The sequence below is a fragment of the Kitasatospora sp. NPDC017646 genome, assembly GCF_044329365.1.
Lineage (GTDB): Bacteria > Actinomycetota > Actinomycetes > Streptomycetales > Streptomycetaceae > Kitasatospora.
On the sequence record NZ_JBIRJC010000003.1, the window covers coordinates 115344 to 172607 of the forward strand.

The window sequence follows — 57264 nt, forward strand, 5'->3', positions numbered from 1 at the left end:
GTCGCCCTCCAGCAGCAGGCGGCTGTGGGCGACGGCGACCGGGTCACGGTCCACGTAGACGACCTCGGCGCCGGGGCGGATGGCACGGACGATCTCGTGCACGGCGCCGAAGGTGGGGATGCCGGAGCCGATGTCCAGGAAGCGGGTGATGCCCTGCTCGGCGAGGAAGGTCACGGCGCGGCGCAGGAAGGCCCGGTTGGAGCGCATGATCTGGGGCAGCTCGGGCCACAGGGCGAGCGCCTTGCGGGCCATCTCCCGGTCGACCTCGAAGTTGTGAGAGCCCCCGAGGTAGTAGTCGTAGACCCGCGCGGCGTTCGGTTTGTCCAGGTCCGTACCTTCCGGTACCCAGCTCGGTCGCCGCATGCCTGTGACTCCTTCACTCCGGTTCCGGGGGCCGCAGCGTCTGGAGATGCTGCCGTGACTGATGAGACTACAAGCACGGAAGATCCTCCCCCGCACCCCGAACGGGTGCAAGCGGAGTGCACACTTCCCCACGATCTGCACTCTTTGCCCGGAAGTTACCGGGCGTTCGATCGTTGTCGAGGAGCGTCGAGCGACGACGTCCGGCTCACGGACGCCAACTCGGCGGCTCGCCGCCCGTGTTCGTCCCCGTTCGCCCCTCGGGCGACGGGCGCCCGACTAGGGTGGGCCCGTGGATCCCAACCACTATCGCTTCCGGGGCGTGTGGCGGCTCGCGGCGCCGGCGTCGGCGGTGTACGCGGCGCTGGAGGACGTCCGGAGCTACCCGCTGTGGTGGCCGGAGATCCGCGAGGCCCGGGAGAGCGGCCCGGACACCGGGGAGGTGGTGATCCGCGCACTGCTGCCGTACCGACTGGTGGTCGGCCTGGAGACGCGGCGGCGCGATCCGGCGGCCGGGGTACTGGAGGCGGTGATGCGGGGCGACCTCGACGGGTGGTCGCGGTTCACCGTCACGGCGGACGGGCCGGGCGACGCGGGGTGCCGGGTGCTGTTCGAGGAGGACACCCGGCCGGGCAAGCCGCTGCTGCGCCGCCTCGCACTGCCGCTGCACCCGGTGTTCCGGGCCAACCACGCGGTGATGATGCGCCGGGGGGGCCGGGGGCTGGCGGCCCATCTGGCGGGCGGCGGCGGACGAGGGGCGGCGAACAGATGACAGCCGACGACTTTCAGCGAACAGATGACAGATTTCGAAATCTGTCATCTGTCAGCGGCTCGCGCGTCTCCCCCGCCGCCTTCGACACCCCCTTCGACCGCACCGGCACCGGCAGCAGCAAGTGGGCCCGGGCCGCCGTCGCCGAGGCGATCCCGATGGGCCTGGCGGACATGGACCTGCCCGGCCCGCCCGCCGTCGCCGAGGCGCTGGAACGGCGCGCCCGCCACCGTGCGTACGGCTACACCGTCTGCGACCCGACCGGGCGCGCCCTGGTCGCCGACTGGTACCGCGCCCGGCACGGCGCCGAGGTGGACCCCGACTGGGTGCTGCTGCTCCCCTGCGGCCCGCGCACCACCCTCCGCCTCCTCCTGGAGACGGTACGGAAGGACGCCGAACACCCGCGGGCCCCCGTCCTCTTCCCCACCCCCGAGTGGGGCGGCTTCGCCCAGCTCTGCCGCGCGGCCGGCCTTCCGTACCGCGAACTGCCGCTGCGGCTCGGCCCGGACGGCTACCGCTCCCCGAACGGCCCGTTCCCCGGCCGCGCGGCCGCCGTACTGCTGAGCAGCCCCCACAACCCCTCCGGCACGGTGTGGCCGACCGACCACCTGCGGGGCCTGGCCGGATGGGCCGCCGAGGCGGGCGCCCTGCTGGTCTCGGACGAGGTGCACGGCGACCTCACCCACCCGGGCGCATCCCACCCCGTCGCCGTCACCGCCGTCGAACCCGCCATGCGGCGCCACGTGGTCACCCTCAACTCCGTCGGCAAGACCTTCAACTGCTCCGGGATCCCCAGCACTTTCGCCCTCGTCCCCGACCCCGGGCTGCGCGCCCGCCTCACCGACACGATGGCCGGCTACGGCCTCTGGGAGGGCGGCCTGCTGGAGCAGACCGTGCAGCGGGCCGCGCTGACCGAGGGCGGCCCCTGGCTGGACGCGCTGCTCTCCCACCTCGCCGCCGCCCGCACCCGGCTCACCGACCGCCTCGGCCCCGCCGTCCGCTCCACCCCGCGCGCCTCCTACCTGCTCTGGCTGGACGCCGCCGCCCTCGGCCTGCCACCAGCCACCGCCCGCGCGGCGCTGCTGGAGCGCTGCGGCCTGGAGGCCTCCGACGGCGCCGAGTTCGGCCCGGCCGGCGCCGGCTCACTACGCCTCAACTACGCGCTGCCGACGCCCGTGCTGGACACCGTCCTGGAGCGGCTGGACCGTCTGTGACCGGGGCATGTGCCCCCGTCGAATCCACCCTCGGCACCCCGCGCGCACCACCTCCGAATCCCCACATTCACCCGATCGCCACACTCCTGACCTGCCGAAACGAACATTCACGCGATATTTGCGGAGCGGCCCCGCATGCTCCGTAGCAGACTGGGCAGGGTAGACCGGGCCGCAATCGTGATCCCGAGGACGGTGAGTCCGGTGATACCGACATCCCGCACCACTCCGCCCGACCGGCAGAGCGCACCACCGCCCCCCACGGGGGTGACCCCGCTGACAGAATCGGGGGCGCGCAGCCACGTGTCGGGCGTCTGTTTCAAGATCGGACCGCCCAGGCTGGTGGGTGTCGAGGTCGAGTGGTTCGTCCACGACGACCGATGTCCCACCCGTCCCGTCCAGCCGGAACTCCTCCACGCCGCGCTGGAATCGCTGCCCCTCGGCGGCCCCGATGGCACCTCGCTCCCCTCCGGTTCGCGCCTCACGCTCGAGCCCGGCGGACAGGTCGAGCTCAGCTCCCCGCCCGCCACCGGCCTCCTGGCCTGCGTCGACGACACCCGTCGCGATCTGACCGCCCTGCGGGCCGCTTTCGCGGCACAGGGCCTGCGACTCACCGGCACCGGCACCGACCCGCTCGCCCGCCCCCGCCGGATGGTGCTGGACCACCCCCGCTACCGCGCGATGGAGCGCTTCTTCGACTCGGCCGGCCCCTGGGGCCGGGTCATGATGACCGGGACCGCCTCCGTGCAGGTGTGCCTGGACGCCGGCGACGCGGACGGTCCGCACGCGGCCGAACGCCGCTGGCAACTGGTCCACCGGCTGGGCCCGGTGCTGGTCGCCGCCTTCGCCAACTCTCCGCTGCTGGACGGCAAGCCGACCGGCCACCAGTCCACCCGGCAGACCGTCTGGTCCCGGATGGACCCGTCCCGCACCCTCGCCCCCGAGCCCGACCACGGCGACCCGCGGGAGGCCTGGGCCCAGTACGTGCTCGATGCCCACGTGCTGTGCGTGCGAAGGGCGGAGGGACTGCCCTGGACGGCCCCACCCGACCTGACCTTCCGCGACTGGATCCGCGGCGGCGGCGAACGCCCGCCCACGCTCGCCGACTTGGAGTACCACTGCACCACCCTGTTCCCGCCGGTACGCCCGCGCGGACACCTGGAGCTGCGCATGATCGACGCCCAGCCCGGGGACGGCTGGATGGTGGTCACCGCACTGGTCACCGCGCTGCTGGACGACCCGTTGGCCGCCGACGCCGTGTTCGCCGCCCTGGAACCGCTGGACGCCTCCGACCGGCAGCAGGGCGCCGCCGCCCCGCGCCCGCCGCGCAGCGCGGCCTGGCGCCGGGCCGCCACCGTGGGCGTCGCCGACCCCGAGCTGCGCCGCGCCGCCCTCGCCTGCTTCGCCGCCGCCGACGCCGCGCTGGGCCGCAAGCCCGGGGCGGGGCGACTGCGCGCCGCCGTCGCCGAGTTCGCCGAACGCTACCCCGCACGCGGCCGTTGCCCGGCCGACGACCAGCTGGACGCCCTGCGGTCCGGCATCCGACGCACTCCGCCGGAGGAGGCACCATGACCGACGTCCGACCGCCCGCCGCCCCGGGAACGGGCCCGACGGGCCCGACGGACACCGAGGCGCTGCGCGAGACCATCGCCGCCGAACTGCTGGCCGCCCGCGCCCGGACCGCCGCGCTGACCGACTGCGTCGAGGACGCCGACCTCACCGCCCAGCACTCCCCGCTGATGTCCCCGCTGGTCTGGGACCTCGCGCACATCGGCAACCAGGAGGAACTCTGGCTGCTGCGCAACGTCGGCGGCCGCGACCCGCTGCACCCCGAGATCGACCCGCTGTACGACGCGTTCCAGCACCCCCGGGCCGAGCGTCCCAGCCTGCCGCTGCTACCGCCCGCCGAGGCCCGCGGCTACGCCCACGACGTGCGCGGCCGGGTGCTGGACCTGCTGGCCGCCAGCCCGTTGGAGGGCGCACCGTTGCTGGACGCCGGATTCGCCTTCGGGATGATCGCCCAGCACGAGCAGCAGCACGACGAGACGATGCTGATCACCCATCAGCTCCGCCGGGGCGAACCGGCCCTGGCCGCTCCCCCGCCACCTCCCGCTCCCGCCGACGCGGCCACCCTGCCGACCGAAGTCCTGATCCCCGCGGGCCCGTTCACCATGGGAACGGACACCGAGCCGTGGGCACTGGACAACGAGCGCCCGGCGCACACCGTCGACCTGCCGGCGTACCTCCTGGACACCACCCCGGTGACCAACGCCGCCTACCAGCACTTCATCGCCGACGGCGGGTACGACGACCCGCGCTGGTGGACCGAGGACGGCTGGGAGCACCGCCGGCGGGCCGACCTGAGCGCCCCGCTGTTCTGGAAGCACCAGGACGGCCAGTGGCTGCGCCGCCGCTTCGGCACGGTCGAGCCCGTCCCGCCGAGCGAGCCGGTGCTGCACGTCAGTTGGTACGAGGCGGACGCGTACGCCCGCTGGGCCGGGCGGCGGCTGCCGACCGAGGCCGAGTGGGAGAAGGCGGCCCGGCACGACCCGGCCACCGGCCGCTCCCGCCGCTACCCCTGGGGCGACGGCCCGCCCGGCCCCGAGCAGGCCAACCTCGGCCAGCGCCACCTGCGCCCGGCCGCCGCGGGCAGCTACCCGGACGGCCAGTCCCCGTACGGCGTACGGCAGTTGATGGGAGACGTGTGGGAGTGGACGGCCAGTGACTTCCACCCCTACCCGGGGTTCCGGGCCTGGCCGTACAAGGAGTACTCGGAGGTCTTCTTCGGGCCCGAGTACAAGGTGCTGCGCGGCGGCTGCTTCGCGGTGGCGCCGGTCGCCTGCCGGGGCACCTTCCGCAACTGGGACTACCCCGTCCGGCGGCAGATCTTCTCCGGCTTCCGCACCGCCCGCAGCCTGGAGGACGCCTGATGTGCCGTCACATCGCCTACCTCGGGGAGCCGGTGGCTCCACAGGAGCTGCTGGTGCATCCGCCGTACGCGCTGTACCGGCAGTCCTGGGCGCCGCGGATCCAGCAGTACGGGACGGTCAACGTGGACGGCTTCGGCCTGGGCTGGTACGCGGACGGCGACGAGCTGCCCGCGCGCTACCGCCGGGCCGGGCCGATCTGGGCGGACGCGACCTTCGCCGACCTCGCCCGGGTGATCCGCACCCGGGCGCTGCTGGCGGCCGTCCGCTCCGCCACCGAGGGCTGCGCGGCGGGCGAGGGCGCGGCCGCTCCGTTCACCGCCGGGCGCTGGCTGTTCAGCCACAACGGCGCGGTGGCGGGCTGGCCCGGCAAGCTGGACGCGCTGGCCGCCCTGCTGCCGCCCGCCGAGCTGCTGGAGCTCGAGGCCCGCAGCGACTCGGCCCTGTTGTGGGCGCTGACCCTGCACCGCCTGCGCCGGGGTGCGGACCTCGGCGAGGCGCTCGCGGGCACGGTGGCGGACGTCGCCGCGCACACCACCGGGCGGCTCAACCTGCTGCTCACCGACGGCGCCGCGCTCGCCGCGACCACCTGGGGCGACACCCTGCACCACCGGAGCCTGCCCGGCCTCGGCACGGTGGTGGCCTCGGAGCCGTACGACGACGACCCTGGCTGGACGCCCGTCCCGGACGGCTCCCTGCTGCTGGCCGGCGCCGGGAGCGTCCAGGTCCGACAGCTGCCCGGCACCAGCCACTTCTGACCCACCACTCTCCCTTCATCTTCTGAACAGAGGACCACCCTGTCATGGACACATTCGATCTCACCCGACTGCTGCCCGCCGACCACTTCAGCACCGCCCTGCACCAGGACGTTCGACAGGGCCTGACCGCCGACCCCAAGTGGCTGCCGCCGAAGTGGTTCTACGACGCGCGGGGCAGCGAGCTGTTCGAGGAGATCACCCGGCTGACCGAGTACTACCCGACCCGCGCGGAGCGGGCCATCCTCACCGCCCGGGCCGGTGAGATCGCCGCCGCCACCCGGGCCCGGACCCTGGTGGAGCTGGGCTCGGGCTCCTCCGAGAAGACCCGGCTGCTGCTGGACGCGCTGCGCTCGCTCGACACCCTGGAGGACTACGTCCCGGTGGACGTCAGCGAGAGCGCGCTGACCGCGGCCGGCTCCGCGCTCGCCGCCGAGTACCCCGGGCTGGCCGTGCACGGCGTGCTGGCCGACTTCACGGCCCGGCTCGGCCTGCCCCCGGAGGGCGGCCCCCGCCTGGTCGCCTTCCTCGGCGGCACCCTCGGCAACCTGCTCCCGACGGAGCGCGCCGCCTTCCTGCGCGGGCTGCGCGCCGCCCTGGACCCGGGCGACTTCCTGCTGCTGGGCACCGACCTGGTCAAGGACCCGGCGGTGCTGGTCGCCGCGTACGACGACCGCGCCGGGGTGACGGCCGAGTTCAACCTCAACGTGCTCAACGTGCTCAACCGCGAGCTGGGCGCCGACTTCGACCCGACCGCCTTCGAGCACGTCGCGCTCTGGGACCCGGAGCAGGAGTGGATCGAGATGCGACTGCGCTCGCTGCGCTCGCAGACCGTGAAGATCCCGGCCCTGGACCTGCCGGTGCACTTCGAGCGGGGCGAGGAGCTGCGCACCGAGGTCTCGGCCAAGTTCCGCCGGGAGCGGGTGGCCCGGGAGCTGAGGGCGGCCGGACTGCGACTGACCCACTGGTGGACCGACCCCGGGAACCGGTTCGGGCTCTCGCTGTCCGCCCCGGCGTGAACCACGGCACCGGAGCCACGGAGCCGGAGCCACGGCTCCGGAGTCACGGCACCGACACCGGAGTCACGGCACGGAGCGCCCGCACCGGTTCGGGCGGCCGCCACGGGAGGCTCAATTTGCTTGTTCACCTTACGAATTCCCCGAGCAGAACTTGACCCTCCCCGTGTACAAGGCTTGAACGAATAGGGGTTACGATCTCGGCTACCGAGCTCAGCGTTGAGTACCAGGAGTCAAGATCGTGAGCGTCACCCAGAAGCCCTCCGGGGCGGCCGAGGCCACCGCGCCCGGCCGCCTCGGCTTCGTCGTCTTCATCACCGCCGCCGCGGCCCTCGGCGGCTTCCTGTTCGGCTACGACAGCTCCGTGATCAACGGCGCCGTCTCCGGCATCCAGGGGAAGTTCGGGGTCGGCAGCGGCGAGACCGGCCTGATCGTCTCCTCGGCGCTGCTGGGCTCGGCGGTCGGCGCCGCGCTGGCCGGCCGGTTCGCCGACCGCTACGGCCGCATCAAGGTCATGAAGGCGGGCGCGCTGCTGTTCGCGGTCAGCGCCGTCGGCTCGATGCTGCCCTTCTCCCCCTGGGACCTCGCCCTGTGGCGCGTCCTCGGCGGCACGGCCATCGGCATCGCCTCGGTGATCGCCCCGACCTACATCGCCGAGGTCGCGCCGACCAAGTACCGGGGCCGGCTGGCCTCCTTCCAGCAGGCCGCGATCGTGCTCGGCATCGCGATATCCCAGCTGGTCAACTGGGTGCTGGCGGACGCCGCCGGCGGCGACACCCGCGGCCACCTGCTCGGCCTTGAGGCCTGGCAGTGGATGCTCGGCATCTGCGTCGTCCCGGCCGTGGTCTACTTCGTGCTGTCCTCGGTGATCCCCGAGTCCCCGCGCTACCTGATCCAGGCCGAGCGCCTGGACGAGGCGCGCAAGGTACTGACCGAGGTCGAGGGCGAGGGCATCGACACCGACGCCCGGATCGCCGAGATCCAGTCGCTGATCGCCTCCGACCACCGCCCGCGCTTCCGCGACCTGCTCGGCGGCCGCTTCGGCCTGCTCCCGATCGTCTGGGTCGGCATCGGCCTGTCGGTCTTCCAGCAGCTGGTCGGCATCAACGTGATCTTCTACTACTCGTCGATCCTGTGGCAGTCCGTCGGCATCGACCAGAGCAACTCGCTGCTGATCAGCTTCATCGGCTCGGTCATCAACATCCTCGGCACCGTGATCGCGATCCTGCTGGTCGACCGGATCGGCCGCAAGCCGCTCGCCCTGATCGGTTCGGCCGGCATGGCCGTCACCCTCGCAGCGGCCGGCTGGGCGTTCTCCTCCGCGACCGGCTCCGGCGACAACGTCTCGCTGCCCGACCTCCAGGGCACCGTCGCGCTGATCTCCGCCAACGCCTTCGTGCTGTTCTTCGCGATGTCCTGGGGCGTGGTCGTCTGGGTGATGCTCGGCGAGATGTTCCCCAACCGGGTCCGCGCCGCCGCGCTGTCCGTCGCCGCCTCCGCCCAGTGGATCGCCAACTGGGTGATCACCGTGTCGTTCCCGTCGCTCTCGCGCTGGAACCTCTCGGCGACCTACCTGGTGTACGCGGCCTTCGCGGCGCTGTCGATCGTCTTCGTCGCGAAGTTCATGAAGGAGACCAAGGGCGTCCGGCTGGAGGACATGGGCTGACCGGTCCGTCCATCGGCCGGTCCGACCGTCCGACCTTCGGCCCCCGCACCCTAGCGCGCTCGGCGCGGGGGCGGGGGCCGAATCGTCCACTCCCTGCGGTGGGTCCGCCACCTCCGGTACTCCTGTGCGACAGGAGGGATGTGTCCTTGATCTTCGACCGGCTCCGCACCCGCAGAACCGCCGTCGCCCCGAGCGGCGGCTGTCCGTACGCCCACGCCCACCCGCCCCACGCACCGGGCGCGTCCGCACAGGCCGTACCGCCCCAGCCCGTAACGCCCCAGCCGCCGGCCGCCCAACAACCGGCCCCGCAACGACCCACCCCGCAGCAACCGGCCCCGCACCCGGCGGCCCGGGAACTGCCCGCCGCGCCAACGCCGTTCACCGACCCGGACCGGGCCGCCGAGTTCATCCGCCAGTGCCACCGCGAGCAGCCCGCCGCCGGTGACCCGGAGCCGAGGTTGCGCGCCGTCTCGGAGGAGATCGACCGCACCGGCACCTACCGGCACACCCCCGCCGAACTCGTCTACGGCGCCAAGCTCGCCTGGCGCAACGCCGCCCGCTGCATCGGCCGGCTGTACTGGCGCAGCCTGGTGGTCCGCGACCTGCGCCACCTGTCCACCGCCGACGACATCGCCGCCGAGTGCTTCGAGCACCTTCGGCTGGCGGGCAACGGCGGCCGGATCCGCCCGGTGGTCTCGGTGTTCGCCCCCGACCGCCCGGGCCGCCCGGCCGCGCGGATCCTCAACCAGCAGCTGGTCCGCTACGCCGGGCACCGGGTCGACGGCGCCGTGGTCGGTGACCCGGCGGGCACCGAACTCGCCGCCCGCGCCCGCGGACTCGGCTGGAAGTGCGCCGAGGACCGCTTCGAGACGCTGCCGCTGCTGGTCCAGCAAAGCCCGGGCGAGCGCCCGCACTGGTACGAGCTGCCGGACGACACCACCCTGGAGGTGCCGCTCAGCCACCCCGAGCACGGGTGGTTCGCCGAGCTCGGGCTGCGCTGGTACGCGGTGCCCGCGATCAGCGACATGACGCTGGAGATCGGCGGCGTCCGCTACCCCACCGCGCCGTTCAACGGCTGGTACATGGGCACCGAGATCGGCGCCCGCAACCTGGCCGACGCCGGCCGCTACGACATGCTCGGCACCGTCGCCGAGCGGCTGGGCCTGGACACCTCCAGCGATCGCACGCTCTGGCGCGACCGCGCCCTGGTCGAGCTCAACCTCGCGGTGCTGCACTCGTTCCAGGAGGCCGGGGTGACCATCGCCGACCACCACACCGAGTCGGAGCGCTTCCTCAAGCACGTCGCCCGGGAACGGCGGCTCGGCCGCCCGACCCCGGCGGACTGGAGCTGGATCGTGCCCCCGGTCTCCGGCGGGCTGACGCCGGTCTACCACCGGTACTACGACCCGGTGGACCCGGAGCAGCGGCCGGCCTTCCTGGCCCGCGAGCCCTGGTAGGACGCCGGAGCACCGGAGCCCCGGACACTAGGACGACCGTGCGGCGAGGCGTTCGAAGCGCAGGACGAGTCCGTCCAACAGCGCCTCCAACCCGGTCTCGAAGGCGCCCTCGTCGACCGTCCCCCGGTGCCCGGCGAGCCGGTGCGCCTCGCCGAGGTGCGGGTAGTCGGCCGCGTCGTAGACCTCCGCGTCCGCCGGGAAGCCGGCCGCGAAGGAGGCGAGTGCGGAGCCGGTGACGAAGTAGCGCATCAGCGCGCCGATCCGGGTGGCCTGGCCGCGCGGCCAGCCGGACTCGACCAGGTGCCCGAAGACGGCGTCGGCCAGGCGCAGCGCGTTGGGCCGCCGCCCCGGGCCCTGGGCGAGGACCGGGACGATGTTGGGGTGGGCGGCCAGCGCGGCTCGGTAGGAGCGGGCCCATGCCCGCAGCGCCTCCGGCCAGGGGATGCTCGGCCCGGTCGGAAGGCCGGAGCCGGCGCCCGGGCCGGCGCCCGGGCCCGCAACGCCGTCGAACATCGACAAGTCGACTTCGCCGATGACGCTGTCCACCACCGCGTCCAGCAGTTCGTCCTTGGTGGCGAAGTGGTTGTAGAGCGAGGGCCCGCTGACCGACAGCTCGGTGGCGAGGCGGCGGGTGGAGAGGGCGTCCAGGCCCTCGTCGTCGATCAGCCGCAGGGCGGCGGCGACGATGCGCTCTCGGCTGAGCAGCGGGGTGCGCGGGCGGGCCATCGCGGCGACTTCCTCCGTTTCCTCCGGCCGGTTTCCCCCGGTCGGGTGGGTGGGGACCGATTCTGGCAGGTGCCCCTTCCCAGGGCGGGCCCACCGGGGCTACAGTCCCCTCGTAAAACTTGCAGCGCTAGTTTAATCGCGTCCCGCCCATCGGTCGGGAGTCGGGAGCCGCCGTGAACCTGGAGTTGTCCGAGGAGCAGAGCGCCGTCCGGGACCTCGCCGCCGCCTTCACCGACCGCGAGATCGCGCCGCACGCCGCCGAGTGGGACCGCGCCGAGTCGGTGGACCGCGCGATCATCGGCAAGCTCGGGAAGGTCGGCTTCCTCGGCCTGACCATCCCCGAGGAGTACGGCGGCAGCGGCGGCGACCACCTCGCCTACTGCCTGGTGCTGGAGGAGCTCGGGCGCGGCGACTCGGCCGTGCGCGGGATCGTCTCGGTCTCGCTCGGACTGGTCGGCAAGTCGATCAACGGCTTCGGCACCGAGGAGCAGAAGCGGCACTGGCTGCCCCGGCTGACCTCGGGCGAGGCGCTCGGCTGCTTCGCCCTCACCGAGCCCGGCACCGGCTCGGACGCCGCCAACCTCACCACCCGGGCGGTGCGCGACGGCGACGACTGGCTGATCACCGGCGCCAAGACGTTCATCACCAACGGCACCTGGGCCGACGTCGCGCTGGTCTTCGCCCGCACCGGCGGCAGCGAACCCGAGCAGCAGGGCCACCGGGGCATCACCGCCTTCCTGGTCCCCACCGACCTGCCCGGCTTCGACCGCACCGAGATCCACGGCAAGCTCGGCCTGCGCGGCCAGGCCACCGCCGGACTCGCCCTGGACGGCGTCCGGGTGCCCGACAACGCCCGGCTCGGCGAGGTCGGCAAGGGCTTCACGGTGGCGATGGCAGCCCTGGCCAAGGGGCGGATGTCGGTCGCGGCCGGCTGCGTCGGCATCGCCCGCGCCTGCCTGGAGGCCGCCGTCCGCTACGCGGGCGAGCGCGAGCAGTTCGGCAAGCCGATCGCCTCCCACCAGCTCGTCCAGGAACTGCTGGCCGGCATCGCGGTGGACGTCGAGGCCGCCCGGCTGCTCACCTGGAAGGTCGCCGACCACATCGAACGCGGTCTGCCGTTCGCCACCGAGTCCTCCGTCGCCAAGCTCTACGCGAGCGAGGCCGCCGTCCGGGCCGCGAACAACGCGCTCCAGGTGTTCGGCGGCTACGGCTTCATCGACGAGTACCCGGTCGGCAAGTACCTGCGCGACGCCCGCGTCATGACCCTCTACGAGGGCACCAGCCAGATCCACCAACTGCTCATCGGGCGTGCCCTGACCGGCGTCAACGCCTTCTGACATCCGCGAACGCATCCCACCCTCTCGACAAGGAGCACGACGTGCGTCCCGTCTACTTCGCCACAGCCCGCCGCACACCCATCGGCCGGCTGCGCGGAGCGCTCGCCACGGTCCGCCCGGACGACCTCTCGGCCACCGTCCTGCGCGCCCTGCTCGCCGCCGTACCCGCCCTCGACCCCGCCCGCATCGACGACGTCTACTGGGGCGCCGCCAACCAGGCCGGCGAGGACAACCGCAACGCCGCCCGGATGGCCGTCCTGCTGGCCGGCCTGCCGGAGACCGTCCCCGGAGCCACCGTCAACCGGCTCTGCGCCTCCGGTCTGGAGGCCGTCACCCTCGCCGCCCGGGCCATCGGTTCCGGCGAGGCCGACGTGGTGCTGGCCGGCGGCTGCGAGTCGATGACCCGCGCGCCCTTCGTCCTGCCCCGCCCCGACGAGGCGCTGCCGCACCGGATCGAGACCCACGACACCCGGCTCGGCTGGCGGCTCACCAACCCGCGGATGGCCGAACTGCACGGCGTGCTCAGCATGGGCGAGACCGCGGAGGAGGTGGCGAGCCGGTACGGCATCGGGCGCGAGCGCCAGGACGCCTTCGCGCTGCGCAGCCACCAGCGGGCCGCCGCCGCGCGCAAGGACGGGCACTTCGACGCCGAACTGATCCCGGTCGAGCGGCCGGACGGGGTGACGGTGACCCGGGACGAGGGCATCCGCGAGGACACCAGCCTGGAGAAGCTCGGCGGACTCAAGCCGGCCTTCCGTCCGGGCGGCACGGTCACCGCCGGGAACGCCTCGCCGATGAACGACGGCGCGGCCGGGCTGGTCCTGGTCAGCGAGGAGGCGCTGCGCGACCTCGGGCTGCAGCCGCTCGGCCGGTACGTGGCCGGGGCCTCGGCCGGGGTGCACCCGGACGTCATGGGCATCGGCCCGGTGCCGGCCACGGCCAAGGTGCTCGCGCGGGCCGGGTGGAACCTCGCCGACCTGGACACCGCCGAGATCAACGAGGCCTTCGCCGCCCAGGCGCTGGCCTCCGCCGATGGCATCGGGTTCAGCCCGGAGCGGGCCGACGAGGTGGTCAACCCGAGCGGCGGGGCGATCGCCCTCGGCCACCCGCTCGGCGGCTCGGGCGCCCGCATCCTCACCACCCTGCTGCACCGGATGCGCCGCACCGGCGCCCGGCGCGGCCTGGCCACCATGTGCGTGGGCGTGGGGCAGGGTACGGCCGTGCTGGTCGAGAACGTCTGACGGAGTTTCGTTTCCAGTGAGCGGAGGAACTGAGATGGCGCGTTTCGCAGGGAAGATCGCCGTGGTGACCGGCGCGGCGCAGGGCATCGGCGCGGCCACCGCCCGCCGGCTGGCGGAGGAGGGCGCGACGGTCGCCGTGGTCGACCTGACCGCCGAACGGGCGGCCGGGACGGTCGCCGAGATCACCGCCAAGGGCGGCACCGCCCGGGCCTACGGCTGCGACGTGGCCGACTACGAGGCCGTCGACGCGGCGTTCGCACGGATCGTGGAGGAGCTCGGCGGGCTGCACGTCCTGGTGAACAACGCCGGGATCACCCGGGACAACCTGTTCTTCAAGATGCCCAAGGCCGACTGGGACACCGTCCTGACCGTCAACCTGACCAGCGCGTACAACTGCAGCCACGTGGCGCAGAAGTACATGGTGGCACAGAAGTACGGGAAGATCGTCTCGCTCAGCTCGCGCTCCGCGCTCGGCAACCGGGGCCAGGCCAACTACGCGGCCGCCAAGGCCGGCATCCAGGGGCTCACCGCGACCCTGGCGATCGAGCTCGGGCCGTTCAACATCAACGTCAACGCCGTCGCCCCCGGGTACATCGCCACCGCGATGACGGCGGCCACCGCCGAGCGGGTCGGCGCCACCGCCGAGGATCACCAGGCCGAGGTGGCCGCCCGCACGCCGCTGCGCCGGGTCGGGCAGCCGGAGGAGATCGCCTCGGTGGTGGTCTTCCTGGCCAGCGAGGAGGCCTCGTACGTGAGCGGGCAGACGCTGTACGTCAACGGCGGGGCCCGGTAGGTCCGGCGGCCGGGGCGGTTTCGGTCGCTCCGGCGGCTCCGGGGGTCCGAGGTGTTCAGCGTCCGGGGTGCTGCGGGGGCTCGGGATTGAAGTGGGTGGGTGCTGGGTAGATACGGTTAATATTCATTGAATATTACTGACGCGTCATCACATGGCCACCCCAGGTGCTTGGTTACCCTTTCCTGGGGCGGCCTTTACCTTTTCGCGTGGCCGATCATGACCATGCGCCTGGTCGGACGACCCCACCAAATGACTATGGCATGATCATGCGGCGCTCGATGGGATGTCCAAACCGACCCGACCGGACCTGGTCGGGCCCTCTGCGTCCCAAGGAGTCCCATGGGCAGCCCCGCCACCCTCCGCCGTGCCCTGGCTCTGCTCGCCGTGGGGGCCACCGCCCTCACCGCCGGCACCATCGCCGTCCCGGCCGTCGGCACCGCGACCGCCGCCCCCGCGCACGACCTCTCGGGCGTGCACGTCCGCCCGGCCTCCTTCGGCCACCACCTCGCCACCACCCGCCCGGCGCCGCTGAGCACCACCCAGTGCGTCAGCCAGATCGGCATCCACTGCTACTCGCCCGTCCAGTACCAGGCCGCGTACAACCTGGCCCCGCTGTACAAGGAGGGCATCACCGGCAAGGGCCGAACGATCGTCATCGTCGACTCCTTCGGCTCGCCGACCATCCAGCACGACCTGGAGGTCTTCGACAAGCAGTGGGGTCTCAAGGACACCCAGGTCGAGGTCAGGAAGTGGGGCAACGTCCCGGCCTTCGACCCGAAGAACCCCGACCACACCGGCTGGGCCGGCGAGACCACCCTGGACGTCGAGTACGCCCACGCGATCGCCCCCGACGCGCACATCGTCCTGGTCGAGACCGGTGTCGCCGAGACCGAGGGCACCACCGGCCTGCCCGAGATGATGGACGCCGAGAAGGACCTCATCAAGAAGGGCGTCGGCGACGTCATCTCGCAGAGCTTCGGCGCCACCGAGAACACCTTCCCGGGCTACGACAAGGGCGACTTCAAGTCGCTGACCGACCTGCGCTACGCCTTCAAGGCCGCCGCCGAGCGCAACGTCACCGTCCTCGGCGCCTCCGGCGACAACGGCGCGACCGACTCGCAGTCCAACGGCACCGACCTGTACCCGTTCAAGGTCAACTCCTGGCCGTCCTCGGACCCGCTGGTCACCTCCGTCGGCGGCACCCAGCTGACCCTGGACGACAACGGCAACCGCACCGCGGCCGACAAGGTGTGGCACGACAAGTCCGGCGCCGGCGGCGGCGGCGTGTCGGGCATCTTCGGCCGCCCGTGGTACCAGGCCGGCGTCGCGGACGTCACCGGCAACCACCGCGGCACGCCCGACATCAGCATGAGCGCGGCCGTCGACGGCGCCGCCTGGACCTACGAGTCCTACGACCCGACCGCGGTCGGCTGGCACCTCACCGGCGGCACCAGCGAGGCCACCCCGCTGTTCTCGGGCATCGTCGCGCTCGCCGACCAGCTCGCCGGCCACCGCCTCGGCCAGCTCAACCCGAGCCTGTACGGCCTGAGCATGCTCCCGAGCAAGTGGAGCGGCATCGTCGACGTCAAGCAGGGCGACAACGGCTGGGGCAACGTCACCGGCTACAACGCCACCGAGGGCTACGACCTCGCGAGCGGCCTCGGCACCATCGACGGCACCAAGTTCGTCCACGCGATCGCGGGCGACGTGCAGGGCGATGACGACAGCCAGGGTGACGAGCAGTAAGCAGTCATGGCTCGGTCGGTGTGTGGTCGCTGGCGTTTGGCGACTGCCAGCTGACAGCTGACAAGTAACAGCGAACGGATAACAGATTTCAAAATCTGTTATCCGTTCGCTGTTTTCTGTTCGCTGTCAGCTGTTCGGCAATTGCCGGGGGACCAGAAGCCGGCTCTTGAGCCGTTGGGCCCTTGGGCCGCTGGGCCCTTGGGCCGCTGGGCCGCTGGGCCGCTGGGCCGCTGGGCCGGCGCCCCTTGGCCGCGAGCGCGCTCTGTCAGGCCTGGTCGGCCGGGGCCGGGGCGGCGGCCAGTTGGGTCAAGTAGCGCTCCGCGGCCCGGAGTTTGCGGTTGTCGGGGCCCGGGAGGAAGGCGCGCAGTTCGATGATCTCCGGGGCGATGCGGATGGCCTCCGCCCGGTCGGTGATCGAACGCCAGCAGGCCTCGGCGTTGGTGGCCGCCCGCTGGGTCTCCGGGTGGTCCGCGCCCTGCGAGCGGAGCAGCGTCATCGCCACCTCGCGGTAGATCTCGGCCGCGTCGGCCGGTCGACCCGCGAGCCGGCACACGTGAGCGCGCACCTGACGCACCTGGAGCACCGTCTCGGAGACCGCGCCGTGTTCGGCGATCGCCTCCAGTTCGAGGGCGAAGGCGAGGTCGGTGGCGGCCGCGTGGTCCCCGGCGTCGGCACTGCGGACGATCCGTCCGATGACCTCGCGGTAGTCCTCGCGCGGCGCACCGGAGTCGCGGCTGTCCGCCCCCGGGGTGGCGACGGCCTCAGCCGGTGCGGGCGGTTCGTCGGCCGGCACCGCGTCGGACGGCACCTGGTCCTGCGGCGCCTGCTCGGTCGGCTGGGCGTCAGCCGGGACGGCATCCCGGGGCCCTTCCGCAACCTCGTCCGCGGCGTTCTCCGCAACCTCGTCCACGGCCTCGTCCGCAACCTCGTCACCCGCCTCGGTGACGTCGACGAGGTCCTCGACGACCGGGACGGACTCGACGGCACTCCCGTCCTCGGCGACCGCCGACGAGGCAACGGCCTCGGTCTCCGGGGCCTCCGGCCGGGCCTTGCGCAGCGTGACGCCGGCCGAGGGTGCGGCGTCCGCTGCCGGCGCCACCGCATCGACGGGAACCGCCTTGCGCAGGCTCACACTCGACGGCGTCTCCGTCGCCTGCTCGCCCGCCTTCAGCAGGCTGACCGGCTTGGCCGGTCGGGGCGGTGTGGGCGGCACGCCGGGCTTGATCAGGCTCACCGGGCCGCCGACCGGCGTGGTCGGCACCTGGGCCGCGGCCACCAGCGCCCGCTCGACCACGGCGTCCCGCGGCTCCGCCTGGCACGGCAGCGGCGGGACCGCAGCCGACGCGGGCTCGGGGGGCGCCGAACCGGTCGGCGCCGCGTCCGCGAGGGGCCGCGCGTCCGTCACCGGCAGCACCACGTCCGCCGGCTGGGCCTCGCCCCGGCGGGCGGTGTTGCGGAAGACCGGCCGGTCCGGCGTGTGGGTGGCCAGGATGACCACGTCGGGCCGCAGCACCGAGTACACCTGCTGACGCAGCTGCTCGGGGGCGAGCACGTCGCCCGCACCCGGGCGGCCGCCGTGCAGCGCCTCGATCAGGGCGCGGGTGAAGGTGCCGATCTGTTCCGGGTCCGGGCTGACGACCGCCCACAGCGGGATGCCCTCGCTGAGCGGCGAGACGGTGCCCTGGAGGTACGGCCAGGCGTTCTGGTCGGCGCTCAGGTCGGCGATGACCAGGGTCTGCCACTCGACCGGACGGTGGCTCAGTTCGGCGGCGATGGCCTGCCAGGGCAGGCCGTCCTGCTTGGAGTCGCGCAGGGTGAGTTGCAGCTGTCCGCCGCGCTTGTCCGCGACGACGTGCCCGCCCAGGTGGACCAGCAACGGCCCGGGGTGCCGGGAGGCGGCGCGCAGGTGGGCGAGCACGGTGTGCGGGTCGCTGGCACCGGGGAGGTGGACGGCGTCGACCGCGTCCGCGGCGAGCAGCACCTGCGGCGAGACGGCGGCCAGCATCGCCGACAGCACCGGCGCCTGGGCCGGGCCGCCCCGGCCCCAGGTGCGCCGGCCGGCGTTGCCGTAGCCTCCCTCGATCACCAGGATCCGGCCGCGCGGCGCAGCGCCCAGTCCCCCGGGGTTCGGAGCGGGAGCCGCGGCAACGGCCGGGGAGGCAGCGCCCGCGGCGGGCAGGCCGGTGAGGGTCCATCCGGTGGGCGCGGCCGGCGGCGCGGGCGGCATGGGAGCCGCCGGCACCGAAGCAGCCGGGGCCGGGACCGGGGCCGGGGGCGCCACCGGGGACGTCGGAGGTGCGACCGGAGGCGCGGGCGGCGGCTCGTACAGCGCGGCGGGCCCGGGCGGGTGCTCCTCGACGGGCTGGCGCACGGGCGGCGGCGGTACGGCGTCCCAGGGGCCCGAGTCCGCTGCCGGTTCGGGACCTCCGGAAACAGCTGTCGTCTCCGCCATCTTCTGGTCACCGCCCCGCCCCGCCGCTTCCACGGCGTCTGATGCCCTTGCCTTCGTGGTGCCTGCCACCACAACCCGTGCGCGCCACCCTACGAGATCCCGGCACGCCCGAGCCAGGCCGGGTGGGCGATCGGCGCGCCAAGCCGTCGGCACCGGCCGCTATCGTGCCGTCATGACCGGTTCCGGCCTGCCTCTGCTGTTCCTCGACGTCGACGGTCCGCTCATCCCCTTCGGGGCCCCGCCCCCGGGCGGCTACCCCACCCATCCGGGCCCGGGTGCGGGGCCGTCCGGCAATCCGCTGGTGGCCCGGGTCGATCCGGCCCTCGGGCGCCGGCTGCTGGGCCTGCCCTGTGCACTGGTCTGGGCCACCACCTGGCTGGCCGACGCCAACGACTGCCTCGCGCCCCGGCTGGGCCTTCCGCAGCTGCCGCATGTGGACTGGCCGGTGGCCGACGAGGTGGAGGGCGGAAGCCAACTGCACTGGAAGACCCGCACCTTGGTCGACTGGGCTGCGGGCCGCCCGTTCGCCTGGGTGGACGACGAGATCACCCCGGCCGACCGCCACTGGATCGACGCCCACTCCCCCGGCCGCGCACTGCTCCACCGTGTCGACCCCCGAGTCGGCCTCACGGAGGCGGACCTCACCGCCCTCGACACCTGGTTGCGCACGGTCTGACTACACTCCACCGCCATGGAGTTCGTCGCCGGACCGCCGGCCCGCTGGCATCTGACCCTGCGGGACGGGTCGTTGCTCGAACTGTGGGCGGACGGCTACGGCATCGAGGACGGGGCGTACGAGTTCAGCGTGCTCGTCCGGGCAACGGAGGAGGAGCAGGGGAAGGCCGACGTCGTGGCGTGGACCCCGGCCGACCCGCGGCGGGTCATGGTGGCCGTGGCCCGACTGGCGACAGGATCCGTCCAGAACGTCCACACGGCCACCGGACCCGCGCGCGACGGCACCTGCGTCTGCCGCCCCTTCCTCCCGGAGGAGTGACCGCCCGCCCGGCCACCCCGCCCGCCCGGCCACCCCGGGTGGACCGGGGGTGACCGGATGAACTGCCGGGCCCGCCTCAGGAGCCGGCGAGCAGGTCCCGCAGCAGGGCGACCGTGTCGGCGTCCAGCTCCCGGCCGGTACGGCGGCTCAGTGCGTCGAGGCGGTTGACGGCGCGCAGCAGTTGGTCGCGCGCGCCGGCCGAGGCGTAGGCGTAGAAGAGGTCCCGGTGCAGGAGTTCCACGTCCGGGGCGACGGCGAGGCCGCGGAAGACGGCCGCCTCCGCGCTGCGGTGGTCCCCGTACTGGAGGCGGCGGGCGGCGAGTTCGTGGGCGGTGTCGACGATGGCGGCGATCATGTCCTGGCGCTCCGACTCGGCCCAACCGTAGGAGGCGGGCGGGGCCTCGGCGAACGGGGCGCCGCGCACCAGGGCCAGGGCGTGGGCGAGGGCGGCATCGGCGGTCGCACTGGTGCTGCGCATGCCGCGCCGGTAGAGGCTGCGGAACTCGTCCCAGTCACAGGTGACGGCCGGGGTGAAGGCGTAGCCGTCGGTGGTTTCGGTGGGCAGGTAGGCGCGGCCGTCGGGCGCGCTGCCGAACCAGGCTGCCAGATCGGCGAGTTTGGCCGGGAGCGGGCTCTTGGCGTCCGACGCGGTGGGGTGCGGGTCGAGGTGCGCGGCACCGGGGTGCAGGTCGTGGTCGAGCGCGTGGTGGTCGGCGCCAGGGCGCAGCGCCAGGTAGACGGCGAGTTCGGTGAGCCGGGGCAGCGCGCCGGGTTCGACGGCGCCCGGGGTGCCAGCCACGTCGACCGGGCCGAGCAGCCGGATCCGGGGGGCGTTGCGCGGGGTGTGCGCCTCCGGGGAGCGGAGGATGGCGAGCAGGTCGTCGCTGTCGCTGCGGCCGGGGGCGGTCCCGGCGACCGGGGCCGCGGCGGCCGGTCCGGGCTCGATCGCCGCCCCCGCCTCGGCTCCGGCCGGGCCGTCCGGTTCCCTCCGGCCTGACGAGTCAGACGAGTCGGACGGCTCGGACGGGCTGTGGCCGGGCTCGGGTCGGGCCGGGACGCGCGGGTCGGTGCCGGTCGACGCCGGCGCGCTCTGGTGCGTCGGCGCGGGCTCGGCGGGCCGTACGGGCTCGGCGGGCTGCACTGGCTGCACTGGCTGAACCGGCCGTACGGGCCGAACCGGCGGCGCGGGAGGCGCGGGAAGCACCGTCACCGGGGCGTCCGCCGGTGCCGCCTCGGCGGTGCCGGCCGTGTCCTCCGCGGCCGTCGTGCCCGGCTGGGCCGCCTCGGCGGGCCCACCCGGCAGCCGGAGGTCGCGGGTGTCCTCGTCGGCGGGCTGCTCCGTCCCGGTGGCCGCCTGCCGCCCCTGCCCGTTGACCGCGAACCGCGCCGGACCGGCCGACGAGGGAACCGGCACGGACGCAGGGGCGGAGGCAGAGGCAGGAGCCGGCGCGGGCGCGGGCGCCACCGGGTCGGTGCCCGCGAAGGGGCTCGCGCCGGTCCCGATGACCCGGGTCAGCAGCCGGGGCCCGGCGGACGCGGCCGCGTCCGACTCCTCCCCGGCCGTCGCGCCCGGTGCGCCGACGGCGGCCAGCACCGGTACCGCGACCGGCAGTTCGGTGGTGTCGGTGTCCTCGTCCGGGTCCGGCCCGAGGCCGGGACCGTCCAGGGTCCAGGCGGGCGCCGGGTGCTGCGTGGTGTCGTCGGCGGCGCGCAGCAGTTCGGCGACCTGGTCGTACTGGTGGTCGTCCAGCCGCTGGAGTTCGACGGTCAGGTGCAGGCCGGGGATGGCGGCTTGTCCCGTGGTCGGCAGGGTCCAGCGGGCCACCGGTCCGGTGCCGCGCTCGGGGGCGCGGGTGATGACGGCGACGCAGGTGCGCGGGCGGGCGTCCAGCAGGCGGCCGAGCTCGGCGGGCACGTCGCCGCCGGGCTGCTGGGCGCAGAGCACGATCTCCGGCACCCAGGACTCGTCCGCCCGGCCCCGGCTGCGGGCCTCGCGCGGGCTGGCGGCCTCGGCCGCGATCAGGGTGGCGCGGGCCTTGGCGGTGCGCGGGCCGAGGGCGGCCAGCGCGGCCTCCAGGGTGGGGTGGCGGTGGATCCGCTCGGCGGCCGGTCCGCTGATCGGCACCTCCTCGGCGAGGTCGACCAGGTGCAGGTGGAGCCGGTCGGCCAGCGGGCTGTGGGCGAGCTCGATGGCGAGGGTGCGCAGTACGTCACGGGCGTCGTCGGGGTGCCCGGACAGGTGGAGCAGCCGGACGGCCTCCAGGTCGGCGAGGACCACCGAGCCGTCCGGAGAGGTGCCGAGGGTGACCAGCGCGGGGTAGGGCGCGGCGGTCTTGCGGGCCTGGGCGGGGCTCAGCAGGTCACCGGATTCGTCGCTGCACCACCAGACGTTGGCGGCGTGCGCGGCGCGGAACGGGGCGATCGGGGTGGCCGGGCCGGACAGGTGCAGCTCGATGGTGTGGTCGCGGGTGATCCGGGCCGCGACGATCGCGGGCAGTCGCTTGCCACCGCGCACGGTGTTGCGGGCCAGGGTGCGCAGGGCGCGGTCCAGCAGCTCCAGCCCGGCCTTGTCCTGACGAACCATCAGTTCGTTCTCGAAGGCGGCGGCCTCGGCGTCGGGCATCGCGATGCGGTGCCGGGGGCGGCGGGCGCGCTGCTGGGTGCCGCGCTTGTGGGCGACGGTGCCGACCATGATGGCGGCGAGCAGCACGCCGACGGTCGAGGCGCCCAGGGCGATGCTGTAGTCGTCGCCGGGCGCCGGGTCGGCGTGCGCGGCGGGGGCGGGAGCGGGCGTGTGGGCGGGCTCGTGGGTCGGCGCCGGGGCCGTCTGCGGCACCCCCCGGCTGGGCGCACCCTGACCGGGGGCACCCGGCGCGGGAGCGGCCTGCGTCGGCGCGGGCGCCGGGGCCTGGGCGGCCGGGGATTGGGTCGCCGGGGCCTGCTCGGGCGCACCCGAGGACGCACCCGAGGACGTACCCGAGGGGGCCGGCGCCTGCCCGGAACCGGCCCCGGGGGCAGGGGCCTGCCCGGCCGGGGCGGCCGCACCCGGCACGGTGAGCACCATCCCCGGCTCCAGCACGTCCGGATCGGTCAGCCGCTCCCCGCCCGGCGCCTGCACGCCCTTGTTCGCCTCGAACAGCTCGGGCCAGGCCTCGGCATTCCCCAACTCCCGCTGGGCGATGGCCGACAGGCTGTCCCCGGACTGCACGGTCACCGTCTTCCGCCCGCCCGGAGCCGGCTCCGTCCCGGACTGCGGCGCCTGCGCCGGTGCCGGTGTCTGCGCCTCGGCGGGATCCTGCGTCGGAGCGGGCGCGGGAGCGGGAGCCTTCGCCTCGTCCGGCTTGGCATCCGACGGCATCAACAGTTCCCACCCGGGCTGGATCGGCCGCTCCGCGTCGAAGCGGATGCCCGAATCGTCCATCACCCGGCCGTCGTTGAGCTTGGCGATCTCCCCCCACCGCTCGCCGGAGCCCAGTTGGCGTTCCGCGATGGACCACAGGCTGTCCGCCGGGCGGCTGTCCCGCACGGTGTACGTGGGGTGCTGGTCCGCCGCCGGGGCCTTCGCCGGCGCGGGTTGGGCGGCGGGCAGCGCGGCACGCTGCACGCCCGGGGTCAACTGGGCCTGGACGGCCGGTCCGTGGGCCGTTTCCGACACCGTCGCGAAGGCCGAACCGGCCACCGGCAGCAGCGCGAGCACCGAGCCGACCAGCCCGGCGGCGAGCCGCTGGCTCCAGCCGAAGGCCGGGATCCGGCGGGCGATCCGGCCGCGCAGCTGGGCCGGGACCTCCAACAGGACGGAGAGCGCGAAGCACGCCCAGGCCAGCCAGCCGACCACCACCAGCAGCCAGAGGAACAGCCGCCCGTCGTCCGGACCGGTGAGCGCCTCGCCCACCCCGCCGGACGCGACCTCGCCCATCGAGGCGACCGCCTGGGTGCCGTACAGCAGAAGTGCGGGCACACCGAGCAGCAGGGCGAGCAGGGTGACCAGCGCGGCGAGCGCGGTGATCAGCGCGCCGCCGCGGCCGCGTCCGGCCCGGCGCCCGCCGCGGGCGTGCCCCCTCACTGTTCGCATCCCGTTCTTCCCGGTTCCACCCGGACCAACGGCGCTCCGACCGGTGGGCGCCCCACCGGTACGGGCCTGGGCGGTACGGGCCTGGTCCTTGGCACGTGGCGCGGCCATCAGTCGGTCTCCGCTTTCTTGACTCCGTGGACGAGGGTCGCACTGCCCTTGCCCGTTACCTTCCGCTGCCCGAGGGCGCCCAGCAGGACCGGCCGGTAGTCGGCCCGCACGGTGACGGTGACGACCTTGCCGTCATCGGAGAACGTGACGTCGTCGACCGTCAGCCCGTACAGGTCCAGGTAGGCCGCGGCGGCCTGCCGGACGTAGTCCTGCTGGACCTTGAAGCCCCTCCCCTGCAGTACGGCCGCCTGGTCGAGCTGCTGCCCCCCGACCCGCGCGGCCTCCTGGGCGTAGGCGTCGGTGCGCTCGGCGACCCGCAGTCGGCCGCCCGCGTCGATCACCAGCGCGATGACGAGCACCAGGTACGCCGCGCAGATCGCCACGAAGAGCGCGACCGCGCCCCGGTCGGACCGGCACCCGAGCCGGCGCAGGCCCGGGCGTCGCAGCCGGTTCAGCACCCGCATCCCCTCCCCCCGATCCGCACGATGTCTCCCCACCGGCCCCCACCGGGCGCCACTCGGTACCGTTGCGTCATCCCCCGGGCGCTCTCCGCTTCCGTCTCCCCCGCACGGGCCGTCCCCAATCCCCGCGCCGCGCCCGTTGCGGCCCGGGTGCCGCCCGTGTCGCCGACATGTGTCGTCGTCACGCGCCGCGGTAGCGGTCCATCACGGAGACGAACTCCCCGCTGAGGTGCTTCGTCACGGGCAGCCCGGACGGTCCGCCGAGCAGGTCGGCGAGTTCGACGTCGCAGACCACGGTGACCTTGACGGTCACCACCGGGCCGTCCTCGAGCTTCAGCTCGTCCGTGGTGACCCGGACGTCCTCGTGGCGGCAGGTGACGCCCTGCTGGTGCAGCGTCGCGAGGGCGGTGTCCTTGGCGGGCTTGTCCACCCCGGCCACGCTGCGCTGCAGCGAGCCGGTCCGGGCCCCGGCCCGGGCCGCGGCCTCCACCGTGCCGGCCGCGGTCTGCACCCGTCCGGCGGCGATCGCCAGCAGGACGAGACCGACCACGCCCGGGACGACGATCGCCGCCTCGATCGCGATCCCGCCCCGGTCCGGCCGGCGCAGCCGCCGTCGCCACCCGCCGGCGGGCCCCGGCGCCGCTCTCACGGTGTCACCGCCGGCGGGACGAAGCGCTCGCGCGGCGCCTCGGCGTACTGGCGGATGCTGGGTCCGGTGAGCCCGGGTACCAGCAGCGGGGGCGTCAGTTCCACCGTCACCTTGATCGTGTCGGCCGTGCTGCCGTCCGTTCCCACCTGGTACGCGTGCACGCCCTGCCGGTCCAGGAAGTCCCGGGCCTGCCGCTGGGCCGCCTCGTTCTTCACCACCTCCGTCGCGTTGCCCTGCACCCGCCCGGCGTCCACGCCCTCGCGGGCGGCGGTGAGCGCGACCTGCCGGTCGTACCAGATCAGCGCGGCCTGGACGACGAGCAGCAGGAGCAGCAGGACGACCGGGAAGACGATGGCCAGACTGATGCTCATCGACCCCCGGTCGCCGCGGCGGCGGAGCAGGCCGGTCACTTGGTGGCGCCCCCCGCGCCACCCGCGCCGCCGCCGGGCAGGTTCGGGTCCTGCTCGACCTTGGTGACCACCTTGTCCTTCAGCAGGTACAGCGCGGTCGCGACGGCGCCCGCGACGAACACCAACGCGATGATGGCGAGGGCGAGTTCGATGCTGATGGCGCCGCGGTCGCCGCGCGCCCGGGCGGCTCGCAGCCGGCCCAGCCGCAGCGTGAACAGCAGCAGGGCGAACTGCACGGGCAGCAACACGGGTCGCAGCGCCCGTCCTGCCAGCTGGGCGAGTCGTACGGTCATCGGGGTCTCCGGTGGTGAGGTGTGGTGTCAGCTGCTCTGGGACATCGGTCAGTTGAGCATCTGGTGCAGCGCGGGGAAGACGATCAGGACGGTCATCAGCAGGGTCAGGGCGGCGCCCGGCGCGACCATCCGCTCGCTGTCGGCGTTGGCGCGGGCCAGGTCCTCGGCGAGCAGTTCGCCGCGCAGGCCCTTGGCGCGGGCCCGCAGGGTGTCGTACACGGCGGCGCCGTCGTTGCCCGACAGCCGCATGATGTCGGCCACGTCCTGGAGCGGGCTGAGGCCCAACTCCTCGGCCAGGGCATCGAGTCCGGCCCAGGGCGGGAGCCGGTCGGTGGCCGCCCGCTCCAGCGCGTCGCGGATCCGCCGGAACACCGCGCCCTGCCCGACCGAGGCGGCGCGGCGCAGGGCCTCGGCGGGGCCGCAGTCGGCGGCTCGCTCCAGCGCGACGAGTTCCAGGTAGGCGGCGATGCCGTGCAGGTACTCGGTGCGGGCCTCCTTGGCCTCGCCCCGCACCACGGCGTCCGGGACGAACCACAGCAGCCCGGCCAGCAGCGGCCCGACGGCCAGCGGCAGGGCGAAGGGCAGGCCGACGTCCATCAGCACGGCCATCGCGCCCAGGTAGGCCGGCAGCACCAGGCCGAGCGCGGCGAACAGCAGCTTGTGCACCATGAACCGGGCCGGGGTGCGGCCGATCAGGGCGAGTTCGCGGCGCGGGATCGACACCCCGCGCAGGGTGAGCGAGCGCTCGCCGATCCGGTCGTACCAGCGCGGCCGCTCGTCCGGGTGCTGCTCGCGGTCCGCCGGGGCGCGGTGCAGCCGGTCCAGGGCCTGGCCGAGGTCCGGCGGAGCGGGCCGCAGTTCGGCGATCAGCAGGGCGAGGCCGCCGGCCGCGACGGCGCCGGCCAGCACGGGCCAGGGGGAGATCACCGGACCTCCCCGAGCTGCTCGACCGGCTGCTGCGCGGTTCCGCGGCGCCCGCCCTTGCTCCGCCGGTCCGGGGTGAGCAGCCGGGGCACCGGCGGGTGCGCGGCCAGGGCCCGCATCCAGGCGATGATCGCGACGAACAGGGCGGCGACCACGGCGAGCACCACCTGGCCGAGGAAGGTCCCGTACGGGCGGGTGTACTCGGTGTTGAAGGAGCCGACCGTGACGACCAGCACGATGATGCCGACCAGCCAGCGGATGGTGGTGCGGTGCTTGGCCCGGTCGGCCTCGATGGCGCGGCGCTGGCGGACCTCCTCGCGCACCGAGTCGGCCATGTCGGAGAGCGTCCGGGCCAGGCCCGGGCCGCTGTCCCCGGCTCGGAGCACCAGGGCGGCGAGCACCTTGTCGGCGGTGGCGTCGGCCAGGCTGTCGGCGAAGGCCTGCAGCGCCTCCTCGGGCCGCCAGCGGGCCTGCAGCCGGGCCGCCAGCTCGCCGATCTCGTCCTCCAGGGCGGCGGGGGCGGTGCGACGGCTGGTGACGATGGCCTGGTTGAGGCCGACGCCGAGCAGCAGCACGTCGGCGATCCGCTGGGTCCACTCGGACAGCGCCTCCAGCCGCTCGATCCGGTGGGTGTCCGGGCGGGTGGTGTCGAACAGCCAGGGCAGGCCGAAGACGGCCAGCGGCACCAGCAGCGCGGTCAGCGGGATGCCCGTGAACAGCCAGGCCAGCGGGGCGCCGACGAGCGCCAGCGGCAGCTGGATCCGGCGCAGCCGCACCATCCGCAGCGAGGCGGCGCCGGGGGCGCCGTACCAGAAGACGTGGGCGCGGCCGGCCAGCGGGTTCTCCCGGCGGGCGGACCCGTCCTCGTCGGCGGGCTCGCTGCCGCGGACCCAGGCCACCAGGGCGACCAGGCCGCCCGCGACCGCCAGCCCGCACAGGGCGAAGAGCAGCATCACCGGGCGCCACCGCCGATCCGCAGCTGCAGCGGGGTGGTCCAACTCCCGTACCGGGAGCCGAGCAGCGAGGCGTCGAAGCCGGCCCGGCGCAGGTCGTCCAGGCACTGCGGCGGGGTGTGCGGGACGGCGCGCGGCTCGCCGAGGTCCGGCCGGGGGCCGAAGACGGTGTTCAGCGCCGGCCGGCCGCTCTCGCCGAGGCCGGTGACCTCCAGGACGTGGGAGACGAAGCGGTGCCGGCGTCCACCGACGGCGGTCTCGTCGACCATGCTGACGTGCACGATGAGGTCCAGGGCGTTGGCGGTGAGCCGGTAGGCGAGCGCGTCGGTCATGTGCGAGCCGTACTCGAGGCAGAGTTCGGCGATCCGGTCGACCACCATGTGCGGGCCACGGGCGTGCAGGGTGCACATCGAGCCGCCCTCGCCGTTGGTCATCACCCGCAGCATCGGGACGACCTCGCCGGAGCGGACCTCGCCGACGATGATGCGCGAGAGCGTCATCCGCAGCGCGGCCGGAATGAGGTCGCCGATGCTCAACTCCCCGGCGAGACGGCCCTCGACGCGCTCGCCGTTGCCCTCGCGGGCCTCCATCGGGACGACCTGCCGCAGGTGGCCGAGGGTGTGCAGCCAGAGCTCGAACTCCGACTCCAGGGTGCCGATCCGCTCGTCCGGCGGGATCTCGGCGGCCATCGCGCGCAGCAGGCTGGTCTTGCCGACGCCCTGGGTGCCGGTGATCATGACGTTCTTCCGGGCCCGGATCGCGGCGGCCAGGAAGGCGGCCAGGGTCGCGTCCAGGGTGCCGAGTTCGACCATCTCCGGCAGGGTCGCCGAGGCCACCCGGTGGCGCCGGATCGCCACGTACGGGCGGGGCGTCACCTCGGTGAGCGCCTGGAGGCGCATGCCGCCCTCCAGGCGCAGTGCGAGGGTCGGGCTGGCGGTGGACAGGCTGCGCTCGCCGCCGCCGTGCTGCCGGGCCAGGTCCTGGAGAAGCTCGACCAGTTCGGCATCGCTGTCGGCCACCGGCGGGACCTGGCGCAGGGGTTGGTGCACCTTGGAGACCCAGACGTCGTCGCAGCCGTTGATCAGGATGTTCTCGATCTCCGGGTCGTCCAGGTAGGGCTGGAGCCGGCCGGCCCGGAACAGCAGATCGAAGACGGCCTCGGCGAGGGCGCGGTCCTGCTCCCGGGTGGGCGGGATGCCGTGGGTCTGCGCGTACGCGTCGGACCAGCGGGCGACCGACTCCTCGATCAGCGCCCGGCCGCGCTGGCGGCGGGTGGCGCGGTCCGGTTCGGAACCGGAGGCGGTGGTCAACCGGCTGATCTGCTGGTGCAGTTCGGCCGCGACCTGGCGCTTGAGCTCGCGCGCGACCTGCGGATCGACGGCCGGCCGGGTGGCGGCGCCGCGCACGTCCAGCGAGGGCAGCTGGGAGGGCACGGCGGTGGGCCCGGCGGGCTGGGGCGCGACCGGGCCGGGCCGGTACGCCTGCGGTTGCGGCTGCGGCTGCGGCTGCGGCTGCGGCTGCGGCGGCGCCGCCGGTACGGGCGGGGCCCAGGGCAGGGCGGCCGGGTCGGCCGCCGGGTGCTGGTGCAGGGGGCTACCGCGCACGGAGCACCTCCCCGGGGTTGTACGGGCACTGGTCGTCCACCTGACGATCCGTCAGCATCGGTCGCTGCAACTGGTACTGGCCGTCCTCGTCGTCCGGCCCCGCCGTCTGGACGTGCGCCGGGAACGGCGCCGGGGCGGCGGGTTGCGGCGCCAGTCCGGCGAGTGGTGCGACCGGGCCGGTGGCGATCACCGGCGGGGTGTACGAGGGCGGCTCCGCCTCGCCTCGGCCGTGGACCGACGGCCCGTGGGCGGACTGGCCGTAGCCCGGCTGACCGTAGCCGGACTGGCTGTAGCCGGGCTGGCCGTTGGCCGGCTGCCCGTACGGCGCCGGCCCGGGCACCGGTGACGCCTGCGGCACCGGAACCGTCGGCGCCACCGGCACGGGTGCGGCGGGGGGCGGCCCGCCCGGCGCCGCGAGCCGGGTGGCGGGCGCGGCTGCGGGCGCGACTGCCGGAACCGCGTTCGGCACGAGCCGGTGCCGCCGACGGCGGACCAGCAGCTGCACCTCGTCCGCCGCCGACCGTGCCGTGCGCATCAGCTCCGAACGGATGAACCGCCGGTCGGTGGTGTCCCCGCCGTCGGAGAGCACCCGAGCGGTGCGGGCGGCGTGCGGCAGCACCCCGAGCAGCGGCAGGCCGAACTCCCGCGACACCTCCGCCCCCGAGTACGGCCCTTCCGCGATCAGCAGCAGTCCGAGCGCGTCCGTCCCGGTTCCGGCGGCAACCAGGTCCTCGCCGAGCGCGGCGAGCCGGGGGCGGGCCGCGCTCAGCCCGCGCAGCGTGCTGCGGACGGTCACGGCCACCACGTCCGCACGGCGGGCCAGTACCGCGCTCGTCCCGGTGGCGCCGGAGCGGCCGAGGTCCACGATGACGTCGTACCCCTGCTGCTCGATGCCGTGGAGCAGTTCGGCGAGGGGCTCCCAGGTGTAGGCGAGGCCGGGAGCCTGGGCCGGGTCGGTGAGGCCGGGCAGCAGCAGCCGTTCGGCGTTGCCCTCGGGCGAGAGGTCGATCAGCTGCTCCCAGATGGTCTGGGCGAGCAGTCCGCGCCGGTCGGCGACGGCCAGGTTGCGCAGCCCGTAGACCGCCTCGACCCGGCCCTCCAGGGCGCCGGCGAGCACCGCTCCGCCGTCCGGGTCGGCCTCGACCAGCAGGATCCGCCGGCCGGGCTGGAGCGGCCAGGCCAGCAACAGGGCCAGGGCGGTGGTGGTGGCACCGGGCGCACCCGGACCGCCGACCACCGCGACCACCGCCATCAGGCGCCACCCGTTCCAGCCGGGGCCGTCGGCGCGCCGGCCCCGCCGGAGGGCGTCGCTCCGGAGGGCGCCACGACGGACGGGGCGGCCGTGGGGGAAGCCGGGGTGCCGGACCCGGACGGACCGGACCCGCCCGCGGCGGCCCCGCGCGGGGCCAGCAGCACCTGGATCCGCCCGCCGGCCACCCACTGCGCCAGCCGGGGCCCGTCCGCCGAGCCGATGGCCACGTCGATCACCTGGCTGCCGTCGGTGTCCACCCGGCCGACCGTGATGACCGTCGCGGCCAGCGAGTCGGGCCGGCCGTTGTCGGGGGTGTTGACCACGACGATCTGCACCCCTGGCTGGAGCCGGCTGGCGGGCAGCTGGGTGCGCTTGGCGGACACGCCGACCACGATCTGCCCGGGCTGAACGGTCAGGCCCTGCGCCAGGTCCGAACCGGTCAGCATGGAACCGCGCTTGAGGTCGGTGGCCGCCCGCATGCCGACCGCCTTGGAGCGGTCCTGGGCGGAAACCGGGTGCAGCGCCGGGTCGCCGGCGATCCGGGCCACCACCAGGTCGTCGTCGGTGATCACCTGCCCCCACGGCACGTCCCGGGCCAGTGCCAGCACCGCGACCCGCTGGCCGGTGCTGTTGTAGAGGGCGGCACCTCCGAGCCCGCCGGTCGCGATCAGCGCGACCGCCATCGCCAGCACCGCGGGGCGCCGCCGTCGGGCCCGCATGGTCCGGCCGGGCGCGTGCGGCACCGCCCGGCCCCGGCCGCCTCCGCCGCCCTGCTCCTGCTGCTCCGGCAGCGCCACGGACACCGCGGCGCCGGCGGGTGTGCCGGATCCCGGCGTCGCGAATGTACGGTTCTCCACCGGGTTCCGCCCTTCCCTCGTTCGCTTTCCGGATCGTCAGTGGCCGAATGTCCGCCGCGGCGCGGTCAGTTGAGGACCTGAACCTCGGCGACCTTGACCGTGAAGGGGCCGCTGTCCTGTGGGGGCATCGCGATCGTGTACTTCTCCGGGTTCGGCCCCGTCACGACCACGTCGGCCACCCAGTGGGTGGACACGGTGGCGGTGAAGACGCCGTTCTGCTTGGTGCCCGAGCCGACCGTGAACTCGTAGCCGCAGTCAGGTGACTCAGTGCCGCCGTACTTGGGGTCGTACGGCGTTCCGGCCGTCGCGCACTCCTTGGTGCGGCCGTCGCCGAAGTCCCAGGTGGCGCCGGTCAGTCGGGCCGTGACGGTGACGGTGACGCCCCCGGATGCCGCGTTCCCCGGCTTGGGCGGCGTCGCGTTCTCCGCCCAGAGCCAGACCGGCGCGTTGACCACCGCCGTGCCGCCGGGCGCGACCCGGCCCACCGGCGCCGGGAGGTGGACCCGGTCCCTGGCCTCCCGCTTGAGCTCCGCCACGCTCTTCACCCGCTGCCCGGTGGGCACGAAGACGAACTGGGCGCCGTCCTGGCCCCCGTTCGTCTGCGGGCAGACCTTCGAGTAGATCGAGCCGTCCGAGGGCTTGTTGGTGCGCCAGGCCGAGTCGTCCGCCGGGGGCTGCTTGTCCAGCTCGCGGTAGTAGCAGCCCTCGTCACTGTCGAACGAGCCCCACTGGGGGTCGTAGCACGCCCACTGCACTCCGTGGTAGCTGCACAGTTCGGACCCGCCGTCCGACCCTCCGCCGTTTCCGCCCGGATTCGCGGGGGGAGTCGTTCCGCCGGAATCGGCGTGCGCGCAGATCACGTTGGGGAAACACTGTTCGGCCCCGCCGCTCGGCGGTTCGTCCGCCGTCGCCGTCACCGCCGAGCACAGTAGCAAGCCGGCCGACAGGGATGCGACGGCCGCGAATCGTCCGGCCGGTTTCCGCGCGTTCAGCATGTCCGGTCCACCTCCCGAGTGAACTCGTAGATCAGCCAATGTGCTTGGAACCTGCGCAGGGAAGCGGTCGCGACGTACCGGTTCAGGCGCCCGCCCGGATCCTTCGCCGTCCCGGTGACGGCGTCGACGCGGTGCCAGTCCGAAAGATCGACGCAGTCCTCGATCACGGCGGTCTGCGGATCGGCTTTCAGGTCAATCACCTTCACCACCGCGGAATTGCGCGGCGTTCCGGTCATCACCACTTTGGCGTCGTGGAGTTGGTGCAGCCCGACCAGGGTGTCGGACAGGGCGCGCCCGGAGGAGTACTGCGCCAGTGCCGATCCGTCCGAATCCGTACGTCCGAACGCCTCGGCCTGGGCCTGCCACCAGTCCTGATAGGTCTTCACGGCCAGCCGCCCCATGGCTCCCTCCGGGCCGTCGCTCGGCGCGATCGTGGCGTTTACCGAACCACCCGAAGGAGTTAACGGCCCCACTCCCGCAACCGTCGGCGCGGGCGAACCGAGACGATCGACGGAACCACTCGCACCACCGCTCGCACACGCGCCGAGCAGTAACACCAGAACCGCCCCGCCAGTCCCAACCGCCCCAGGGCGCAACACATTTCCGCGCTGCCGCATCGCCCCACCTCGTCGCGACCGAGCTGATCCGTGATCCACGGCCGCCAGGAGAATTCCGCCGTCCCGCCGATGTTTCCGCTGGGGATCGATTCTTCGCCAACCCACCCCATCACGGCAACACCTCAGGCCCCCTGACCTTACGCGGAAGGCGGTTCCGTCGGGGCACTTTCCCGCCACAGGACGGCCAACAGTTCTTCGGAAAGCGACAATCCGGCCAATGCGCCCCGAACCGCGGCCCGATTGCGCATCAACAGGCGCCCGCCGTTCGGCGGAACGAGCAGGCGCGCGCCCGGCGCACCCGAACTACCGGACGGACCGCCCCCGTCGAGCAGTCCGGCCACGGCGGGCTGGAGGTCCAGTGGGGCGACGGCCGCCGGGGCACCCGGGACGCCCTGCCGCAGGACGGTGGTGAGCGCCCGGCTGAACGAGCCCTCGTCGCCCGGCAGCACGGCGTCCCGGCCGCGTCTGCCCGGGGCGTAGCGGCCGATCCGGCCCCACAGGGGAACCCTCGAGTAGCTGAGCAGTTCGCCCGCGGTGTCCTCGCCGGTGCGCTCCAGTGCCGTCCAGGTGTCCCGGTCGGCCACCGCGTCGACCAGCAGCAGCGCCTCGTCCTGGTCGCCGTGCACCATCGCGCTGACCACCCAGTCCCACGCCAGGCCGCGCCGGTAGGAGTTGGCGGGCGTGCTGCCGCCGGTGACAAGGGCGAGCCGGCGCCCGCGCGGGTCGGCCACCAACTGGCCGACCAGGCAGACCACCAGCCAGCGGCCGGGGTGCTGGGCGGCGTGGCGGACGGCGGTGAGCATGGCGTTGGCGTCCGCGTCCGGCGCCACGGCGCTCACCCGGCAGCCCGCCGCCCCGGTGTCGAAGCACATCCCGGGCAGCACCTCGGCCAGCAGCCGGGCGCCCGCCGGCGCGTGCGCCGAACCGCCGAAGGCCCGGTCGGGCCCGCCGTCCGCCCCGATCACCACCAGATCGACTCCGCCGGCCATCCGTCCGCCCCCTCCTCCGCCACCCCTCCACCGATCCCGCCGCCGGGCAGGCTACCGCTCCGGGCGGGCGCCGACGGGGCTCCCGACCCGTCCGCCCCGGGACCATGGGCCCTATCGACGCACGCGCCGACCGAGGACGATCGGACGCATGGAGCGTGAGGACCGTGTGGAGACCCTGAGTGAGGCCGAGTGCCTGCGGCTGCTCAGCACCGTGCCCGTCGGGCGCGTGGTGTACACCGAGCACGCGCTGCCGGCCGTCCTGCCGGTCTCCTTCGAGGTCCTGGACGGGCGGCTGGTGCTCGCCGTGCGCCGGGGAAGTGCCACCGCGCGCGGGCTCGACGGCACGGTGGTGGCCTTCCAGGCGGATCTGCTGGACCCGGTCACCCGCACCGGGTGGAGCGTGCTGGTGCACGGGCGGGCGGACGCGGTCAGTGACCCCGAGCAGGTGCGCCGGGTGCTGCGCTCCGGGCTGCGGCCGTGGGTGGGGGATCCGGAGCCACTGTTCATCGCGCTGGTGCCGGAGCTGGTCAGCGGCCGCCGGCTGTTCCCGACCGGGCCGGGACCGTCGGGGCAGGGGGCGCTGGGGCAGGGAGCCCTGGGCCAGGGTGCACTGGGCCAGGGGGCGCTGGGGCAGGGCTCCGTCGGGCGGCGGCTGCTGTGGCCCTGAGCTGGCCTTTCGCACTCCGCTCCTGACAGGTACCGGTGGGTAGGCATACGCTTCCGGCGTCCTGACCCCTCCCCGGGAACCGTCCCCCTCCAGGAGCGCACCGTGACGACCTTCGCCTCCCTCGCCGAGCTGACCGCCGCCGTCGGCACCGAGCTGGGCACCAGCGAGTGGCACACCATCGACCAGCGGAAGATCGACCTCTTCGCCGAGGCCACCGGGGACCACCAGTGGATCCACGTGGACCCGGAGCGGGCGAAGGAGAGCCAGTTCGGCTCGACCATCGCGCACGGCTACCTGACGCAGTCGATGATCCCGGTGCTCGCCAAGGAGTGCTACGGCGTCGAGGGCGTGCGGATGGCACTGAACTACGGGTCGGACAAGGTGCGCTTCCCCGCCCCGGTGCCGGTGGGCACGGCGATCCGGGCCACCGCCGAGCTGCTCTCGGCCACCGAGGTCCCGGGCGGGGTCCAGGCGGTGGTGCGGTTCACCATCACCAGCGAGCACAGCACCAAGCCGCACTGCGTCGCCGAGGCGATCACCCGCTTCTACGCGTAGCCGCGAGGCGGCGTGGCCGCACGGCCGCGGAACGGGCGCGGAACGGGCGCGGGGCCGGGCAGGGCTCGGGGGGCGGAGGTCGGGCACGCGCGGGCAGGCGTCGGGTACGCCGATTGCACCGTGCCGGGCCCTCCACCGAGTCCGAACGGCCCATGGCGAGTAACGTCCGACGAGATGGTTGTCGTACCCCAGGCCTCATGAGCCCCCGGGATACGCGCCCGGCCTGCCCGGTAGCCGTGACCGTCCCTGGAGGAGCCGTGCCCCGCCCCGCCCCGTGGTTCTCCCGCCTCGCCGGTCTGACTTCGCAGTTCGCCCCACCGCCCGCCGGGAAACCCGCCGTCCCGGTGCGGGCCGTGCCGGAACGGGCCGTCCCCGGCCTGGCCGGGCTCCCCCGCGCCGCCTGGCACCAGGTCCGCACGGACGCCTTCGGAGCCGAGCCCAAGGGCGAACGGCTGGCGCGAATCCGCCGCTCGCCCCAGTTCGTCGACGGCGCCTTCCGCAACCCGGTGCCGACCCGCCGCCTGGTCTACGAGCGGACCCCGCTGGAGATCACCCGCGCCCAGCTGAGCAGCGACAAGACCCGCAGGGCGCCGGCCGCCGCCGTGCCGGTGCACCGGCTGCTCCCGGTGGACCTGGCCGGCCCGCCGGCCTCCGGACTGCGGCTCACCTGGCTCGGACACGCCACCGTGCTCGCCGAGATCGGCGGACGGCGCGTCCTGCTCGACCCGGTCTGGGGCGAGCGATGCTCCCCGTTCGGCTGGACCGGGCCCAGGCGGCTGCACCCGGTGCCGCTTCCGCTGTCCGAACTCGGACCGGTGGACGTGGTGGTGATCTCCCACGACCACTACGACCACCTCGACATGCGGACCGTACGGGCCCTGATCGGCAGCGGTGCGGTGTTCGCCGTACCGCTCGGGGTCGGGGCGCACCTGGAGCACTGGGGCGTGCCGGCCGGGCGGATCGTGGAGCTGGACTGGTGGGAGTCGGTCGAGGTCGCCGGGCTGACCCTGACCGCCACGCCGGCCCGGCACTACTGCAGCCGGGGTCCGCGCACCAGCACGCTGTTCCTCTGGGCGTCCTGGGTGGTGGCGGGCGGCGGGCACCGGATCTTCCACAGCGGGGACACCGGCTACTTCCCCGGCTTCGCGGAGATCGGGCGCCGACTCGGACCGTTCGACGCGACGATGGTGCAGGTCGGCGCGTACAGCGAGTTCTGGCCCGAGGTGCACATGACCCCAGAGGAGGGCGTACGGGCGCACCTGGACCTCGGAGGCAAGCTGATGCTGCCGATCCACTGGTGCACCTTCAACCTCGCGATCCACCCGTGGGAGGAGCCCGCCGAACGCGTGGTCGCCGCTGCCCAGGCGCTCGGCGCCCACCTGGCCGTCCCCCGCCCCGGCAAGCCCTTCGAACCCGCCGACCCGCCGGCCCTGCGGCTGTGGTGGCGCGCCGTCGCGGCCAAGCCTCGCGGCATCGAGCCGCTGGTCGCGGAGCGGGCGGAGGCGCGCGAACAGGTGACGGATGCCAGTGAACAGATTTCAGACTCTGTCATCTGAAATCTGTTCGCTGAATTCTGTCTCCTGTCATCCGTTCGCCACTCGGCCACCGGCGCCCGACATGCAATGAAACACGTTCTACTCGACTCAAGCGTTACCCAGGTCACACCACCGCCCGGTTGGCTTCTGCCACTATGGGCCCGTGACCGACCTGACAGAACAGCAGAGGCCGACCGATCAGGCACCCGACCAGGACAGCCCGTTCGCCGAACTGCTGGAAATCGAGCAGCTGGACGAGAACACGTTCCGGGGCCGCTGCCACGCCGGCGCCCCGATGCGCGCCTTCGGGGGCCACGTCGCCGCCCAGGCCCTCGCCGCCGCCGGACGCACCTGCGCCGGACAGCGCACGGTGCACTCGCTGCACGGCTACTTCATGCTGCCCGGTGACCCGACCCGGCCGATCGACTACCAGGTCGAGCGGCTGCGCGAGGGCTTCACCTACAGCACCCGCCGGGTCCGGGCGGTGCAGGAGCGGAACGAGATCTTCAACCTCACCGCCTCCTTCAAGCTCCCCGAGCCGGCCGCCGGCGACCGCCACCGCGTCATGCCCCCGCTGCCCGCCCCGGAAGCCCTGCCCGACGCCTTCTCCCACTGGGACGAGGAGCTGCGCGCCGCGATCAAGAGCTCCGACGGCTTCCGCGACCTCGAACTGCGCTTCGTGCCGCCGGACGCCCCGGGCACGCCGCCGGCCGTCCCCGGGATGCCCCAGCAGTTCGTCTGGCTGCGCATCGCCACCCCGCTGCCGGACACCGACCCACTGCTGCACGCCTGTGCGCTCACCTACCTGTCCGACCTCACCCTGGCCTCCACCGCCGGGCTGCACGAACAGCCGAACTTCTTCCAGCGCACCGAGCCGCCCCGCCTGCTGATGACCTCGCTGGACCACGCGATGTGGTTCCACCGCCCGTTCCGGTCCGACGAATGGCTGCTGTTCGCCCAGCGCAGCCCGTCCGCCTCGGACGGCCGCGGCCTGTCGCTCGGCGAGTTCTACGACCAGGACGGCCGGCTGGTCGCCTCGGCCGTCCAGGAGGCACTGATCCGCAGGTTGCCGTAGCGCTCCGGCGCTCCGTCAGCCGCCCGGGGAGCCGCCGGACGCCCCGGCGCGCCCCCGGAGCAAGCCCGGTTGCCGCCGGGCGAAAGGAAGGGGGCCGGTCGGCGTCATACTACTGAGCGGCCCCGGCCCGTATCATGGTGCGGGTGACCAAGGTTGACCTGTCACCACGGCCGGTGGAGGCGATGTCTCCGCGTCAGCTCGAACGCCGCGAAAGCCTGATCGCGGCCGCGCTCGCCCTGGTGAACGAGATCGGCGTCGAGCGGCTGCAGATGAAGCAGGTCTGCGAGCGGTCCGGAGTCGCCCTGGGGACGGCGTACCGCTACTTCTCCTCCAAGGACCACCTCCTGGCGGCGGCGATCGCCGAGTGGCACCGCCTGCTGCTGGCGGACCTGGTGGCCGAACTGCGGGGACCGCGGGCCGGGCTGGGGGCCACGGACCGGGCGGTGCGGTTCGTCCGGGGCGGGATGCGGGCCTACCAGCGCCAGCCCGAACTGGCCCGGCTACGGGTGGCCGTCGCCGCCTCCACCGACCCCTTCGCCAGCGAGGCGCTGCAGGGCATGGCCCGGGAGGACAGCGCCGCCCTCCAGGCGGTGACGGCCGAGGTGCCGGCCGCGGCCAGCGAGCTGGTGCGGCACATCGTGGCGCACGCCTGGCAGGGCGAACTGACCGCCTGGGTGACCGGCCGCACCACGCTCGGGGACGCCCGACGGCGCCTGGAGGACGTGGTGCGGCTGGTGCTGAACCCGTACGAAACCCACTACCCGGCCCCGTACGAGGTCCAGTCCACCGGCTGAGCCCGGGCCCGGGGCGGCTCGGACCACCGTCCGAGGAGCACCACCCGGGGACCACCGCCCGGACCACCGCCCCGGGCCACCGCCCGGGGCGGCTCAGACCACCGTCACCGGGTGCGCCACCACCGCGCCGAACAGGTAGCCCTCGCGGTTGAAGGCCTCCCGTTCGGGCTGGGTGGCGCCCCGGCGGTCCGTCGCACGGGCGCGCAGTTCGTAGCGGCCGGGCCTTTCGGGGCGCCAGACGGTGCTCCAGCGCGTCCAGTCACCGGCGCACGGCTCCTCGGCCAGCTCGGCGGTCCGCCAGCTCAGGCCGCCGTCGGTGCTCACCTCCACCTGCCGCACCGGTGCCGTGCCGGACCAGGACCGCCCGTGCAGCCGGTGCTCGCACCCGGCCTCCAGCCGCGCGCCCTCGGCAAGCTCGAAGGCGGACTTGACGACCTGGGTGGTGAGCGCGGCCCCGCCGCCGGGCGGGTGGCCCGGGCCGAACATCCGGTAGAACTCGGTGTCCCAGGGCGAGTGGAGCGGGTGGTCGGCGACCTCGATGCTGCCGACCCACTTGATCGAGGCGATGCCGACCCAGCCGGGCACCACCAGCCGCACCGGCGCGCCGTGGTCCGGGGTCAGCGGCTCCTCGTTCATCTCGTACGCGAGCAGTACGTCGTCCAGCGCCTTGGCGATCGGCAGCGGGCGGCGCACCGGGCCGTAGTTGGTGCCGTCGACGACGTAGTCCGGGTCCAGACCGGTCGGCAGCACGTCGACCGCCGCGTCGGTCAGCCCGGCGGCCCGCAGCACCTCGGCGAGCCGGACGCCCCGCCAGCTCGCCGAGCCGATGCTTCCGAGCGTCCACGGCGTGCCGGGGGTGAGCCGGCCCTGCTGGCGGTGGAAGTAGCTGCGGCCGTTGCCGGCGCACTCGATCAGCGCGTGGATCCCCGTGGCGGGCAGCGCCCGCAGGTCGTCCAGCGCGAACTCGACCGCCCGCTCGGGCGCCGGGGCGCCGCGCAGGCCGCTGCCGAACAGCTTCAGCCGCCAGCCGACCGGGTCGATCAGCGGGGTGCTGGTGTGGTTGCGGACGAAGAACCGTTCCACCGGAACGTGACGGCCGACGGTGGCCTGGCCGTCGGCGTCGCGCAGCGCCTCCCACCTCATCTCGGCGTTGGTGTCGCGCTGGACGAACCACTGGGCAGGCAGTGGCTTGACGATTCCGGGCACGTTGACGCTTCCGGGCACAGGCCTGGCACCTCCTCGGCGACCGCCCGGCCCGGGGCGAACACCGGAGCGGCCAACGCGGGCACGGTGAGCGCCCCGGCGGCGGAGCGCAGCGGCATCCGGACGGCACTGTCCGGATGGCGCTCCACACCCCAGCGTAGGCTCTCCGGCGCGTTCCGTGACCGGGGCGGGTGCCGAGGCCTTCCACTTGACCTTCTCACCGGTGTGAACTCCTAGCGTTCCCGGCGTCGGAACGGGCCCCGCTCGACCAGGCGCCCGCTCGAACCAAGCGGGCCGTTCGACCAAGCGGCCCGCTCGATCAAGCACCGTCCCATCAAGCACCGAGGAGCACCCGTGCCGTCCACGTCCCCCGCCCCCACCCTCGCCCCGCTCGCCCGGATCGTCCAGGGCTCCGGCCCCGGCCTGCTGCTCGCCCACGGCGCCGGGGGCAGCGCCCGGGACAACTGGGGCCCGCTGCTGCCCGACCTCGCCGCGCACCGCACCGTCGTCGCCCCCGACTACCCCGGCTCCGGCGACAGCCCGTACGAGCCGGGCGAGCCCACGCTGGACGAGTACGCCGACCGGCTGGTCGCCGCGGCCGACGAGGAGGGCCTCGACACCTTCGACTTGGCCGGATTCTCACTGGGCGCCGCCGTCGCCGTCCGGATCGCCAACCGCCACCCCGGGCGGGTCCGCTCGCTGCTGCTGATCGCGGGCGTGGCCGGCGGTTCGGCCCGGACGAGCGCCCTGGCCGAACTCATGGTCAGGCTCCGCGACCAGCCCGCCGAGCTCGCCGACGTGATGCTCACCGTCGTGCTCGGCCACAGCTGGGTGGACGCGTTGCCCGCCGACCAGCTCGCGGCGCTGCGCGAGGGGCTCAAGTCCCCGCTGCCGACCGGCTTCCCACAGCAGTTCCGGCTCGCCGCCCGGGCCGACGTCCGCGCCGAGCTGGCCTCGACAGCCGTGCCCACGCTGGTCGTCAGCACCGTCGAGGACATGCTCGTCCAGCCGTCCCAGCACCGCCTGCTGGCCGATGGCATCCCCGGCGCCCGTTTCGTCGAACTCCCCTGCGGACACCTGCCGATGGTCGAGGCGCTGCCCCAACTGCGGGAGGTGGTTCTGGAGTTCGTGAAGAACTGAACCAGGGATCCGGCGCGGGGAGACCGGCGCGGCCGGGAACACCCCGGCGGCGGCCCGCGTTGGCCCGATCATGCGCATCGGAGAACTCGCCCGCCTGACCGGGGTGTCCGCCCGTCTGCTCCGCTACTACGAGGAGCAGGGCCTGCTCCGGCCCGCCCGCACCACGTCCGGCTACCGCCAGTACGGCGAGGAGGACACCGTACGGGTGTGGCAGATCCGCAGCCTGCTCGCGGCCGGCCTGCCGACCCGGATCATCGCCGAGATCCTGCCCTGTGCCACCGGCCCGGTGCCCGCCCTGACGGCCTGCCCGAACCTGCTCGCCACCCTGCGCGGCGAACTCGCCGACCTGGACGCCCGGATCGACGACCTCACCCGCAGCCGCCGGGTGCTCTCCCACTACCTGGCGACCGCGCACGCGCCGAGCGAGGAGCAGGCGGCCTGACCGGCCGGAGCGGGCGCGCCGAGCCTGGCCGGCCCTGGCACGGACAACCCTGGCACGGACAACCCTGGCACGGACGGGCGTGACAAGGACGGGCGTGGCATGGCCGGGCCTTGCAGCGACGAACCTGGCCGCGCTGCCCTTCGTCGTCGTGATGCTGCTGCCGTGCGTGTCCGTGGCGAAGGAGCTCCGCGAGGCCCGGCCGCCGGCCCCTTTCGCTTCCAACCCGCCCACGGTCTGCGGGACACCGTACGGGTCGCCGTGGGCGAGCCGCTCGCCGAGCGTGGACGGACCCGCTGACCAGCACATACGCCCCATCCGTGGGCCGGGTGGGGCGTATGCGGCCAACCGACGCCCAACCCCCCTCCGGACTTCACCCGCGCGTACCGACCGTTCACACCGTCCTGGAACCCTCCCTGTCATGAACGCCAGCCTTCAGGCGCCCTACCAGGAACCGCGCTTCCCGCTCCCCCGGCGCCACCGTCGCCTCCTCGCCTGCACCGCCGTCCTCGCCTCCATCGCCCTGGGCACCCTCGGTGTCGGCGCCACCCTGGAGACCGTCCGGCACGGTGCGCTCGCCGCCACCACCGCGAGCAAGTAGCCGCCGCCCTTCCGGTGGCGGACCAGCGGCCGGTACCGGCGCCGGAAACCGGGAGCCGGTTGCGGACCGAAGATCATCCAGCGCTAGGATCGCCTCGCAACACGACGCGAAGGGGATGCAGTGGCGCGGGTTGCGATCATCGGTGGCGGTATCAGCGGGCTGGGGACAGCGCTCATGCTCGGCCGACGAGGCCACACGGTCACGCTGTTCGAACAGGACACCCGGCAGGCCGCAGAGGACCTGGACCAGGACTTCTACCAGTGGAACCGGCCCCGGGTCCCGCAGGCCAACCAGCCCCACTCGTTCCTCGCCCCCGTCCGCACCGTGCTGCGCACCGAGGCCCCCGACGTCCACGCGGACCTGCTGGCCCGCGGAGCCCGGGAGTACCACGACTTCGACTGGTTCGACCAGCACCCCCCGCACCGGGCCGGCGACGAGGAACTGGTGACGCTGCGCACCCGCCGCATCGTGCTGGAAGCCGCCCTCACCGCGGCCGTACGGCGCGAACCCACCGTCGAGGTGCGGCGGGGCTCCCGGGTGAGCGGCCTCACCGTCGAGGACGGCGCCCCGCCCCGGGTCACCGGCGTGCGGACGGACACGGGCACCCACCCGGCGGACCTCGTGGTCGACACGGCCGGGCGCCGCTCGCCGGTCCCCGCCTGGCTGGTCGCGGCCGGCTGCCGCCCGCCCGCGGTCGACAGCCACCGCACCGGGATCACCTACGTGTGTCGCTGGTACCGCCTGCGCGCCGACGGCCCGCGCGACCCCGGCCGGGTGAAGACCGGCTCGGCCGCCGGGTTCGCGCTCGCCGGCGTCTTCCCTTCCGACAACGACACGTTCGCGCTGAGCATGGTGCTCTCCACCCGCGATCCGACCCGCGGCGCCCTCACCGACCCCGCCGTGTTCGAGGCCATATCCCGGCACTTCCCCGCCTGCGCCGCCTGGCTCGACCTCGACCCCGAACCCCGGTCGCCCGTCCTGGCGATGGCCGGCCTGGACAACCGCTGGACCTCCCTCACCGACGACGCAGGCCCCGTCGTCACCGGTCTGGTCAACGCCGGGGACAGCCTCGTCCACACCAACCCCACCCTCGGCCACGGCGTCGCCCTCGGGCTGCGCGCCGCCCAGTACCTCGCCGGCCACGCCGACCAGGTCGCCGCGGACCCCACCGGCTACCACGCCTGGACCGCCGACGCCCTCCGCCCCTGGTTCGACGCCCAGGTCACCGCGGACCGCGCCAACGAGCGACGCCTCACCGACAGTTCAGCCCTGCCCGACCGCCGGGCCGCCGCCCTCGCCGCCTGCGCCTTCGACGACCCGGTCGTCATGCGGGCCCGCGCCCACGTACGCCACCTCGTACAGACCCCCGACGTCGCCTACGCCACCGAGGAAGTCGACCAGGCCGTCACCAGCTGGCTCGCCGCCCACCCAGACTTCACCCCCCAGCACGACGGCCCCACCCGCGCCCGGTGGGACGCCCTGATCCCTGCGTGACCCCACCCGGCTCGACCCCGCGCCGAGCGTGCCGGCTCTTCCGTCCCGGGAGAACCTCCTGCCCCTGAACCACCCCGGATCGAAGGGACGTTGGCAGCCGAAGTGCGCCGGCCACCGCCCGGGAGCAGCAACCGCGCGGGGGCGCGGAGCCCGACATCAGCGGCCCGGCGGTTCGCTACGTGCGCAGGCCCTCGCGGGCCGGGGGCGGGACGGTGGGACGGGAGTGGCGGCCGCTGCCGGGGGTTGGGTGGAGGTCGGGGGCCGGCGCGTAGCGGGCAGCTGGGGGGCGGAGGAGCCAGGTGGTGCGGGGGGTGGGGGCGATCAGGCCGAGACGGTGGAGGAGGTCGAGGGCGTCGCGGCGCAGGGCGGTGCGGTCGGCGAGGTAACGGGCGGGGAGGTCGTGGTCGTCGGCGATGTCGCCGAGGATGCCGTCTATCAGCGCGTCGGGGACCGGGACGTCGCCGCCGGTGACCTCGCCGGGCAGCGGGCGGACCTCCTCGACCAGGCGTTCGACCAACAGGAGGGCGGCCTTGGCCAGGGTGCCCGTACCAGGCAGGGCGAGGTCGGTGAGTTCGGCGGCCGGGTCGAGCAGGGCGACGCCCTCGGCGCGCAGTTCGGCCTCCAGCCCCAGGAACTCGGCGAGCGCGGCCGGGCCGCTGAGCCGGTGCTCGCGCAGCCACTCGCACTGGTCCTCGGGGAGGTCGGCGGCGAGCACGGCGGGCGTCTCGGCGAGGAGGCGGCGCACGGCGGTGGCGGGCTCGGCCTCGGCGGCACGGCGGATGAGGTCGGCGGCGTCGTCGGCGAGCGCGGGCGGCCCGGCCGGGACGGCGCGGGCGAGTTCACGGTCGACGGTCAGCACGAAGGCGGTGTCGTCCGGGTCGGCCGGCAGTTCGCCCAGTACCTGCCAGTCGGCCAGCGCGGCCAGCGCCATGTCGACGGCCGCCGGGCCCGCCGCGTCGGCCGCGAGGTCGGGCGCGGCCACTCGCATCGCCTGGAGCAGCTGCCCGTACGGGAGTTGCTCGGGGGCGTCGACGAGCAGGGCGAGGGCGAGCGCGAGCCCGGCGTAGCCGGCCGGGGTGAACGGGGCGCCGGTGGCGGGGTGTTCGAGACGGCGGGCGGCGCCGGGGCCGAGGCCGGCCTTGCAGAGCCGGGCGTGCCAGGGGCCGACGACGAGCCGGTAGCCCAGCAGGGTGTCGAAGCGTTCGGTGAGCCAGTCGCGGTGACGGCGGATCAGCGGGAAGCCGTCGGCGTGCGGGCCGGAGGCGGTGACCAGCGGGTGGGCGAGCAGCAGCCGGGCGGCGATCCGGCGCTCGGCGCCCGGGAGTTCCTCACCGGACCGATCCTGCACGTCACAGGGCGCTTCCGGGAGCGCACGGCTGCGCTCCGGCCTGCGGTGCCTGCCGGGCCGACCCTGCTTGGCGCCTGACCGGACGACGGGCAGCGCGGCCGCGTCGCGTCGGGCGCGGCGCGGGCCGCCGTCGCTCCGGGCCTCGCGGGCGCGCGGGACGGCGGTGGCATGGGCGGTCGGGCCGTGCCACCAGCTGACCACGGGGTCGGCGGGTGCGGCGGCGGTGCCGAGGTGGCGGGCGGGGTAGAGGCCGAAGGAGGCGGTGCACAGGTCGTCCGCGGTGCCGGGGGCGGCGGCGGCGAACCAGTGGGCGAGCCGCAGCAGTCCCGGGTCGGGCGAGAGCTCCTCAGCGGGGGTCTGCGAGTCGTCAGCCCCGCTCCCGGCCACGACATCGGCATCGGCATCGGCATCGGCATCGGCGGGGCCGGACCCGCATTCGGCTCCGCGTACGGCGAGGACGGCGTCGGCGGTTCCCCGTCCTGCCCCGCCCGTGCGCCCGTCCGGCCTGCCGGCGACCACCCGGGTGGCACCGACCGCGTACTCCTGCTGCTCCATGTCGGGGTCAAGACTAGACGGTGACCGGGTCACCCGGTGGCAGCAACCGTCCTCCTGAGGAAGTCTCCGCAGAAGCCGTCGAATCGGCCGCCCGTGCTCCGGTCTGCCGGCCGGGCCGTCACCGGCCGCTCCCCGCCCGGGTTACGCACCGGTAACCCGGTCTTCCCCCGCCTCGTCGGCTCCCGTAGGGTCGTGGGTCTCCCCAGCCGAGCGACTCGGAGGCACCAGCCGCATGAGCATCCGTACGACCACCCGCCCCGCCGGCATCGGCGGCCGCCTGCGTTCGGCCACCGGCCTGCTCGGCGGCTTCGCGGCCACCTCGGCGGCGCACCTGGGTTCGATCCTGTCCGGGGCCTCGGTGCTGCAGAACGCCACCAAGCCGGCCCTGATGCCGCTGCTGGCCGCGCACAGCGTGTCGGCGGCGGGCGCCGCCGGGCGCGAGGCGCCGAAGCTGCTGGCCCCGGCGCTGCTGGCGAGTGCGGGCGGGGACGTGCTGCTGCAGTTGAAGGACGACACCGCGTTCCTGGCCGGGATGGGCTCGTTCGCGGCGGCGCACGTCTGCTACGTCACGATGTTCGTCCAGCGCGGGGCGTTCACCGACCGCCGGCGCGCACTGGTGGTCGCGGCCGCGTACGCGGCGGCCTGGGTGGGCCTGGTCGGGCAGCTCTGGCCGGACCTCGGGGAGCTGAAGGTCCCGGTGGCCGGCTACAGCCTGCTGCTCACCTCGACGGCCGTCACCTCGGCCGGGCTGGGCTGGCGGACCGGGCTGGGCGGGGCGCTGTTCCTGCTGTCCGACACGTTGATCGCCACCCAGCTGGCGAAGTGGCGCGAGCTGCCGGGGCATCAGTTCTGGATCATGGCGACGTACGTGCTGGCCCAGTACCTGCTGGCCAGCGGCATCCTGCAGCACGAGGAGCGGCAGGAGCGGGCGGCCGTCTGACGCGTCGAGGCGCCGCCGGTCCCCTCAGGGTCCGGCGGCGCGGTGCGCGGGTGCGAAGGGCGTGGGGCCGTCAGGCACTGCGCCTCCGGAGCAGCCAGAAGCCGCCGAGGCCGCCCGCGACCAGGGCCAGCCCTCCGGCCAGCTCCGCGGGGTCCCCGGCGACCGAGCCGCCGAGGCCGGTCCCCACCGCGCCGTGCGGGGCGATCTGCTGGCTGCCGGCGCCGGACTGGCCGAGCGAGCCGGCCCACTCCCCGGCCGCCTTGCCCCAGTCGCCGAGGCCCTTGTCGGAGCCGGCGGCGGCGACCGTGGTGACGCTGACGCTGGTGGAGAAGGCGCCGCCGTCCGGGCAGGTGCCGTCGACCTTGCTGTTCCCGTTGTGCTGGGAGGCCAGCCGGGCGGAGCCGGTGTGCTTGCCGTCGGCTCCCAGGGTGAGGGTCGCGGGGCCGCCCTCGAAGGCGGCGGAGTGGGCGGTGATGGTCTTGGCGTCGGGCTTGTCCGACTTCTCGCAGGAGACCGTGACCGTCACGGTCTGGCCCGGTGCGGCCTGGGACGGGCTGACCGAGGCCGCACCGTCCCTGGCGGCCGCGAGGGGGGCCGTCAGACCGGTCAGCACCGTCGCGCCGATCAGGGCGGCGGCGGCCGTACGCATGGGGCGCATGCCGGAACCTCCGGGATTCTCGGGCGCAGCCGGGGACTCCCATGTCCACGTGGTGTTTCAACTGCACCCGGTCACTCACCGACGGTAGGCAGGGCCTCCGGGGCCGGCCACCGCTCAGGACCGTTCGAGCGACGACCCGTCACGCCGTGTGACCTCGGAAGGAACCCCGGAGGCCTCAGAGGTCCAGGTCCACCACGACCGGGGCGTGGTCCGAGGTGCCCTTGCCCTTGCGGGCCTCGCGGTCCACGTAGCTGTCGGTGACGGCGTCGACGAAGGGCTTGTTGGCGAAGGTGAGGTCGATCCGCATGCCCCGGTTCTTCGGGAAGGCCAGCTGGCGGTAGTCCCAGTAGGTGTAGGGGCGGTCGTACTTCAGCGGGCGCGGCACCACGTCGTGCAGGCCGGTCTCGCCGAGGGCCGCCAGTGCGGCGCGCTCGACCGGGGTCACGTGGGTGAGGCCCTCGAAGGCGGCGACGTCGAAGACGTCCTCGTCGGTGGGGGCGATGTTGAAGTCGCCGAGGACGGCGAAGGGGCGCGGGCCTGCCGCGTCCTCGGCGGCGGCCTTGCGCAGCGCCTCCAGCCACTCCAGCTTGTAGCGGTAGTGGGCGTGGTCGACCTCGCGGCCGTTGGGCACGTAGACCGACCAGACCCGGACCGGGCCGCAGGTGGCGGCGATGGCGCGGGGCTCGACGTCGGGCAGCAGGGCGCCGTCGGCCAGGTAGCCGGGCTGGCCGGGCAGGTCGCGCACGACGTCGTCCAGGCCGAGCCGGGAGACGACGGCGACGCCGTTCCACCGGCCGGTGCCGTGCGCGGCCGTCTCGTAGCCGAGCTCGCGGACCTGCTCGTACGGGAAGGCGTCGGCCGCACACTTGAGCTCCTGGAGGCAGAGCACGTCGGGCTTGGCGCTCTCCAGCCACTCCAGGAGCTTGGGCAGCCGCGCGGTGACGGAGTTGATGTTCCAGGTGGCGATGCGGACGGTCACGGCGGGCGGCCTTCCCGGTGGTTCGGTCGGTGCGGACGGGGGTGGGCCAGCCCCGGAGGGAGGCCCACCCCGAACATACCGCCCGGCACCGACAACCCGGCCCGACCGGCCTCCGGGCGGACATGCGTGCGGATCAGCGCGCGCCCGCGGGCCGGACCACGGCGGCCGAGCCGCCGCCGCGCCGCACCGGTTCGGCGGCGGCCACCCAGCGGCCGTCCGGCAGCCGTTCCACGCCGGTGGCGGCGCCGATCTCGCCGCCGTCGGCGAAGCGGTGCCCCAGGCCCTCCAGCCCGGCCCGTTCGGGCAGTGCCAGGAAGCCCGGCTCGGCCTGGGTGACGGCGGTGTTGCGCTGGCTGGCGCGCGGCGCGGCGATGGCCTGCTCCAGGCTCAGCCCCCGGTCGAGGCGCCCGAACAGCACTTGGAGTGTGGTGGTGACGATGGTCGCGCCGCCGGGGCTGCCCGTGGCCAGCAGCGGTTCGCCGTCGCGCAGCACGATGGTCGGGGACATCGAGGAGCGCGGCCGCTTGCCCGGGCCGGGCAGGTTCGGGTCGGGGACGCCGGCGGTGAGCGGGGCGAAGTCGAAGTCGGTCAGCTCGTTGTTGAGCAGGAAGCCCCGGCCGGGGACGGTGATGCCGCTGCCGCCGGTCTGCTCGATGGTGAGGGTGTACGAGACGATGTTGCCCCAGCGGTCCGCCACCGTGAGGTGGGTGGTGTTGGGGCCCTCGTACGGCTCGGCGACGGCCTGACCGGTGTCCGCGCAGTCGGCCGGGTGGCGCGGGTCGCCGGGGGCGAGCGGGCTGGTGAGGGCGTGGTCGGGGCTGATCAGGCAGGCCCGGGAGGCGGCGTAGCGCTCGGAGAGCAGTTGCTTGGTGGGGACGTCGCTGAAGGCCGGGTCGCCGACCCAGCGGTTGCGGTCGGCGAAGGCGATCCGCGAGGCCTCCAGGAAGTGGTGGTAGTACTGCGTGCTGCTGTAGTCCGAGAGGTCGCCGTCCTCCAGGATGTGCAGCGCCTCGCCGACGGTGGTGCCGCCGGAGCTGGAGGGGGCGATCGAGTAGACGTCGTAGTCGCGGTAGGCGACGTGGGTGGGCGCCTGGCGGCGGACCTGGTAGGCGGCCAGGTCGGCGGTGTCGACCTTCCCGGGGCGGGCCTTGCGGCCGGAGGCCGGGTCGACCGGCGGGTGCTGCAGGGTGTTGACGATGTCCTGGGCCAACTCACCCTGGTAGAAGGCCTTCACGCCGTCCTTGGCGAGCAGCTTGTACGTCGCGGCGAGGTCGGGGTTGCGCAGGACGGAACCGACCTCCGGGGGCTTGCCGTTCGGCAGGTAGATCTTGGCGGTGGCCGGGAAGTCCTTGAACCGGTCGTAGTTGTCGGCGGTCTGACCGCGGAAGGTGCCGTCGACGACGAAGCCGTTCTCGGCGATGCGCTCGGCGGGTTCCAGGGTCTGCGCGAGCGAGCGGGTGCCCCACTGGCGCAGTGCGGAGTCCCAGGTGGCGGGGGTGCCGGGGACTCCGACGGACAGGCCGCTGGTGACGGCGTCGGCGAAGGCGAGCGGCTTGCCGTCCTCCAGGAACAGCCCGCTGTCGGCGGTGTGGCCGGCCACCTCCCGGCCGTCGATGGTGTGCACCCGCCCGGTGGCGTGGTCGTAGTAGACGAAGTACCCGCCGCCCCCGATCCCGGACGAGTACGGCTCGGTCACCCCGAGCGCCGCCGCGACGGCCACCGCCGCGTCCACCGCGTTGCCGCCCTTGCGCAGCACCTCGATCCCGGCGGCGGTGGCGTCGGCGTCCACGGATGCCACCGCCCCGCCCCACCCCACCGCCTCCGGCACCTTCGGCGGCGGCGCCGTTGCCCCGGCGGGCCCGGTGGTGGCCCAGACCAGTGCGGTGGCGAGCAGCAGTGATGGCGCGAGACGGGTCAGAGCCCTCATCCGAGTCCTCCTGAGTCGACGTCAACTCACCAGTTGTTCCACAGGAGTGGTAATCCGACAACCACATCGGCCTACTACTCATGGGTAGTTGACGGACGATGGATCCGGGCACCGTGGAAGCGTCGATGGAGCGGCAGGCTCGGGAGGAGGCCGGCTCGGGAGGGGGCGGGGTTGGCAGAGGGCAGTCGGGAGAGGTCGGCTCCGGACAGCGCCGGCTCGGACGGCTGACAGATTTCAGCGAACAGATGACGTCACCTGTTCGCTGAAATCTGTCATCTGAAAGTTGTCAGCGGTCAGCTGTCCCCCGCCGCCCTGCCGCCAGCCCCTACAGCGCGCTGCGCTCCACTCGCCGCCTCTTGATGGTGCGGAACCGCCGCGCCACCTGGCGGGCCAGGTCGGCGGCGCCGACCAGGCCGGCCTCGTTGCCGAGGGCCGCGTGGACGATGCTGGCCTCGGGCCGGAAGCCGCGGCCGGTCAGGGTGCGCCGGAAGGTGTCCCGGGCCGGGCCGAGGAGCAGGTCCCCGGCCTCGGAGACTCCGCCGCCGATGACGAAGCGGCCCGGGTCGAGTCCGGCGGCGAGGTTGGCGATGCCGACGCCGAGCCAGGTGCCGACCTCGTAGAGCAGCTCGATGGCGGTCGGGTCGCCGTCCTGGGCGGCCTCGGTGACCAGCGGGCCGGTGATGCCCTCGACCGTCCCCCCCGCGCGGGCGAGCAGCGGCTGCACCACCGGCGACTCCTCGGCGACCAGTTCGCGGGCGTCCCGCACCAGCGCGTTGCCGGAGGAGTACTGCTCCCAGCAGCCGCGGTTGCCGCACGGGCAGCGGTGCCCGCCGGGCACCACCTGCATGTGCCCGAACTCGCCCGCCAGGCCGTACTTGCCGCGGTCGACGTAGCCGTCCCGGACGACCGCGCCACCGATGCCGGTGCCCAGGGTGAGCATCACCATGTGGTCCTCGCCGCGTCCGGCGCCGAATCGCCACTCGGCCCAGGCGGCGGCGTTGGCGTCGTTCTCCACGATCACCGGGAAGCGCAGCCGCTCGCTGAGCGCCTGCTGCAGCGGCTCGTTGCGCCAGTTCAGGTGCGGGGCGAAGAGCACCCGGGAGCGGTCGGCGTCGACCCAGCCGGCCGCGCCGATGCCGACCGCGTGGACGTCATGCCGGTCGGCGAGCTGGAGCACCAGCTCGACGATGACGTCCTCGACGACCTTGGCGCTCTTGCTCTTGTGCGGGGTGTCGGTGCGCAGCTTCTCCAGCACCTTGCCCTCGCCGTCGACGACCCCCGCGACCACCTTGGTGCCGCCGATGTCGACGCCGATGGTGGGAAGCCGCAGTATCCCCGCGGGCAGGGCCCGGCGGCGGCGCTCGGCGCGCGGGCCGAGGCCGAGCAGGGTGGGCAGGACGGCCGGCCGGGTGGTGCCTTGGGGGCTGGTCACGGCTGCGGACGCTCCTCACGGGTCTCGCGGGTCTCACGGGGATCGAAGGCACCGGCGACGGACGGCCGGGCCAGCTCGTGCGAGAGCTCGGCGAGGTCGGAGCCGCCGGCCATCTCGGTGGTGAGCTGTTCCAGGCTGATCTCGGCACGCGGGTGGCTGCCGGCCATCCGCCCCCGCTTGAGCAGGGTGAAGTGGTCGCCGACGAGGTAGGCGTGGTGCGGGTTGTGGGTGATCAGTACGACCCCGAGTCCGGCGTCGCGGGCCGCGGTGACGTACTTGAGCACCACCCCGGACTGCTTGACGCCGAGCGCCGCGGTCGGCTCGTCCAGGATCAGCACCTTGGCGCCGAAGTGCACGGCGCGGGCGATCGCCACGCACTGGCGCTGCCCGCCGGAGAGGGTGCCGATCGGCCGGTCGACGTCGTGGAGGTCGATGCCCATCTTCGCGAGCGCCTCCCGGGTGGTGGCGCGCATGCCGTCGGCGTCCAGCCGCAGGCCGCCCCAGCGGCGCATGCCCCGTTCGGAGCCGAGGAAGAAGTTGCGCCAGACCGGCATCAGCGGGACGACGGCGAGGTCCTGGTAGACGGTGGCGATGCCGAGGTCCAGGGCCTGGCGCGGGGAGTCGAGCCGGACCTCCTCGCCGCCGACGGTGTAGGTGCCCTCGTCGTGCCGGTGCAGCCCTGCGATGATCTTGATCAGCGTGGACTTGCCGGCGCCGTTGTCGCCGAGCACGCAGCTGATCTCGCCGGCCCGCAGGGTCAACGAGACGTCCTGGAGGGCCCGGACCGTCCCGTACGTCTTGCCGACGCCGACCAGGGAGAGGAGTTCGCCACCCGGGGAGAGTTCGGCGGTCATCGCGGCCCCCGTTCCGCCCGGCGCTTGACGTAGGCGTTGAGCAGCGCGGCCAGCAGCAGCATCGCGCCGAGGAAGAACTTGAACCAGTCCGGGTTCCACTGGGCGTAGATGATCCCCTTGCTGGCCATGCCGAAGATCAGCGCGCCGAGCGCGGAGCCGACCACCGAGCCGTAGCCGCCGGTGATCAGGCAGCCGCCGATGACGGCCGCGACGATGTAGATCAGCTCGTTGCCGACGCCCTCGCCGGACTGCACGGTGTCGAAGGAGAACAGGAGGTGCTGCCCGAGCACCCAGGCGCCGAACCCGACGCCCAGGTAGAGCACGGTCTTGGTCCGGGCGACCGGGACGCCGACCGCCCGGGCGGCCGCCGCGTCGCCGCCGACGGCGAAGATCCAGTTGCCGAAGCGGGTGCGCAGCAGCACCCAGCTGCCGACCACGAGCAGGCCGAGCCACCACCAGACGGTGGCCTTGATCGCCAGGCCGCCGACGTTCACCTCGGAGGCGAACAGCAGACGGCAGGTCTCGAAGCCCTGCATGTCCGCGATCGACTTGGTGGACACCGTCCCGGAGACCGCCTTGGTGACGCCGAGGTTGGCGCCGGTCAGCATCAGGAAGGTGCCCAGGGTGACGATGAAGCTGGGCAGCTTGGTGCGGCCGAGCATCCAGCCGTTGAACCAGCCGACCGCCAGCGTGGTCGCCAGCGAGACCAGGACGCCGACCCAGGTGACGGCGGTGAACTGGTACGAGACCATCGAGGAGGTCAGCGCGGCGGTGGTGACCAGCACGCCGGCCGACAGGTCGAACTCGCCCCCGATCATCAGCAGCGAGACCGGCACGGCCATGATCCCGATGGTCGAGGCCGCGTAGAGGACGGTGCCCAGCGAGGAGACCCGCAGGAAGGGCTCGGCCACGGCGGCGAAGACGGCGAACACCGCGGCGGCGGCGATCAGCGAGCCGAGCTCCGGGCGGGCGAGCAGCCGCCGTAGGGCCGCCGGGCGGTCCTGGGCGAGCAGGTCGGGGGCGGTCGAGGCGCTCACCTGGTCCCCCTCGCGACGTACTCGGCGAGCGCGTCGGCGTCGTCCTTGGTCAGGATCTGCGGGCCGGTGGCGACGGGCTTGCCGCCGCCGAGCATGTCCAGGTTGGACTTGTACAGCCACAGCAGGTCGACGCCCTCGTAGCCCTGGAGGTAGGGCTGCTGGTCGACGGCGAAGCCGACGCTGCCGGACTTCAGCCCGGCCACCACCTGCGGTCCCAGGTCGAAGGTGTCCAACTCGACGCTGCGGTGCGCGTCCTGGACGGCCTGCAACCCGGTGGCGGCCATCGGGCCGGAGAGGGTGAGCACGGTGTCGATGGAGGGGTCGGCCTGGAGCTTGGCGGAGATCGCCGCCCGGGCGTCGGGCATGTCGACGCCGTTCACGTAGAGCACCTGGAAGCCGCCGCCGGCCTTGGACTGGGCGCCCGAGCAGCGCTCCTCCTGGCCGACGTTGCCCTGCTCGTGGATCACGCAGAGCACGTTCTTGCGGCCTCGGGAGGCCAGCTCCGCTCCGGCCGCCTGACCGGCCGAGGACTCGTCCTGACCGATGTGGGTCAGTGCCCCGAACTTCGCGGAGAACTCCTGACCGGAATTGATCGTGATCACGGGGATGCCGGCCGCCTTGGCCTTGCCGAGGACGTCGGCCATCGCGTCGCCCTTGGCGAGGGTGACCAGCAGGCCGTCGACCTTCTGGTCGATGGCGGCCTGGACGAGCTGGACCTGGTTCTGGGTCTGCGCGTCGTTGGAGTACAGGAAGGTGATGTTGTCCTTGGCGGCGGCCTGCTCGGCGCCCTTGCGCACGCTGTCCCAGAAGGCGTCCCCGGCGCCGGCGTGGGTCACCATGGCGACCTTCCAGCGTGGGGTGGTGACGGCGCTGCCACCGGCGGCCGCGGCCTTGGCGCGGGCCTCCTCGGCGCGTCTGCCTCCGGTACTGCTGCAGCCGGCCGCGGTGACCGCGAGGGCCAGGACGGCGCACACGGGCCAGAAGCGGCGGGACGGGCGAAAGCGGGTTGTGCTCATCCCCATAGTCTCTCTGGCCCGGCTGCGCGGGATCGCACCGCCTCGCCCGGCGGCGCGAGCGGGCCGGGAGGTAAGGTGCCCCGGGGGACCTTCCTGGAAGTTCGCTGAACATCTGGTCCGGAGCACCGCCGTCCGGGTGACAGACTAGGCGCCGACCCGAAGCGGGAACAGCTCGGAAACGTGATGTTCCTCTCAGGTTCCGCACAGATTCGGACGGCAACCGATCTTCGGTTCTCAGCCGTCTGATGCCATTGACGTGCGTTCGGGCGACTGGGGCCCGGGCGGCGAGCGACCCGGATACGAGAACTTGATGGAACTGACAGGTACGCCATTTTTCCTCCTCACCGTCATCCTTGTGCCGGTGTCCATCACAGTGGCGCTGCTGTTCTGGGGGAAGGTGCGCGGCCCCCAGCCGGTGCGCACCCTCTCCCGGATCGTCATGATCATGTTCTGCCAGGTCACGGCCGTACTGATGGTCTTCGTGATGGTGAACAACGCGAACCTGATCTACGGCAACTGGGACGACCTGCTCGGCACCGGTGACCACGTCCGCGCGGTGCCCTCGGTGCCGCCGGCGGACCCGGCGGGCAACGCCCAGAACGGCCAGTCCGGCGACGCCGCCAAGCAGCCTCCGAAGGTGCTGCAGAAGTTCGGCGGCGTGAACGACCCGGCGGTGCCCGGCGACGTCCAGAAGACCGAGCTCAAGGGCCAGGTGTCCGGCGTCGACGGCGAGGTGCTGGTCTGGCTGCCGCCGCAGTACAACGACCCGGCGTTCAAGGACAAGAAGTTCCCGGTGGTCGAGCTGGTCCCGGGCTACCCGGGCTCCTCCTCCACCTGGTACGGCACCCTCAAGGTCTCCGAGCAGCTCAAGCCGCTGATGCAGCAGGGCAAGGTCGCGCCGTTCATCCTGGTCTCGCCGCGCACCCTGCTGCTGGGCAGCCACCAGGACGCGGGCTGCACCGACATCCCCGGCAAGATCAACGCGGACGCCTGGATCACCCGCGACGTCCCGCAGATGGTGATGGACAACTTCCGCGCCGACCCGTCCGCGGACCGCTGGGCGATCGCCGGCTACTCGGCCGGCGCCCACTGCGCGGCCAAGCTGTCGCTGGCCCACCCGAACCGCTACCGGGCCGGCATCGCGATGTCCGGCTACAACGACCCCGCGGTCGAGCCGGACTCGCTGGTCGGCAAGGACGCGAAGCTGCGCGAGGCCAACAACCCGGTCAACATCCTCAAGTCCGCCCAGCAGCCACCGAAGGTCGCCCTGTTGGTCAGCGGCGCCAAGGGCGACGGCTACGAGGACGGCCAGGCGCTCGCCGCCGTGGCCAAGGAGCCGACCAAGGTCCAGGTCGAGGAGAGCACCGGTCCGCACACCACCGACATGTGGAAGAGGATGGTCCCGAGCGCCTTCGAGTGGCTGACCGGGGTCATCCCGGTGCAGTGACCGATGTGACCACGGCCGAGGGCCCGCCGCGAGCGTTCGCGGCGGGCCCTCGGCCGTTTCCGGCTCTGTCGGCATCTTCCCAGGAACGGACCGGACACGCTCAGGATCGACCGCCGGCCGATCGGAGCTGACAGGAATCGATCAGGCTGCCGAAGAGACCGCCGATCAGGCCGCCGGTCAGGCCGCCGGGGGAGACCACTGATGAGAGTGCCGAAGAGGCCCCCGGTCAGGCCAGCTCCAGCGCCAGGTAGAAGTCCACCCGGTCCTCCAGCCGGGACAGGTCCCGCCCGGTCAGCTCCTCGATTCGGCCGATCCGGTAGCGCAGGGTGTTGACGTGGACGTGCAGCTGCCCGGCGCAGCGGGTCCAGGAGCCGTCCGAGCGCAGGAAGGCCTCCAGGGTGCGGACCAGGTCCGCCTGGTGCTCGATGTCGTACGCGATCACCTTGTCCAGCAGCCGGCTGCGGAAGGCGCGCCGGACCTCGTCCGGGACGGCCGCCAGCAGCAGCACGTGCGAGGCCAGCTCCTCGGGGCCGGCCACGCAGACCCGGCCGACCCGGGCGGCGGCGATCCGGCGGGCGTGCCGGGCCTCCTCCAGGGCGCCGCGCAGGCCGCCGGCCTCGGAGGCGGGGGCGGAGACGCCGAGGGTGATCCGGCCCTCCGAACCGAGCCCGGCCTCCAGCGGGGCGAGCAGTTCGCGCAGGGTGTCGGCGGGCACCGGGGTGTCCAGCGCGGGCAGTACCACCACGGCGCCGTTGCCCGCACCGGCGACCAGCGCACGGTCGGTGGTGCCGCCGAGCGCCTCCTCCAGGACGGCCCGCACCGTGCCCTCCGGCAGACCGGTCCCCTCCGCACTGAGCACCAACCAGGACGCGTCCTGGGTCTGCGACTTCGGTTCGGGGCTCTCGTAGCGGGCCGCCATCGCCGAGGAGGCGTACAGGGTGCGGCTGATCTCGGCCGGGTCGGCGTCGCGGCGCAGCAGGGCGAGCAGTTCGTCGGCCAGCCGGCGGCGCAGCCGGCGGCCCTCGTCCCGGCGGTGGCGCTCGGCGGCGACCAGGCGGGCCAGGTTCTCGGCGAGCTGCTGGCGCTTGTTGGTCCACTCGGTGACGTCGCCGGCCACCGCGAGCACCCAGTCGGCCAGCAGCGAACCGGTCTGCGGCGCCTCGGGCCCGGCGGAGGCCCCGGCGGGCAGCAGCGAGTAGGCGCCGCCGGCCAGCCGGGCCCGGTGCGGGGGGCGGCGGCGCTGGCGCTGGGCGGCGAGGTGGGCGCGGACCAGTTGGTCGCGGTCCTCGGCGGTGAGCCGGTCGGCCGGTCCGGCGATCACCGCGCCGGTCGGGGCGAGCACCCAGCAGTCCAGGTCGAGGTCGCCGCCGAGCAGGTCCAGCACGGCGTCCAGGCCGCCGCCGCCGGCCGCCGAGACCAGCAGCCGGTGGCGGTCGACCAGGGCGGCGAGGTCGGCGGCGCGGTCGGCGGAGACCTGACGGCCGATGAACTCGGTGACGGTGCCGAAGGCGATGTCGTCGGGGACGGCCAGCAGCGGCATCCGGTGCCGGCGGCAGGCCTCGACCAGGTCCTCGGGCACCGGGCCGACCTCGGCCTCGCCGGCCGCCAGGGCGACCGCGCCCCCGGCCGCGATGGTCCGCACGAACCGCTCGGAGTCGGCCGGGCCGCCGCGCCAGAGCATGCCGGTGAGCACCAGCTCGCCGCCGTGGAGGTAGCGGCCGGGGTCGTGCAGGTCCGTGGTCATCACGCCGCTGACCTGCCGGTCCAGCTCCTCCTCGGCCGCGAGCAGGCGCAGTCGTGGGGCGCCGGGGGCGAGCAGGTCACGGACACGCATCCGCGGACTCCTTACGGGGGGTGGACCAGGGGGTGGGCCATGGACTGGAACGGGGATCGGGGGCCGGATCGGGGGGGTGGGGGGACGCGGGGCGCGCGGT

At 74.1% G+C, this 57264-nt stretch carries 51 protein-coding genes (1 of these 51 cut by a window edge); 25 read left to right on the top strand and 26 right to left on the bottom strand.

Translation table 11 applies throughout. From position 1 onward, the window contains the following. Positions 1 to 363 carry the start of an SAM-dependent methyltransferase gene (locus tag ACH4J0_RS06160; RefSeq protein WP_396236713.1) on the bottom strand. 444 nt of this gene lie to the left of the window's left edge, so the window shows 363 of its 807 coding nt (coding positions 1-363); the start codon lies at positions 361 to 363; its stop codon lies beyond the left edge, outside the window. A 289-nt stretch (positions 364 to 652) separates the two neighbouring features. Between ACH4J0_RS06160 and ACH4J0_RS06165 the strand changes: the two genes are divergently transcribed. The 8 genes from ACH4J0_RS06165 (at position 653) to ACH4J0_RS06200 (ending at position 10161) form a co-directional block, all read left to right on the top strand. Beyond that, positions 653 to 1132, top strand: coding sequence for an SRPBCC family protein (locus ACH4J0_RS06165; protein WP_396236715.1), 480 nt, complete (start codon positions 653 to 655; stop codon positions 1130 to 1132). Then, positions 1129 to 2343 (top strand): MalY/PatB family protein, encoded by a 1215-nt coding sequence (locus tag ACH4J0_RS06170; RefSeq protein ID WP_396236717.1) that lies wholly within the window; start codon positions 1129 to 1131, stop codon positions 2341 to 2343. The genes ACH4J0_RS06165 and ACH4J0_RS06170 overlap by 4 nt, the downstream gene beginning before the upstream one ends. Positions 2344 to 2682: 339 nt before the next feature. Beyond that, a complete protein-coding gene (egtA, locus tag ACH4J0_RS06175; RefSeq protein WP_396236719.1) occupies positions 2683 to 3912 on the top strand; it encodes an ergothioneine biosynthesis glutamate--cysteine ligase EgtA in 1230 nt (409 codons plus the stop codon). Then, a complete protein-coding gene (gene egtB / locus ACH4J0_RS06180) occupies positions 3909 to 5270 on the top strand; it encodes an ergothioneine biosynthesis protein EgtB (RefSeq protein ID WP_396236721.1) in 1362 nt (453 codons plus the stop codon). The genes egtA and egtB overlap by 4 nt, the downstream gene beginning before the upstream one ends. Next, positions 5270 to 6025, top strand: coding sequence for an ergothioneine biosynthesis protein EgtC (gene egtC, locus ACH4J0_RS06185; RefSeq protein WP_396236723.1), 756 nt, complete (start codon positions 5270 to 5272; stop codon positions 6023 to 6025). The genes egtB and egtC overlap by 1 nt, the downstream gene beginning before the upstream one ends. Positions 6026 to 6069: 44 nt before the next feature. Next, on the top strand, positions 6070 to 7041 hold the full coding sequence (gene egtD / locus ACH4J0_RS06190; protein ID WP_396236725.1) for an L-histidine N(alpha)-methyltransferase: 972 nt from the start codon (positions 6070 to 6072) through the stop codon (positions 7039 to 7041). A 238-nt stretch (positions 7042 to 7279) separates the two neighbouring features. Next, complete coding sequence (locus tag ACH4J0_RS06195) at positions 7280 to 8704, top strand: sugar porter family MFS transporter (RefSeq protein ID WP_396236727.1); 1425 nt, start codon at positions 7280 to 7282, stop codon at positions 8702 to 8704. A 356-nt stretch (positions 8705 to 9060) separates the two neighbouring features. Beyond that, positions 9061 to 10161, top strand: coding sequence for a nitric oxide synthase oxygenase (locus ACH4J0_RS06200; protein WP_396237463.1), 1101 nt, complete (start codon positions 9061 to 9063; stop codon positions 10159 to 10161). Positions 10162 to 10188: 27 nt separating this feature from the next. Here ACH4J0_RS06200 and ACH4J0_RS06205 read toward each other — a convergent pair whose 3' ends face one another. Further along, a complete protein-coding gene (locus ACH4J0_RS06205; protein WP_396236729.1) occupies positions 10189 to 10887 on the bottom strand; it encodes a TetR/AcrR family transcriptional regulator in 699 nt (232 codons plus the stop codon). A 173-nt stretch (positions 10888 to 11060) separates the two neighbouring features. Between ACH4J0_RS06205 and ACH4J0_RS06210 the strand changes: the two genes are divergently transcribed. The 4 genes from ACH4J0_RS06210 (at position 11061) to ACH4J0_RS06225 (ending at position 16004) form a co-directional block, all read left to right on the top strand. Beyond that, positions 11061 to 12224, top strand: coding sequence for an acyl-CoA dehydrogenase family protein (locus tag ACH4J0_RS06210; RefSeq protein ID WP_396236731.1), 1164 nt, complete (start codon positions 11061 to 11063; stop codon positions 12222 to 12224). A 41-nt stretch (positions 12225 to 12265) separates the two neighbouring features. Beyond that, positions 12266 to 13465, top strand: a complete 1200-nt coding sequence (locus tag ACH4J0_RS06215) for a thiolase family protein (RefSeq protein ID WP_396236733.1) — start codon at positions 12266 to 12268, stop codon at positions 13463 to 13465. Positions 13466 to 13499: 34 nt separating this feature from the next. Then, the gene (fabG, locus tag ACH4J0_RS06220; protein ID WP_396236735.1) at positions 13500 to 14258 is read left to right on the top strand and encodes a 3-oxoacyl-ACP reductase FabG; all 759 of its coding nucleotides are present in this window, start codon (positions 13500 to 13502) and stop codon (positions 14256 to 14258) included. A gap of 339 nt (positions 14259 to 14597) precedes the next feature. Beyond that, positions 14598 to 16004, top strand: a complete 1407-nt coding sequence (locus ACH4J0_RS06225; protein ID WP_396236737.1) for a S8 family serine peptidase — start codon at positions 14598 to 14600, stop codon at positions 16002 to 16004. Positions 16005 to 16269: 265 nt separating this feature from the next. Here the strand turns inward: ACH4J0_RS06225 and ACH4J0_RS06230 are convergent, their stop codons facing one another. Then, positions 16270 to 18375 (bottom strand): hypothetical protein, encoded by a 2106-nt coding sequence (locus ACH4J0_RS06230; RefSeq protein ID WP_396236739.1) that lies wholly within the window; start codon positions 18373 to 18375, stop codon positions 16270 to 16272. Positions 18376 to 18628: 253 nt separating this feature from the next. Here ACH4J0_RS06230 and ACH4J0_RS06235 point away from each other — a divergent pair, with 253 nt between their 5' ends. Both ACH4J0_RS06235 and ACH4J0_RS06240 read left to right on the top strand, forming a co-directional pair. After that, positions 18629 to 19132: an HAD domain-containing protein gene (locus tag ACH4J0_RS06235; protein ID WP_396236741.1), complete on the top strand. Its 504-nt coding sequence runs from the start codon at positions 18629 to 18631 to the stop codon at positions 19130 to 19132. 15 nt (positions 19133 to 19147) lie between these two features. Then, positions 19148 to 19450 carry a hypothetical protein gene (locus ACH4J0_RS06240; protein WP_396236743.1) on the top strand — a complete coding sequence of 101 codons (303 nt, stop codon included), beginning with the start codon at positions 19148 to 19150 and terminating at the stop codon, positions 19448 to 19450. A 76-nt stretch (positions 19451 to 19526) separates the two neighbouring features. Here ACH4J0_RS06240 and ACH4J0_RS06245 read toward each other — a convergent pair whose 3' ends face one another. The 13 genes from ACH4J0_RS06245 to ACH4J0_RS06305 all read right to left on the bottom strand — a co-directional run bounded on the left by ACH4J0_RS06245 (position 19527) and on the right by ACH4J0_RS06305 (position 33634). After that, the gene (locus ACH4J0_RS06245; protein WP_396236745.1) at positions 19527 to 23522 is read right to left on the bottom strand and encodes a LysM peptidoglycan-binding domain-containing protein; all 3996 of its coding nucleotides are present in this window, start codon (positions 23520 to 23522) and stop codon (positions 19527 to 19529) included. Positions 23523 to 23629: 107 nt separating this feature from the next. Beyond that, positions 23630 to 24094 carry a hypothetical protein gene (locus ACH4J0_RS06250; RefSeq protein ID WP_396236747.1) on the bottom strand — a complete coding sequence of 155 codons (465 nt, stop codon included), beginning with the start codon at positions 24092 to 24094 and terminating at the stop codon, positions 23630 to 23632. A 178-nt stretch (positions 24095 to 24272) separates the two neighbouring features. Further along, positions 24273 to 24740, bottom strand: coding sequence for a TadE/TadG family type IV pilus assembly protein (locus ACH4J0_RS06255; protein ID WP_396236749.1), 468 nt, complete (start codon positions 24738 to 24740; stop codon positions 24273 to 24275). Further along, on the bottom strand, positions 24737 to 25111 hold the full coding sequence (locus ACH4J0_RS06260; protein ID WP_396236751.1) for a TadE/TadG family type IV pilus assembly protein: 375 nt from the start codon (positions 25109 to 25111) through the stop codon (positions 24737 to 24739). Before ACH4J0_RS06260 ends, ACH4J0_RS06255 begins: the two co-directional genes overlap by 4 nt. Before the next feature lie 35 nt (positions 25112 to 25146). Continuing rightward, entirely contained in the window at positions 25147 to 25443 is a 297-nt protein-coding gene (locus ACH4J0_RS06265; protein WP_396236753.1) for a hypothetical protein, read from the bottom strand. 48 nt (positions 25444 to 25491) lie between these two features. Beyond that, entirely contained in the window at positions 25492 to 26370 is an 879-nt protein-coding gene (locus tag ACH4J0_RS06270; RefSeq protein WP_396236755.1) for a hypothetical protein, read from the bottom strand. Further along, positions 26367 to 27320, bottom strand: a complete 954-nt coding sequence (locus tag ACH4J0_RS06275; protein WP_396236757.1) for a type II secretion system F family protein — start codon at positions 27318 to 27320, stop codon at positions 26367 to 26369. Before ACH4J0_RS06275 ends, ACH4J0_RS06270 begins: the two co-directional genes overlap by 4 nt. Next, positions 27320 to 28924 (bottom strand): CpaF family protein, encoded by a 1605-nt coding sequence (locus ACH4J0_RS06280; RefSeq protein ID WP_396236759.1) that lies wholly within the window; start codon positions 28922 to 28924, stop codon positions 27320 to 27322. Before ACH4J0_RS06280 ends, ACH4J0_RS06275 begins: the two co-directional genes overlap by 1 nt. Then, the gene (locus ACH4J0_RS06285; RefSeq protein ID WP_396236761.1) at positions 28914 to 30176 is read right to left on the bottom strand and encodes a hypothetical protein; all 1263 of its coding nucleotides are present in this window, start codon (positions 30174 to 30176) and stop codon (positions 28914 to 28916) included. Before ACH4J0_RS06285 ends, ACH4J0_RS06280 begins: the two co-directional genes overlap by 11 nt. Continuing rightward, entirely contained in the window at positions 30176 to 31033 is an 858-nt protein-coding gene (locus tag ACH4J0_RS06290; RefSeq protein WP_396236763.1) for an SAF domain-containing protein, read from the bottom strand. Before ACH4J0_RS06290 ends, ACH4J0_RS06285 begins: the two co-directional genes overlap by 1 nt. Positions 31034 to 31098: 65 nt before the next feature. Beyond that, on the bottom strand, positions 31099 to 31788 hold the full coding sequence (locus ACH4J0_RS06295; RefSeq protein ID WP_396236765.1) for a hypothetical protein: 690 nt from the start codon (positions 31786 to 31788) through the stop codon (positions 31099 to 31101). 233 nt (positions 31789 to 32021) lie between these two features. Continuing rightward, a complete protein-coding gene (locus ACH4J0_RS06300; protein WP_396236767.1) occupies positions 32022 to 32414 on the bottom strand; it encodes a hypothetical protein in 393 nt (130 codons plus the stop codon). A gap of 368 nt (positions 32415 to 32782) precedes the next feature. Beyond that, positions 32783 to 33634: a hypothetical protein gene (locus ACH4J0_RS06305; RefSeq protein WP_396236769.1), complete on the bottom strand. Its 852-nt coding sequence runs from the start codon at positions 33632 to 33634 to the stop codon at positions 32783 to 32785. A gap of 148 nt (positions 33635 to 33782) precedes the next feature. Between ACH4J0_RS06305 and ACH4J0_RS06310 the strand changes: the two genes are divergently transcribed. The 5 genes from ACH4J0_RS06310 (at position 33783) to ACH4J0_RS06330 (ending at position 38260) form a co-directional block, all read left to right on the top strand. Beyond that, the gene (locus tag ACH4J0_RS06310; RefSeq protein ID WP_396236771.1) at positions 33783 to 34301 is read left to right on the top strand and encodes a pyridoxamine 5'-phosphate oxidase family protein; all 519 of its coding nucleotides are present in this window, start codon (positions 33783 to 33785) and stop codon (positions 34299 to 34301) included. Positions 34302 to 34403: 102 nt separating this feature from the next. Then, on the top strand, positions 34404 to 34856 hold the full coding sequence (locus tag ACH4J0_RS06315; RefSeq protein WP_396236773.1) for a MaoC family dehydratase: 453 nt from the start codon (positions 34404 to 34406) through the stop codon (positions 34854 to 34856). Positions 34857 to 35233: 377 nt separating this feature from the next. After that, positions 35234 to 36412, top strand: a complete 1179-nt coding sequence (locus ACH4J0_RS06320) for an MBL fold metallo-hydrolase (protein WP_396237465.1) — start codon at positions 35234 to 35236, stop codon at positions 36410 to 36412. A gap of 142 nt (positions 36413 to 36554) precedes the next feature. Next, positions 36555 to 37466 carry an acyl-CoA thioesterase gene (locus ACH4J0_RS06325; RefSeq protein WP_396236775.1) on the top strand — a complete coding sequence of 304 codons (912 nt, stop codon included), beginning with the start codon at positions 36555 to 36557 and terminating at the stop codon, positions 37464 to 37466. Positions 37467 to 37609: 143 nt separating this feature from the next. Further along, positions 37610 to 38260 (top strand): TetR/AcrR family transcriptional regulator, encoded by a 651-nt coding sequence (locus ACH4J0_RS06330; protein ID WP_396236777.1) that lies wholly within the window; start codon positions 37610 to 37612, stop codon positions 38258 to 38260. Positions 38261 to 38353: 93 nt separating this feature from the next. Here ACH4J0_RS06330 and ACH4J0_RS06335 read toward each other — a convergent pair whose 3' ends face one another. Continuing rightward, positions 38354 to 39484 carry a sulfite oxidase gene (locus tag ACH4J0_RS06335; protein WP_396236779.1) on the bottom strand — a complete coding sequence of 377 codons (1131 nt, stop codon included), beginning with the start codon at positions 39482 to 39484 and terminating at the stop codon, positions 38354 to 38356. Positions 39485 to 39817: 333 nt separating this feature from the next. Here ACH4J0_RS06335 and ACH4J0_RS06340 point away from each other — a divergent pair, with 333 nt between their 5' ends. The 4 genes from ACH4J0_RS06340 (at position 39818) to ACH4J0_RS06355 (ending at position 43137) form a co-directional block, all read left to right on the top strand. Then, positions 39818 to 40603, top strand: a complete 786-nt coding sequence (locus ACH4J0_RS06340) for an alpha/beta fold hydrolase (protein WP_396236781.1) — start codon at positions 39818 to 39820, stop codon at positions 40601 to 40603. A gap of 70 nt (positions 40604 to 40673) precedes the next feature. Next, complete coding sequence (locus tag ACH4J0_RS06345; protein ID WP_396236783.1) at positions 40674 to 41045, top strand: MerR family transcriptional regulator; 372 nt, start codon at positions 40674 to 40676, stop codon at positions 41043 to 41045. A gap of 418 nt (positions 41046 to 41463) precedes the next feature. Then, positions 41464 to 41643 (top strand): hypothetical protein, encoded by a 180-nt coding sequence (locus ACH4J0_RS06350; RefSeq protein WP_396236785.1) that lies wholly within the window; start codon positions 41464 to 41466, stop codon positions 41641 to 41643. 120 nt (positions 41644 to 41763) lie between these two features. Next, positions 41764 to 43137: an FAD-dependent oxidoreductase gene (locus ACH4J0_RS06355; protein WP_396236787.1), complete on the top strand. Its 1374-nt coding sequence runs from the start codon at positions 41764 to 41766 to the stop codon at positions 43135 to 43137. A 175-nt stretch (positions 43138 to 43312) separates the two neighbouring features. On the opposite strand, the gene ACH4J0_RS06360 is transcribed toward ACH4J0_RS06355, so the two are convergent. Beyond that, complete coding sequence (locus ACH4J0_RS06360) at positions 43313 to 45040, bottom strand: DUF2398 family protein (RefSeq protein WP_396236789.1); 1728 nt, start codon at positions 45038 to 45040, stop codon at positions 43313 to 43315. Between the two features lie 232 nt (positions 45041 to 45272). Here ACH4J0_RS06360 and ACH4J0_RS06365 point away from each other — a divergent pair, with 232 nt between their 5' ends. Beyond that, positions 45273 to 45980, top strand: coding sequence for a lysoplasmalogenase (locus tag ACH4J0_RS06365; protein WP_396236791.1), 708 nt, complete (start codon positions 45273 to 45275; stop codon positions 45978 to 45980). Positions 45981 to 46050: 70 nt separating this feature from the next. On the opposite strand, the gene ACH4J0_RS06370 is transcribed toward ACH4J0_RS06365, so the two are convergent. The 7 genes from ACH4J0_RS06370 to ACH4J0_RS06400 all read right to left on the bottom strand — a co-directional run bounded on the left by ACH4J0_RS06370 (position 46051) and on the right by ACH4J0_RS06400 (position 53883). Then, positions 46051 to 46638 (bottom strand): hypothetical protein, encoded by a 588-nt coding sequence (locus ACH4J0_RS06370; RefSeq protein WP_396236793.1) that lies wholly within the window; start codon positions 46636 to 46638, stop codon positions 46051 to 46053. Positions 46639 to 46813: 175 nt separating this feature from the next. Further along, positions 46814 to 47617: an exodeoxyribonuclease III gene (locus ACH4J0_RS06375; protein WP_396236795.1), complete on the bottom strand. Its 804-nt coding sequence runs from the start codon at positions 47615 to 47617 to the stop codon at positions 46814 to 46816. A 133-nt stretch (positions 47618 to 47750) separates the two neighbouring features. Beyond that, complete coding sequence (gene ggt / locus ACH4J0_RS06380; RefSeq protein WP_396236797.1) at positions 47751 to 49544, bottom strand: gamma-glutamyltransferase; 1794 nt, start codon at positions 49542 to 49544, stop codon at positions 47751 to 47753. Between the two features lie 325 nt (positions 49545 to 49869). After that, positions 49870 to 50976, bottom strand: a complete 1107-nt coding sequence (locus ACH4J0_RS06385; RefSeq protein WP_396236799.1) for an ROK family glucokinase — start codon at positions 50974 to 50976, stop codon at positions 49870 to 49872. Next, positions 50973 to 51830: an ATP-binding cassette domain-containing protein gene (locus ACH4J0_RS06390; protein ID WP_396236801.1), complete on the bottom strand. Its 858-nt coding sequence runs from the start codon at positions 51828 to 51830 to the stop codon at positions 50973 to 50975. The genes ACH4J0_RS06385 and ACH4J0_RS06390 overlap by 4 nt, the downstream gene beginning before the upstream one ends. Beyond that, a complete protein-coding gene (locus ACH4J0_RS06395; protein WP_396236803.1) occupies positions 51827 to 52867 on the bottom strand; it encodes an ABC transporter permease in 1041 nt (346 codons plus the stop codon). Before ACH4J0_RS06395 ends, ACH4J0_RS06390 begins: the two co-directional genes overlap by 4 nt. After that, positions 52864 to 53883 carry a sugar ABC transporter substrate-binding protein gene (locus ACH4J0_RS06400; RefSeq protein WP_396236805.1) on the bottom strand — a complete coding sequence of 340 codons (1020 nt, stop codon included), beginning with the start codon at positions 53881 to 53883 and terminating at the stop codon, positions 52864 to 52866. The genes ACH4J0_RS06395 and ACH4J0_RS06400 overlap by 4 nt, the downstream gene beginning before the upstream one ends. 361 nt (positions 53884 to 54244) lie before the next feature. Between ACH4J0_RS06400 and ACH4J0_RS06405 the strand changes: the two genes are divergently transcribed. Next, positions 54245 to 55330, top strand: coding sequence for an alpha/beta hydrolase (locus ACH4J0_RS06405; protein WP_396236807.1), 1086 nt, complete (start codon positions 54245 to 54247; stop codon positions 55328 to 55330). 226 nt (positions 55331 to 55556) lie between these two features. Here ACH4J0_RS06405 and ACH4J0_RS06410 read toward each other — a convergent pair whose 3' ends face one another. Continuing rightward, positions 55557 to 57164 carry a PucR family transcriptional regulator gene (locus ACH4J0_RS06410; RefSeq protein WP_396236809.1) on the bottom strand — a complete coding sequence of 536 codons (1608 nt, stop codon included), beginning with the start codon at positions 57162 to 57164 and terminating at the stop codon, positions 55557 to 55559. Between the last annotated feature and the right edge of the window lie 100 nt (positions 57165 to 57264).

Excerpts from the sequence above, each read along its gene's own strand:
- ACH4J0_RS06170 (WP_396236717.1), top strand. The coding sequence starts at position 1,129 with ATGACAGCCGACGACTTTCAGCGAACAGATGACAGATTTCGAAATCTG.
- egtB (WP_396236721.1), top strand. The coding sequence starts at position 3,909 with ATGACCGACGTCCGACCGCCCGCCGCCCCGGGAACGGGCCCGACGGGC.
- egtC (WP_396236723.1), top strand. The coding sequence starts at position 5,270 with ATGTGCCGTCACATCGCCTACCTCGGGGAGCCGGTGGCTCCACAGGAG.
- egtD (WP_396236725.1), top strand. The coding sequence starts at position 6,070 with ATGGACACATTCGATCTCACCCGACTGCTGCCCGCCGACCACTTCAGC.
- ACH4J0_RS06205 (WP_396236729.1), bottom strand. The coding sequence starts at position 10,887 with ATGGCCCGCCCGCGCACCCCGCTGCTCAGCCGAGAGCGCATCGTCGCC.
- fabG (WP_396236735.1), top strand. The coding sequence starts at position 13,500 with ATGGCGCGTTTCGCAGGGAAGATCGCCGTGGTGACCGGCGCGGCGCAG.
- ACH4J0_RS06225 (WP_396236737.1), top strand. The coding sequence starts at position 14,598 with ATGGGCAGCCCCGCCACCCTCCGCCGTGCCCTGGCTCTGCTCGCCGTG.
- ACH4J0_RS06235 (WP_396236741.1), top strand. The coding sequence starts at position 18,629 with ATGACCGGTTCCGGCCTGCCTCTGCTGTTCCTCGACGTCGACGGTCCG.
- ACH4J0_RS06240 (WP_396236743.1), top strand. The coding sequence starts at position 19,148 with ATGGAGTTCGTCGCCGGACCGCCGGCCCGCTGGCATCTGACCCTGCGG.
- ACH4J0_RS06245 (WP_396236745.1), bottom strand. The coding sequence starts at position 23,522 with ATGCGAACAGTGAGGGGGCACGCCCGCGGCGGGCGCCGGGCCGGACGC.
- ACH4J0_RS06250 (WP_396236747.1), bottom strand. The coding sequence starts at position 24,094 with ATGCGGGTGCTGAACCGGCTGCGACGCCCGGGCCTGCGCCGGCTCGGG.
- ACH4J0_RS06260 (WP_396236751.1), bottom strand. The coding sequence starts at position 25,111 with ATGAGCATCAGTCTGGCCATCGTCTTCCCGGTCGTCCTGCTGCTCCTG.
- ACH4J0_RS06265 (WP_396236753.1), bottom strand. The coding sequence starts at position 25,443 with ATGACCGTACGACTCGCCCAGCTGGCAGGACGGGCGCTGCGACCCGTG.
- ACH4J0_RS06275 (WP_396236757.1), bottom strand. The coding sequence starts at position 27,320 with ATGCTGCTCTTCGCCCTGTGCGGGCTGGCGGTCGCGGGCGGCCTGGTC.
- ACH4J0_RS06285 (WP_396236761.1), bottom strand. The coding sequence starts at position 30,176 with ATGGCGGTGGTCGCGGTGGTCGGCGGTCCGGGTGCGCCCGGTGCCACC.
- ACH4J0_RS06305 (WP_396236769.1), bottom strand. The coding sequence starts at position 33,634 with ATGGCCGGCGGAGTCGATCTGGTGGTGATCGGGGCGGACGGCGGGCCC.
- ACH4J0_RS06310 (WP_396236771.1), top strand. The coding sequence starts at position 33,783 with ATGGAGCGTGAGGACCGTGTGGAGACCCTGAGTGAGGCCGAGTGCCTG.
- ACH4J0_RS06345 (WP_396236783.1), top strand. The coding sequence starts at position 40,674 with ATGCGCATCGGAGAACTCGCCCGCCTGACCGGGGTGTCCGCCCGTCTG.
- ACH4J0_RS06350 (WP_396236785.1), top strand. The coding sequence starts at position 41,464 with ATGAACGCCAGCCTTCAGGCGCCCTACCAGGAACCGCGCTTCCCGCTC.
- ACH4J0_RS06360 (WP_396236789.1), bottom strand. The coding sequence starts at position 45,040 with ATGGAGCAGCAGGAGTACGCGGTCGGTGCCACCCGGGTGGTCGCCGGC.
- ACH4J0_RS06365 (WP_396236791.1), top strand. The coding sequence starts at position 45,273 with ATGAGCATCCGTACGACCACCCGCCCCGCCGGCATCGGCGGCCGCCTG.
- ACH4J0_RS06370 (WP_396236793.1), bottom strand. The coding sequence starts at position 46,638 with ATGCGCCCCATGCGTACGGCCGCCGCCGCCCTGATCGGCGCGACGGTG.
- ggt (WP_396236797.1), bottom strand. The coding sequence starts at position 49,544 with ATGAGGGCTCTGACCCGTCTCGCGCCATCACTGCTGCTCGCCACCGCA.
- ACH4J0_RS06390 (WP_396236801.1), bottom strand. The coding sequence starts at position 51,830 with ATGACCGCCGAACTCTCCCCGGGTGGCGAACTCCTCTCCCTGGTCGGC.
- ACH4J0_RS06400 (WP_396236805.1), bottom strand. The coding sequence starts at position 53,883 with ATGAGCACAACCCGCTTTCGCCCGTCCCGCCGCTTCTGGCCCGTGTGC.
- ACH4J0_RS06410 (WP_396236809.1), bottom strand. The coding sequence starts at position 57,164 with ATGCGTGTCCGTGACCTGCTCGCCCCCGGCGCCCCACGACTGCGCCTG.